Raw genomic sequence first — 57,671 nt, 5'->3', positions numbered from 1 at the left:
TTTACTACCAATTCGAACTGTGGAAAGCAGTTCTAACCAACGCATTTGAGTCATTTATCATTATTCACTATGTGCTTGTTTTGCATCATGCCAAAAAAATGACAAAAGCTCTAGGGGCGTGCGACATGGCTTGTCTTTTTAAATCTAAATTTATACAAAATGGGGGATAAGTTTGTGGCGAAGCGTACTTTAAATTTTTTTTTGGGGCTATATAAATTGAGGATTGGATGATGCGTATAGGTTGCCAAAATAGCAACAATGCTCAAATTTTTATGCTAATTTCTAATTAATTGTGAAATGGATAGCGAAGCTTAAATATGCTCAAACTGATTTATTATGTGCCTGAATCTCATCTTGAAGAAACCAAACTGGCTATTTTTGCAGCGGGTGCAGGTGGAATTGGCAATTATGAACATTGTGCATGGCAGGTTTTAGGCACAGGGCAATTTAAACCTGTCAAAGGAGCAAATCCGTTTATTGGCGAGTTAGATGCTTTGGAACACGTTGCCGAGTGGCGCGTGGAAACTATTGTACCTGAGCAAAATGCTCAGGCAGTCGCAAAAGCGCTCAAGGCAAGTCATCCTTACGAAGAGCCTGCCTTTGAGTTTATGCAACTTTTAGATATTAATTTTTAAAGACTTAAATACCAATTTTTAAAGAAAAATAGAATTGTACGATCACTCATATATGGATTGGGGCAAATATAAGTTGCGTAGATAGAGTTTACTTTTCACGGGCGAAAAGTAACAAAAGCCCTCTGTTAGACTGATGGTACGTCCTGTACCACAGTCTAACGGGCGACATCCTTGTCGCCTTGTCGCGAGTCGAAATGTGGCTAGGTTTTAAAAGTACAGTTGAAATATTAGGGTCTGTTGACACTTCATCTATGTTTGCGACGTGAGAGATATATCTCGCAAGGTTTTTTTAGCTGCTATAAGGCATGGGGCAGGAAATTTAGTTATTCTAAATGACTGACTCATAACGCAATAGCAGCAAAAAATATGCTCGTCCCCTTGCGCAGCAAACAAAGCAGCGCTTTGTTCTTGCTCATGTGGCTAAAACTTTCTCAGATTACGTTATGAAACTTGGCAATAGTCTCGCTATTCCTTGCGTTTCATGCCTAATCTGCTCAGTTTTAGCCTACAGCGCAAGCCATTTATGAAATGTTAACAGCCCCTAGACTTTCTGAATAAACAGGTCACGGTCAAAACGGTATTGCGGGAAAAAGACACCATCTTCGGCACGTTCACCTGCAGCAATCACCATCACTGGAAATTGTTGATCATTCAGTTTTAAGAGTTTGCGTACCATCGGCTCATCAAAACCTTCCATCATGCAGCTATCAAAACCGTGTGCGCGAAGGGCCAAGACCATATTTTCACAGGCGAGTGCTGTAGTTTTACTTGCCCAAAGTTTGGCATCTGCAGGGTTAAATGCAGTCACAGGTAATTGTTTATCTAAACTACGTGCAATTTTGAAAGCGACTTTCTTAAAGTTACCTACTGCGTTTAAGTAGCCAGTCATGTAGTTATAAGGAATAAACTTGTAATATTTTTTGACTGAAGCAGGTGCTTCAGGAAAAGGGAACTCGCTGATATTCTTTTTTGCCATTTCATCAACACGGTCTGTACGTGCAATACACACGATTAGCTCTGCTGCAGTACGAGCAGCGAGTTGTCCTAAGCAGGCTTTAACCAGTTGTTTTTTCTTGGCAGGATTTTGCACCACGACAAAAGTCCACGGTTGTAAATTAGATGAGTTTGGTGCCAATAAAGCCATATCTAAACAATCATCCAATACTTCCGCAGGAATGGCTTTGTCGGTAAATTTACGCACCGAACGACGGCTTTGAATGACTTTTTTAAAGTTTTCTACATCAATATCTTGTGGTGCAGGTTCAAAATAACGTTCTTTTTTTTCAGCTTTAACATCGGCTGGATTTGGATTAGACATTACAATTTTCCTCAATTTTTTAATGATTGATAGCACATTGCAGAATATGGGGGCGAATAAAGAAAAAACCACATTCAGCCAAAATGAATGTGGTTTTAAAACGTCTAGTTTACTTGAAATGGGTGTAAGTACATTTCAGCTAAACAGCGCTTAATTAAATTGGCTGAAATCAGGTTTACGTTTTTGCATAAAGGCCTGCACTGCTTCCATCATTTCTGCTGAGCCGACACGTTGCATAAAAATCTCAGCTTCATGGTCAATCCAAGCCACAATTTCATCGACATTATGTTTCATGAGGGCTTTAGATTGTTTAAGTGAAGCTAATGGTAAAGCTGCCAATTGTGCTGCTTTTTGTTGCGCCGTTGCATAGACATCAGTTTCAATGCTATTAACTAAATTTGCCGATAATGCCGTTTCGCTATTGAATTTTTGTGCAGTTAGCAACAGTTCAGCCGCCTTGTGATAGCCTGCTTGTTCTACCAGAAGTTTGCTTGATGCACCTTCAGGCGATAAGCCCAAGCTCACAAATGGAATTTGGAATAGGGCAGTATTGTCGCTATACACCAAATCTGCATGCAATAAAATTGTGACACCAATGCCAATCGCCACCCCACGTACAGCTGCAATCAGCGGTTTAGAAAACTTGGCTGCAGATTTTAATAAGATGAATGGAGGACCTTCGGCAGCAGGTAGTTGTCCTTTAAGTGCGGCAGACTTCATAAAGTCTTGCATGTCATTGCCTGCGCTAAAGTCTGCATCTGCACCACGTAAAATCACACAACGTACTGCGTTGGACTGATCTGCTTCATCTAAGGCTTGTGCAATCCACAAATATAATTCACCATACAGCGCGTTTTTTGCTTCTGGTCGGTTGATGGCTAAAGTCAGTACGCCATTGTCTAAATTCGCATTCAAATGTGGGTGAGGTTGTTGAATACAGCTCAGTGTCATCGTACTATCCTTGCTTTGATTGGTTTGAATTTATGGCTCATTATGTCGCAAATTCGCAGCGCTGGCACAACTCATGAGTTCATAAAAAGTTAGTGAATGATGAGATTTGCGTTCCTAATTCAATGTGAAATTTATTTAGAATTTGGGGTTGTTCATTTAAAAAATGAATAAGCAAGGCGGAATCTTAACGTCTATTAATTCTATTTTAGGATTAACCTTCGGTTCGACCTACTTTTGTTTTGGCAAAAGTAGGCAAAACCATTTGTCATCCACGAAACCTGCCCAATTATTGTTTTTGATTTATTATCTTGCAAAAACAATAATGAGTTGATACCACGCAGGTTGTGGATGACATTTCCGCGTATCAGATAGCATCATGTTGTTATCAAAATTAGGATTGGCGTATTTATTATGCAATATACGTTTGATTATTTGGTTTTCATTGGCCGCTTTCAGCCATTTCATTTGGCGCATTTGCAAACCATTCAAATTGCGTTAGCACGTAGTCATTATGTGATTTTGGCATTAGGTTCTGCACAAAATGAGCGCAATTTAAAAAATCCGTTTTTAGCCAAAGAACGTGAGCAGATGATTTTGTCTAACTTTTCACCTGAGATGCAAGAACGGATTAAGTTTGTGCATGTCGTAGATGTCTACAATGATGAAAAATGGCAAAAACTAGTCAAATCTTTAGTCGGTGAATTGATTCAACCGCAAGATCGTGTTGGTTTAATTGGGCATTTTAAAGATGACTCGTCTTATTATTTAAAGTTTTTCCCTGAATGGGAGATGGTAGAATTAGACAGCTTGCAAGATGCCATGTCTGCTACGCCTGCACGTGAGGCTTATTATCGTGGGGAAATACAGCCTAATTTTTTCCCGCAAGGCACAATTGATTTCTTAACCGCATTTCAAAACACGGAAATTTATCGTCAATTACAAGACAAATACCAGCAGCAGGACAGCAGTAATTTGACGGAGTAATCCAGTTTTTAAATGAAAAAGGATGATTGAAAAAGCTTTCAATCATCCAGAACATTGTGTTTTTTTAGAGGCTGAAAATTAAGCCTGTAAAGCGGTTAAATCCGCAAGCACTTGCTCGGCATGTCCTGCAGCTTTGACTTTACGATATTCTTTCAGTAATTGACCTTGATGGAAAATAAAAGTAGAGCGTTCAATGCCCATAACTTTTTTGCCATACATATTTTTTTCTTTAATCACATCAAACAACTGACACAATACTTCTTCTTTATCGCTAATCAAGTTGATGCCTAAAGATTGTTTTTCGGTAAAGTTTTGATGGGCTTTGACTGAGTCGCGCGAAATGCCAATGATGGTGGTATTAAGCGCATCAAATTGTGGCTTTAGCGCAGTAAAATCGACAGCTTGTGTGGTGCAGCCTGGGGTAGAATCTTTCGGGTAAAAATACACCACTAACCAATCTGTACCAAGTTCGGTTAAATTGACTTCGCCTGTGGTTGCAGGAAAAGCTTGATTTGGTAATTGAATTGTCGTGCTCATATTTTTCTCCAAAATCATGCACATAAAAAACTAGCCACATAAAGTGGCTAGTTGAAATTGTTAAGAAAAATTATTTTTTCTCAGCCGCTTTCATTGCTTCTTCAGTTAAGGTTTTTAATTTACCTGTAAGCTGAGGACCAAAACAAGTTTGCAAATCTTTATTTTGCTTTTGTACAAAAGCTAAAGTCGCAGGGCTCTTTTTCTGGTTAATTGCGCTTTGAATTTCCCATTTTTGAGCGTTGGTTAATTTACCATCTGCTTCTACTGCACAAGTACAATATTTGCTTACTTCAGCTGTAGTCAGTTTTTTGCCTTTTGCAGTTTCTTCTTTACAAACATTAATTAAAGCTGCTTTTACATTGGTGCTTTTATATGCTTGTTGCAACTTGTCATTATTTGCGTGTGTCGTTGTTGCGAATAATGCAGCAACAGACATAATCGCAGAAACTATAATGTTTGATTTTAAATTTTTCATACACTTTACCTTGTTATGACGGTATATAACGCGTTGGGTCTGCAACACCGGCATCGGCAAAACCTTGTTTGCGTAAGCGACAGCTGTCACATTTACCACAAGCACGTCCTTGGTCATCTGCTTGGTAGCAAGAAACCGTTTGACTATAGTCTACGCCATGTTCAATACCTAAGCGAATAATATTTGCTTTGGATAAATGTAACAAAGGTGTCTCAAATTTTAACGGTTTGCCTTCTACGCCAACTTTGGTTGCCAAGCGTGCCATATTGGCAAAAGCATCAATAAATTCAGGACGACAGTCAGGATAGCCCGAATAATCTACCGCATTAATACCAATCACAATTGCTTCTGCATCAAAAACTTCGGCAGCTGCCAAAGCATAAGACAGGAAGATGGTATTACGCGCAGGCACATAAGTCACAGGAATACCTTCTTGCTCATGATCAGGTACTTCAATGCTGTGATCGGTCAGGGCAGAACCGCCCAAGTTGCCTAAATCAATATTAATCACACGATGCTCAATGCCTGCATTTTTAGTCAAGGCACGTGCAGCATCTAGCTCTGTAGTCGAGCGTTGACCATACATAAAACTAAGTGCAATACATTCATAACGCGCTTGTGCCCATGCCAAACACGTGGTTGAGTCTAATCCACCAGATAACAATACAATGGCACGAGGGCGCATAATTGAACTCCAAATTTTAAAATATAGCGATAGAACTTGAGCAAAAGTGTGAAGATTGACGTCAATACGAATGGGGATTCGTGAGGAGATTAACGACCTGTTTCATCATTCCAAAGCAATTTATGTAATTGCAATTGGAAACGAACAGGGAGATGGTCGGCTAAAATCCACTGTGCCAAATCACGTGCAAGTTGTGGCAAGGCGACTGCACCTTTTTCGACAGCAAATGCAGGGGAGAACCACACTGTATCGACTTTTTTATGCAACTGATATTGCTCAACTTGCTGCTTCGCCCAAAGATAATCGTCATGATTGCAAATCACAAATTTGATTTGATCATGTGGGTTTAAAAAATCTAAATTTGATAATAAGTTGCGTGACATTTCACCCGATGCAGGGGTTTTTAAATCCAGCACCTTCGACACACGGTTATCCACTTTAGAAATATCTAAAGCTCCACTGGTTTCCAAAGACACTTCACAACCTAAATCTGCCAAGCGTTGCATGAGTGGCAGTGCATTCGGTTGAGCCAGAGGTTCACCGCCCGTCACACATACATACGGTGTTTTAAATTCTAGCGTGGTTTGGATGATGTCATCTAAAGATTGACGTTCGCCACCTTCAAAAGAATAAGTGGTATCACAGTAATGGCAACGCAATGGACAACCCGTTAAACGAATAAACACGGTTGGCAAGCCCGATGTATTGGCTTCGCCCTGCAATGAATAGAAAATCTCCGTGATGCGTAAACCCGCAGACGGATCAGAAACAGGAATAGCGGAAGATCGGAGGGTATTCATAAAATTCATCACAGTATGTAAAAAAACAAAAATCCCTACGGTCATTGCTGGCCGTAGAGATGGAGAAAACTAAAAAAAGTTTAGTCTTCGCGTAATAAGTCGTTCAAACTGGTTTTTGCACGGGTTTTCGCATCTACTTTCTTCACAATGATAGCAGCATACAAGCTATAAGTGCCACATTTAGAAGGCAGGTTGCCAGAAACTACCACCGAACCTGCAGGTACACGACCATAATGGATTTCGCCAGTTTCACGGTCATAAATTTTGGTCGATTGACCAATATAAACGCCCATAGAAATGACAGAACCTTCTTCCACAATCACGCCTTCAACAATTTCAGAACGTGCGCCAATGAAGCAGTTGTCTTCAATAATAGTTGGGTTTGCTTGAAGTGGCTCAAGTACACCACCAATACCTACACCACCCGATAAATGCACGTTTTTACCAATTTGTGCACATGAACCTACAGTTGCCCATGTATCAACCATGGTGCCTTCATCTACATAAGCGCCAATATTGACATAAGATGGCATTAACACCACATTTTTGGCTTGGAATGAACCTTTACGTGCAACTGCTGGCGGTACAACACGCACACCTGCTTGTTTGAATTGCTCGTCAGTCCAACCTGTAAATTTCGTGTCTACTTTGTCGTAGAAACGCAAATCGCAAGATTCAATTGGCTTGTTATCATTGAGTTTAAAAGATAACAAAACTGCCTTTTTTAACCATTGGTGAACGATCCACTCACCATTAATTTTTTCAGCAACGCGTAATGTGCCGTTATCTAAACCTGCAATTGCTTGTTCAACTGCCTGACGAATTTCAGCGGGACAATCTGCAGCGCTGAAATTAGCGCGGTCTTCAAATGCTTGTTCAATGATTGTTGAAAGCTGAGACATCGATGTTCTTACCAGAAAAAAATTTTCCAAAGATTTTACACTATATTGAGTGAGGAATAGATAAAAATTGGAACAGATTGGAATTTATCCTTAGTAAGATAAACAAGTTAAGTTGCGCGCTAAATTGTTGAAGTTTTGAAAATAAATGCTTTTGCAATAAACAATAAGAATAAATTTGTATCAAAAAATAACAAAAACGGGGTGAATTTTGCATAAAAGCTGAACGCAACATGCTCTATAGTTTTCTCATGACAAAACGAATGAAAATTCAAAAAGTTTTAGTTTGAGGAGAAACACAATGAAAACTTTACATACATTTTTAGCCGCTTCGGTATTGGCAGCAGTTGCAGGTTCTGCAATGGCAGATACAGCTGTGGTAAAAGATGGCTATGCGTTTGATCGTAACCAACTCATTCCAACAGGTGTACGTGCTGAAGTAGGTACAACAGGTTATGGCGGTGCCTTACTTTGGACTGCAAACCCGTATGTGGGCTTAGCGCTGGGTTATAACGGTGGTGATATTTCTTGGTCAGATGATCTGTCTATCAATGGATCAAAGTATGATATGGACATGGACAATAACAATGTCTATTTGAATGCTGAACTCCGTCCATGGGGAGCAAGTGAAAATCGTTGGGCGCAAGGTGTATATGTAGCTGCAGGTGTAGCTTATTTAGATAATGATTACAAACTTGACCGCCGTGTAGGTGGTGCAACTAACTTCTCAGTAGGGAAAACTGACTTCCAGTCTGGTGCTGAGGGTGTACACATCAATGGTGAGTTACAATACGAAAATGATATTGCTCCATATTTAGGCTTAGGTTTTGCACCAAAAATCAACAATAACTGGGGCGTGTTTGGTGAAGTTGGTGCTTATTACACAGGTAATCCAACTGTATCTTTAAATCGTGTTTCTGGTTCAGCAATCAATAATAATGGTGTTGCTTTAGATACTGCATTGGAGAGAGAAGAAGCAGACATCCGTAATGATAATGAACACGAATGGATGCCAGTAGCGAAACTAGGTGTAAGCTACCATTGGTAATTCAAGTCAGTGTTTGAGTAAACATAAAACGAGCTTCGGCTCGTTTTTTATTTGTGTAGGTTTACGTGTATATTAAAAACGATGGGCAAGACGTAAACCATAAACAAGGGCATTGTTATTATTGGACGTTGCCAGCGAGGCAAAAGACACAGCACTGTCAGTATTGGTATTGATTTTGGCTTTTCTAAACTTTAAATAATGTGCGCCAAATGTAATCTCATTTTTTTGATTTACACGATATACCACGCCTGTTCCAAAACTTGAAAAGCCATCTGAAGGGTTGAGTGTAGACACAGTATTGCCAGTCCCAGAGTCCCATGAGCTTTCAATAAAACTGACCCATGTGGGTGTCCAACGGTGCGCCCAGCCTATTTTTGCCGACCATTGGTCTTTAGGGTAGGAAATCAGTTGATAACCTGAAATTTCGGGTACATACGTTGCATAGGCAGCAATGACCGCATTAAATTGTGGCGGTTGAATGCTAAAGTCAGACCAGTTTACCCAGCGTAAATCTGCATAGACGAGGTTATGTGTCGAAATCGCTGTTTGTAAGTGTGCATTGACAGATTGTGGAGTTTCTACCACGCTCTGATTTTCGGGCACAAGATTTAAAAGCGTGTGTTGCGTATGTTCGTAAGTATTTAGACGATGTTTAATTTTAGCGCGATAAGTCACTGCGGTTTTAAATGCATACTCTGGAATTTGATAACTAAATCCTGTTAACCAACCTAGGGCAGAATCACGTTCAAATGCTACGCTATAACCATTAAACACAGCATAATCTTGTCCAAAAACCTCTAAATAGCCTTTAAAGTCTTGCCAGCTAATACCTGTAAAAAAATTCCAGCGAGGGGTAGGTTGATAGCCAATTAGTGCAGTCATATTGCGACTGTCAAACTGAATATGACTGGACTCAATTTCTATTTTTTCAGCATATATTTCAGGGGTATATTGATAATTAACCCGCCCACCAAACGGTTGGTCGAATAATAAACCAAAGGAAAGTTGTGGGCTAAGCTGTAATTTTAAGCCCGCATTGATGAAATGTTTGCTTTCGACCAAATCTCCAGTCGAAAAATCAGTAACTCCCAGTTCACGGAGTTGTTGTTGATATTGTACTTGCCCAGAAACATTCGGCTCTAAATAAAGCAAGGTTATTTCTGCATAATTATTTTCTTGTAAAAAGGCGCTTACAGATTGATGGCTTTGTTCTAGAGCTGCAGCATGACTATACACTATGGGCAGGACGTACAAGCATGCAGTGCAAAGATGATATTTCATGTGACGTCCCGCATTTGAGTGATAGAATCGTGTTTAAAATCAAATAATCATTTTTATTGTTGATTATATTTTATGCATAATTTGAATCAATTTAAAACATTATTTTCCTGTTTTAAGATAAACGAAGATCGTGGCGAAATAATGAAACATAAGAGAGCGAATGCGCTCTCTTATGTGAATGGGGTTATTCGTCAGGATAAGCAATGCGCTTTAACGCTTTAATATCGGCATTTGGTGCACATAAAGAAATAAACTCATAGCCATAGCCACGTAGTAAATGTCCTTTGCGAACCGCAATCCATGTGGTGTTTACCCCAAAAATATCGGTCTGGATTTGTTTTAGACGGTAATCGCGTTCTGCATCGTATGCCACATTGTTTACCACGCCTACGCCCATGCCCAATTCAACATAGGTCTTAATAACATCGGCATCAAGTGCAGACATAACGATATTGACATCAATTCCTGCATCGGTAAATGCTTTGTCAATTTTAGAACGTCCCGTAAAGCCGCCGTGATAAGTGATGATTGGATATTCTGCCAAATCGGTCAGGCTAATCTCAGTTTTACTGGCTAAAGGATGATCTTGCGGGGTAATAATGCTGTGGCGCCAGTCATAATAAGGCACACTTGCCAAGTTCTCTTCAGTGGTTAGAGATTCGGTTGCAATACCAATATCGGCTTCACCTTGTAGCAGCATTTCGGCAATTTCAACAGGGCTGGCTTGTTGCAAAATCAAATGTACTTTAGGGAATTCTTTTTTAAACAAATTCACAATAGGCGGCAGCACATAACGCGCTTGGGTATGTGTAGTCGCAATGGTGAGCGTGCCTTCATCTACTTTATTAAAGTCATCAGCAAGGCGTTTAATGTTATCTGCATCAACCAACATGCGTTCGACAATACTCAGCAAAGCTTGTCCTGGCTCGGTTAAACCTAGTAGACGTTTGCCTTTGCGCACAAAAAGCTGCACACCAAGCTCATCTTCAAGGTCTTTAATGTGCTTACTCACGCCCGATTGAGAGGTGTATAGTGCTGCAGACGCTTCGGTTAAATTAAAGTTTTGCCGAACGGTTTCTCTAATAATTCTAAGTTGTTGGAAATTCATAGTGGTGCAACCCTAAAAAGGATGGAGCGGGTTAGGCTCCATCTTGATGTCCTTATGCGACTTGATTTTCAAATAAATGTAAAGTGGTTACACTTAACCAAACCGTTTGATTTGGGCGGAATTGGTGCAGTTTCGCTTCATCTGCAGTGAGTGCAATTTCAATTAAATTCCCTTGGCGATCTTGCAATTCTGCAACTACTTTACCAGCAATCCAAACCTCACGTAAGAAGGTCGCTTGAATGGTATTTTCCTGTGGTTGGGCATGAATATGCAACTCATCTGGACGCGCAAATGCAATCACTTTGCCTTGTGGTGCATTTGGTTGATTGAGAAGTTGTACGCGATCTTCACCAATTTGCACAACCCCTTGATGATGTTGTCCTTCAAAACGGTTGGCTTGACCTAAGAAGTCAAATACAAACGGAGTTGCAGGCTGTTCATACACTTCACGCGGTGAACCAATTTGTTCGACATTACCTTTGTTCATGACAATAATTTGATCGGCAACTTCGAGTGCTTCTTCCTGATCGTGGGTCACGAAAATTGAAGTGATGTGTAATTCATCATGCAAAGTTCTTAACCAACGACGTAATTCTTTACGCACTTTGGCATCAAGCGCACCAAAAGGTTCATCCAATAACAATACGCGTGGTTCTACCGCTAAGGCACGTGCCAAAGCAATACGTTGACGTTGTCCACCCGATAATTGTGCAGGATAACGGTCTGCTAAAAAGCTTAACTGTACCAAGTCGAGTAAACGCATAACACGCTTTTTAATCTCGGCTTCTGAAGGTCGGGTTGCACGTGGACGTACCCGTAAACCAAATGCGATATTGTCAAATACGGTCATGTGGCGGAATAGGGCATAGTGTTGGAAAACGAATCCAACTTGACGTTCGCGCACATGCACATCGGTTGCATCCTGACCCTCTAATATCACTTGCCCACGATCTGCCGACTCTAATCCTGCAATAATACGCAACAAGGTGGTTTTACCACAGCCTGAAGGCCCAAGCAGCGCCACCAGTTGGCCATCTGGAAAATCGAGGGAGATGTCTTTAAGTGCATGGAATGCACCAAAATTTTTTTCAATATTTTTAACTTGAATACTCATGCGGTCATTCCTTAAGAAACAGTTGAATCTTCATTGCGTTGGTTTTGCTTTTCTTGGCGAATTTCAACCCAAGTTTTTAAAATCAGGGTCACAATTGCAAGAAGTGCCAAGAGAGAGGACACCGCAAACGCAGCACTAAAGGTATATTCGTTATAGAGAATTTCGACGTGCAGCGGTAGGGTGTTGGTTTCTCCGCGAATATGCCCCGATACCACAGATACTGCGCCAAACTCACCCATCGCGCGGGCATTACACAGAATTACGCCGTAAATTAAACCCCATTTAATATTTGGTAAAGTGACTTTCCAGAAGGTTTGCCAACCAGATGCACCTAATACAATCGCAGCTTCTTCTTCCTCTGTGCCTTGCGCTTCCATTAAAGGAATCAATTCACGTGCCACAAAAGGTACGGTAATGAAGATGGTGGCAATCACAATTGCAGGAACGGCATATAAAATTTTGATGTCATGTTCCATCAACCAGCCGCCCATCCAGCCTTGTGTACCAAAAATCAACACCAGCATTAAACCTGCAATGACTGGAGAAACTGAAAATGGCATATCAATTAGCGTGGTGAGGATAGATTTGCCTCGGAAGTTGAATTTGGCGACTGCCCATGCGGCTGCCACACCAAAAACCACGTTTAAAGGGACTGCAATGGCTGCGGTCAGTAAGGTTAATTTCACTGCCGATAGCGTGTCTGGATGTACCAGTGCTTGTGCATAAACCCCCACACCTTGTTTAAAGGCTTCTACAAAGACCAGAATCAGCGGCAAAATTAAGCAGCTTAAAAAGAAGATTAAGGCAATCGCAATTAGGGTATAACGCACCCAGGTCGGTTCACGGGTGGCATCACGTGACTGTAATTTTTCAGCCAAAGCATTACTGTTGGTATTTAAACTCATCGTGCAGTTCTCCCTGTGCGACGGCTTGCCCATGCTTGTAATAAATTAATAAGGAATAGCATCACAAAAGAAATCAGTAACATCACCACAGCAATGGTGGTTGCACCTGCGTAGTCATATTCTTCCAAGCGAGAAATAATCATTAACGGTGCAATTTCAGTTTCAAAAGGCTGGTTACCTGCAATGAAAATAACAGAGCCGTATTCGCCTACACCACGAGCAAACGCCAAAGCAAAGCCTGTGATTAAGGCAGGCAGTAAAATAGGAAAAATCACTTTACTGACAATTTGAAAACGGTTTGCCCCTAGTGCCGATGCAGCTTCTTCCAGTTCGGTTTCTAAATCACTTAATACAGGTTGCACGGTACGCACCACAAAAGGAATACCAATAAAAATCAAGGCTAAGGTAATCCCGATTGGGGTATAAGCGACTTTAATGCCAATCGGCTCTAAATATTGACCAATCCAACCCGTGGGTGCATATAAAGAAGTCAGCGCAATACCTGCTACTGCGGTCGGTAGAGCAAATGGTAAATCAACCAACGCATCTATAATACGTTTGCCTGGGAAACTGTAGCGAACCAGACACCATGCCAATAACAGGCCAAAGACTACGTTAATAAAGGCAGCGATGAGCGCAGCACTAAAACTGAGTTGCAAAGATTTTAGAATACGTTCTGAACTTAAAATTTCCCATAAACCATCCCAACCGATACCTAACGATTTAATAAATACAGCCGATAAGGGAATAAGAACAATTAAGGATAAATACGCTAGGGTAAAGCCTAGAGAAAGACCAAATCCTGGCAGCACTTTGGATCGCTGCGACATGATGACTCCTCAAAAGAGAGAATGAGTGTTTGAAAACAAACAGATAAAAGTAAAAGATAAATTCGGCACAAGCATAATTTGCGAAGATTAAATTGCAAATTTGAATAAATACTTGTTGTTATCAGAAATACTGATATGTGATTGCATATTTTCTGCAATCAAATAATCATAAATTTCAGGAAATGCCCCAAAGCCTGATGCAACATTAATATGACCCACTTGTCCTAAATTAATCGGTGTTAATTGCCATGCTTGGGCAAGTGCCTGTGCATCTGCAAAACTTAGCCACGGGTCATTTTCACTGATCAGTAAGCGTGTTGGTACAGCCAATTTAAGTTGCTGAAAATAAGCCGAATAATTGCTTTGGCTGTGTTGTGCAAAACCAGATTCACCAAAACGGGCAGGGTTAGCAGGTGCAACCAAAACCACATTTTTAATTTTCGCCTGCAATTTAGGTTGCTGTGCTAAGGCTGCCACTGTGGTCAGACAACCAAAGCTGTGCGCCACAATTTGAATATCGTTCTGAATCGGGGCAACTGTTTTGACAAATTCAGCAACCCAGTTCTGTAAAATTGGGCTATTCCAGTCTGACTGTTGTACACGCGAGCAAGACATGAGTTGTCGTTGTAACCAAGATTGCCAGTGCGCATATTCACTGCCACCTACACCTGGAACAATTACGGTATGAATCATGTCGATGCTCCTTCGCATATTTCAGCCTGAAATAATGATCTGAATAACGCTTGAATATGAATTGAACCCATCATTTTCAGCTTTGGCTGTGATCACTTGGATTCAAAACTCAGTAAGATAATGCTGTAAAATTCATGTTTTAAATAATCTGCAACAAGGATAGCTAGAGTTTCTATGCAAAAAAAATAATTAAAAATGAATTTTATATGAATAAAAAAGATATATGTGAATCATGTAAAAATACGTTTGTGAAAACACCCGTATTTTTCAATTTGGGTGTTTTCAGCTATCGCTTTAGTATGATTTGCCTTTCAGTATTATTTGGTTTGATTGGCTTTGACAAGCTGGTCGAAAATGCCACCATTTTCAAAGTGTTGCTTCTGAACTTTGCTCCATCCACCAAACTCTTGATCAATCGTCACCAACTTCAATGGTTTAAATTGCGACTTATATTGTGCCAACACCGTAGCATTACGTGGTCGGTAATAATTCTTCGCAGCAATGTTTTGACCCGCAGGCGAATAGAGATAGTTTAAATAGGCTTTGGCTAAGTGTTGATTGCCATCTTTTTGCACATTTTTCTCTACAATCGCCACAGGCGGTTCAGCCAAAATAGATAGAGAAGGCGTGATGATCTCAAATTTACCCGGTTGTTCACGCACGGCTAAATAGGCTTCATTTTCCCAAGCTAACAAAACATCACCAATGCCACGTTCTGCAAAAGTGGTGGTTGAGCCACGTGCGCCTGAATCCAATACTTTGGTTTGTTTATAAATTTGGCGAACAAACTCTTGCGCTTTAGCATCATTGCCCGCAGGTTGATGTTTTGCCCATGCCCACGCTGCCAAATAGTTCCAGCGTGCACCGCCAGATGTTTTTGGATTTGGAGTAATGATTTCCACACCAGGTTTGACCAAATCGCCCCAATCTCGAATACCTTTCGGGTTGCCTTTATGCACTAAAAATACAATTGTGGATGTATAAGGGGTCGAGTTGTGCGGAAATTTCTTTTGCCAGTCTTTAGGTAATAGACCGCGTTTAGCAATTTCATCAATATCGGCAGCCAGTGCCAAAGTCACGACATCGGCACCTAGACCATCAATCACCGCACGTGCCTGTTTGCCCGAACCGCCATGTGATTGTTTAAAGTTAATGTTTTGCCCGGTGGCTTTTTTTCAGTACGCACCGAAATCTTTGTTAAAGTTATCGTATAATTCACGGGTTGGATCGTAGGAAACATTCAGAAAGTCTTTTGCAGAAACGCTCAAGGTTGTTGCCGAAAGTACTGCCGCCAGTAGTCCAATTTTCAGTTTTGTAAAGTTCATGTTTGACCTCAGGTATTAAATCTGTTGTTGAATGAGGCAAGCATATCGGTAGTCTATTTGCTGAAAAAATAATTTAAAATGCGGTGAATATCAGTAAATGATAAATATAAATTTCTTCATTGTTTTCTATATTTAGAGATAAATAACGAGTACTTCTTCCATGCAGTGTTATAAAAATGCCAAGCCTACCGAGCAGATTCATGTGTTAGATCGCGCGTTTCATTATGGTGATGGATGCTTTAGCACTGCACGTTTTCGCCAAAATCAAATTGAATTATTTGACCGCCATTTGGCGCGTTTGCAATATGCCAATCGCCAACTTTCTTTAAATGCCAATCTTGAGTTAATCACTGAAACGCTGACACTTTTAAAGCAGGCGCATGGCGAGTTAAATGGTACTTTGAAGATTGTTTTAAGTCGTGGTGTGGGGCAGCGTGGCTACAGCTTGCCTGATCATCCTGCCGATGTTTGGGTGTTTTTCTATCCACAAGTACAAGCGGCTTTAGATACGGCATATCATTATGACATCATTCAAAGTGGCATCTTGGCACAAGCGATTGGACTAAGCATGCCGAATTTAGTTGGGCTGAAAAGTCTAAACCGACTTGAACAGGTATTGCTCAAACAAGAAGCTGATCAAAAAGGCTGGACAGAAGCTTTGGTTACTGATGTACAGGGCAGTGTGGTTGAAGGTGTGAGTAGTAATTGTTTCATTCGTATAAACAATACATGGATTACCCCGCAACTTGGTTATAATGGCGTGTACGGTGTCATGCGGGCAGAAATTTTATCGCGCATGCAACAACAGAATTTGCATTGTGAACAGCGTGATGTTCATGTTTCGGAAATTGCGCAGATTCAAAGTCTGTTTTTCTGTAATGCCTTAACGCCCATGAAAATTGTCAGCCATTTAGGGCAGCAGGTTTTAGATGTGCAGCCGTGTGTGGAACTATTTAAGCAACTTCAACTGAATCAGATTCATTCTTATGTCTAAGCGTCCATCAAAATCTAAAAAGAAAACCAAACCTATATGGTCTAAGCGTGCTATTCAGGGTGCGCTTATTTTTGTACTCGGACTGTTTTTGGTCATTGGCATGATCTTATGGTCAAGCTTATTTAAAGATTATCCTGTTGAAGGCAAAAAACAATTATTGGCGATTAATGATGGTGATACCTATTCACGCTTTATTGATCGTTTGGCAGAACAAGATCATGTGAATTTTCCAATTGTTTTAAAGCTCTATCAACGAGTGATGATTCACGACAGCATGAAAAAAGGCGTGTATGAAGTCCGTCAGGGCATGAGTGTGCGTCAGGTTATGGAAATGATCGCCAATGCTGAAAATGCACAAATGAACCGTATTTTGGTGATCGAAGGCACGACTTTTAAACAATTGATTGATGCGTTAAAGAAAGATGAGTTGGTCACCAAAGAAGTGTCGCATTTGCCGTATGATCAAATGCTAAAAGCTTTAAATATTCCTTTTACACATCCCGAAGGTTTATTTGCGCCGAATACTTATTTCTTTGCCAAAGGTGAAACTGACCGTAAAATTTTAACCGATTTATATCAGCGTCAAATGAAATCATTGGATGATGCTTGGAATAATCGTGCAGCAGATTTGCCCTATAAAAATAAATATGAAGCTTTAATCATGGCATCTATTATTGAAAAAGAAACCAATGTTGATGCTGAATTAGAGCAGGTTTCGGGTGTGTTTGTACGTCGTTTAAAACTGGGGATGCGTTTACAGACTGACCCAACCGTGATTTATGGTATGGGAGAGCGTTATCAGGGCAATATTACCCGTCAGGATTTACGCACTCCAACGCCATACAACACCTATACCATGAGTGGTTTAACGCCAACGCCAATTGCATTGCCAAGTCAAAAAGCCATTGAAGCGGCTATGCATCCAGACCAATCTGACAATATTTATTTTGTCGCGACAGGTAACGGTGGGCATAAATTTAGCACCAATTTGCAAGATCATAACCGTGCCGTACAGGAATATTTAAACGTACTACGCACGAAAAAATCAGGGGAATAAGCATGTTTATCAGTTTTGAAGGTACTGAAGGGGTAGGCAAAACTACACTTATTCGCCGTATTCATGATTATTTTACTGCACAAGGTCAGTCGGTGGTTTTAACCCGTGAACCGGGTGGAACCCCTATGGCAGAGCAAATTCGTGCTTTGTTGCTCGAGGTCAACCATGAAGAAAAAATGTGTTCAGACACTGAGTTATTGTTGATGTATGCAGCGCGTGCACAGCATTTAGATCGGGTGATTTTACCTGCGTTGGCTGCAGGAAAAACTGTACTGTGTGACCGTTTTAGTGATGCGAGTTTTGCTTATCAGTGTGCAGGACGTGGTTTGAGTGAAAGCAAGTTGCAGACTTTAAATAATAACTTTGTGGCACGTATGCCTGACTTAACTTTCTGGCTGGATGCACCGATTGAACTGGGTATGACCCGTGCACGGGCACGTGGTGAACTTGATCGTTTTGAACAAGAGAAAGCAACTTTCTTTGAGAAGGTAAGAGGTGGCTATCAAACTTTGTGGGAGCGACACCCTGAGCGAGTGAAGCGCTTAGATGCAACACAAAGCCCCGATCAAGTATTTGCACAGGCGATGCACTATTTGCAAGCTAAGGCATAACAAACAAAGGTATAACAAGCCAATGGGTCATGGTTATGCATTTGATTGAATGGAAAAATCTTCTATAGTGGAAATGCTTTAGAAGATTTTTTTATTTAAATAATAGCGAATAGTAAATATGACCAAAGACGAAATTATTGAATTTTTAAAAGTTGAGTTTCCGCAAAGTTTGGAAAAATGTGAAATTGTGTCCATCACCCCACGTGGGGCATTGGTGAATTATCACATCGATGAACGTGATTTACGCCCAGGTGGTACGGTATCAGGGCCGACTATGATGACTGTTGCAGACTATGCACTTTATATCGCCATTTTAGGGGAGTTGGGTTTGGTGGCTTTGGCGGTGACCAGTAATTTAAACATCAACTTTTTACGCAAGCCCGCAGCAGGGCGTAATTTACGTGGTGAATGTCGCTTAATGAAAGTAGGGAAAAACCTCGTGGTCGGTGAGGTTTGGGTATATTCCGAAGGTGTAGATGATGCCGTGGCGCATGTCACAGGGACGTATTCGATTCCACAAGTGTAAGTGTTTAAAGCTACAATATGAAAAATAATAGATCAACATTTCGCTTAAAGTTTACAGTTCAATCGCCTAAGTAAATTTGGTTGATCTTTTATTCTTATTTTGTCATTGATCGTTTTCATCCATGCCATTGAATTGAAAAATAGCCTAAGCAAAACTAATATTTGGCAGCTTAAAAATGATCAACGAGATATTATTTTTATAAAAGTGCAGGGGATGTTCAGGAAACTTTTGTAGAAATGATGGTCAAAAAAGAGAAGTAAAACGAAATAGATAACTGCAAAATAAAAATAACGATGATTGAAAATATCAAACTTTCAATCACCGCTATTCAACCGACTTTATTCATTCACCAATGGGGTTTCCACTTGGAAGTTTGGTGGAATAAGCACAGTTTTACGCAATTCAGGCGCAAGTTCAGGATAATCTAGCGTGAAGTGTAAACCGCGTGATTCCTTACGTTGCATGGCACAGCGCACAATCATTTCCGAAACTAAAACCAAATTACGCAGTTCAATTAAGTTTTTACTGACTTGATAGTCCTGATAATACTCGGTGATTTCACGTTTCAGCATTTCAATGCGGTGCAAGGCACGCTCTAAACGCTTGGTGGTGCGTACAATGCCGACATAGTTCCACATGGTTGCACGTAGCTCATCCCAGTTTTGTAAAATCACCACATCTTCGTCAGGATTCGTCACTTGCGAATCATCCCAAGCAGGAACTTCAGGCGAGCTATAATCTGCAGTGTAATGGGCTTCAATATGTTTGGCGGCAGCCATTCCATAGACAAAACATTCTAAAAGAGAGTTACTTGCCATACGGTTAGCACCATGTAAACCTGTATAAGAAGTTTCACCAATCGCATATAAACCAGCAATATCGGTTTGGCTATGTTCATCCACCATTACTCCGCCACAAGTGTAGTGGGCAGCAGGTACAACAGGAATCATATCGGTAGTGATATCAATGCCCAATTCCAGTAAACGTGCATACAGCGTTGGGAAGTGTTCTTTCACAAATTCTGCAGGTTTATGGGTGATGTCTAACCACACATGACGAATACCTAAGCGTTTGATTTCATAGTCAATCGCACGTGCTACAATGTCGCGTGGCGCCAATTCTGCACGCTCATCAAAACGCAGCATAAAACGCTCACCATCGGGTAAACGCAAATATGCACCTTCACCACGCATGGCTTCAGTAATTAAAAACGAACGTGCTTGAGGATGATACAAACAGGTCGGATGGAATTGGTTAAATTCCATATTTGCCACACGGCAACCCGCACGGTATGCCATCGCCATACCATCACCTGTGGCAATGTCTGGGTTAGATGTATATAGATAGGCTTTCATTGCACCACCGCAGGCAAGTGCGGTAAATGGTGCAAGGAAGCTATGCACTTTTTGTGTTTTTTCATCTAGTGCATATAAGCCTAAAGTGCGATTGCTTTCATTTAAACCTAATTTTTGCGAGGTAATTAGGTCAATCGCAATATAATTTTCAAAAATGGTGATGTTTTGCTGTTCTTGGGCACGTTGTACCAAAGTGGTCGAAATTGCGCGTCCCGTTGCATCGGCAGCGTGAATGATACGTCGCTGTGAGTGACCGCCTTCACGGGTTAAGTGCAACTGTTCTTGTTCATCTAAAGTAAATTGCACACCTTGTTTCAGCAGAAAATCTACCGAAGGTTTGCCGCCTTCTACGGTTTGCTTGACGGCATCCATTTCACATAAATGCGCACCTGCAATCATAGTGTCATCTATGTGTTGTTCAATTGAATCTGTTTCATCAAGAACTGCCGCGACACCGCCTTGCGCATAGAAAGTGCTGGCTTCAGTAAGGGTAGATTTCGCCAAAACGGCAATATTGAAATGCTGGGGTAATGAGAGCGCTAAACTCAAACCTGCACCACCACTTCCCACAATAATCACATCAAATTGATGTGTTGTGTTTAAATTAGGCATGTCCATCAGCTAATTTGAAAAAAGTTGGATAATGACACCCCTTTTTACAGAAAAAGGCAAGTGCGAAGTGGATTTGAATAATGAAAAAAAAGAATAAACTGGCAACTTTTATGGAATATCCCACTTTTATTGTGATTCTATTCCACGCTTTTCATTTATAGCACTTTGGCGCATCATTTTTGATGGGTCAAATATAAGATGCTATCTCAGCTATCCTCCACAGTGCCTGCCAAACCGTAATTGAAAAAGATTCAACATTTTATTACGCAAAAGCCTATTATTTTGTGCTAAATAAGGTGAGTTCAAAGTCATAATTATTATTGAGTGAATGCTATTTATGAAAAATCGCAACTTAAAAAAAGGTTTATATGCGGCTGTTTTTACTATGGCAACTGTGCAGGCTCAAGCAGCACCACCAGTAGACTTTTCTAATTTGGTTGAGCAGGTTAGTCCTGCGGTGGTGAGTGTCAATGTTGTCAAAAAAATGAGTCAGGAAGAACTCTTACAACAACAAGTTCCAGAAATTTTACGCCGTTTTTTTGGCAATCAAGTGATTATTCCTCAACAGCAAATTCCACAAGAAAAAACAGGTTACGGCAGTGCCTTTTTTATCAGTAAAGATGGATACCTTTTAACCAATCACCACGTTGTTGAAGATGCTTCTAAAGTTACCATTGTACTGAATGACCGCCGTGAACTTGATGCAACTGTCGTGGGTAGTGATGAACGTACCGATGTCGCGTTATTAAAAGTGCAGGGCAGCAGTTATCCAGAACTGCGTACAGGCAATGTCGATCAATTACGTGTAGGTGAGCCTGTACTTGCGATTGGTTCACCATTTGGCTTTGACTATTCTGCATCGGCAGGAATCGTGAGTGCCAAAATGCGTAATATGATGGGTGAAACTTCAGTGCCATTTATTCAGACCGATGTGGCGCTTAACCCAGGTAACTCAGGCGGGCCACTATTTAACCAGCGCGGTGAAGTGGTCGGCGTGAACTCCCGTATTTTTAGTGGTACGGGTGGTTATATGGGCTTGTCATTCTCCATTCCTATTGATGTTGCCATGGATGTTGCCGATCAGTTAAAGCGTAACGGTAAAGTGACTCGTTCTTATTTAGGGGTGAGTTTGCAAGATATTGACCGCAATTTGGCAGAATCTTATAAACTCAGTAAGCCTGAAGGTTCATTAATTACTCAAGTTGCACCAAACTCACCTGCGGCACGTGCAGGTTTGCGCGCGGGCGATGTGATTCTTAAATACAACGGCACACCTATTTCCAGAACGTCTGAATTGTTGAACTATTTAAACCGTTCAGTGCCAAATCAAAGTATTCAGCTTGAAGTATTACGCGATGATAAACGCCGTAATATTACCGCTACGGTGAGCACAGCACCTGACGACACGCCTGCCAAAAACAACCCTGATACCGCAGCCAAAGGCCCTGTTTTAGGGGTGTCGATTCGTGATTTAAGCGTTGCAGAACAACGCCAATTAGATATTAAAGGCGGTGTGCTGATTCAGGAAGTGCGTCGTGGTGGTTCGGCAGCTCAGGCACGTATTATGCCAGGTGATGTGATTGTGCAACTGAATAACACCACTATCCAAAATGCCAACCAATTTGTTGAAACAGTATCTACCTTGAAACAAGGTACAATTGCGCGTGTGGTGATTATCCGTCAAGGGCAACGTGCGATTATTGGCATGCGTATTCAATAAGTTGATGTGGCATAAAATCGTAAATCTATCTAAAATTTAGAATCTTGCTAAACTTTAAATAGCCACTTATTTTAAGGAAGTCGCTCTTGAATTAGGGCGACTTTTTTATGTAACTCGGTATTTTTGTTAGACTAGACCGACATCGCCGTTTTAGTTAAAAGGATGACATGAGCAGCATATTTGATTTAAAAATCACCGTACAGCCAGAACATATTGATATTTTAGGGCATGTCAATAATGTGGTGTATGTGCAGTGGATGCAGGATGTAGCATCGGCACATATCAAAACATTAGGCTTAGGTGTGCAGGAATACTTAAAACTAAAACATGCGATGGTGGCGGTGGAACATCATGTGCAATATCGTAAAGCGGCACTCGAAGGTGAGGAGCTGATTTTGCGTACATGGTTAAGTGATTTGAATGCGTTGTATTCATTCCGCCAATATGCGTTTTATCGCCCTCAGGATAAAAGTCTGCTGTTTATGGGCAATACACAATGGGCTTGTGTGGAAATTGCTACAGGTCGTCCAAAACGCATGTCACCGACATTTACGCAAGCCTATCAACCCCTTGCTGCTGATGTGAATCCGTTGGATTTTAGTGAGTATGATTCATTAAGATGAGTTGAAGCACCAAGTGTAGCGTCATTGAAAGTTGCTGCATGTTATTGCTGTCGATGTTGTTAAAGAGGGTATTCACCTGTTTCAAATAGCATGAAGTATTCTTCAATTCTCACTTTAATTACGACACACATCTCTGCATAAAAAGCCTAAAACTCTCGAATAAAAAGAAAAACGCGTGAGGCTGCAAAAGGAAGTCATTATTATGGATACATTGAAAAATCCATCTGCTATAATCCTTCGCAATTTCTATTCGGCTTTTGCTCTGCATGAATTTTAATGTGCAGAGCGTGTTATTTTTCAAGGTAACCCATGGCGCAAGCTAAAAAAACTGTTGATATTAAAAACATCCGTAACTTTTCGATCATTGCCCATATTGACCATGGTAAATCGACTCTAGCAGATCGTTTCATTCAAACCTGTGGTGGTTTACAAGATCGTGAGATGCAAGCTCAGGTGTTGGATTCTATGGAGCTTGAGCGTGAGCGTGGGATTACCATTAAAGCCACCTCAGTGACTTTATACTACAACCATCCAAATGGTCAGGAATACCAGTTAAACTTCATTGACACCCCAGGACACGTTGACTTTTCCTATGAAGTATCACGTTCTTTGGCAGCTTGTGAAGGTGCGCTATTGGTAGTCGATGCGGCACAAGGGGTAGAAGCGCAATCAGTTGCAAACTGCTATACCGCAATTGAGCAAGGCTTAGAAGTTTTACCTGTACTGAATAAAATTGATTTACCGCAGGCAGAACCTGAGCGCGTGATTCATGAAATTGAAGAAATTATTGGTATCGAAGCGCAAGATGCACCCACCTGTTCGGCTAAAACAGGTTTAGGCATCGACAATGTATTAGAAACCTTGGTGAATGTCATTCCTGCACCACAAGGTGATCGTGATGCGCCATTGCAAGCCTTAATTATTGACTCATGGTTTGATAACTATTTGGGCGTTGTGTCGCTGGTACGTATCAAGCAAGGTCGCGTGCGTAAAGGCGATAAAATGTTGATGAAATCGACAGGTCAAACGCACATTATTACCTCAGTTGGTATTTTTAATCCAAAACATACCGAAACAGGTATTTTGGAAGCAGGTGAAGTTGGCTTTGTTATTGCGGGTATTAAAGATATTTTTGGTGCGCCAGTGGGTGATACCATCACACTCGCAACTACACCAGAAGTAGAAACCTTACCAGGCTTTAAAAAAGTTAAGCCGCAGGTTTATGCAGGTTTATTCCCAATTGATGCCAGCGACTTTGAACCGTTCCGTGAAGCCTTGCACAAACTACAAATTAACGACTCAGCTTTGTTCTTTGAACCTGAAAGTTCAGATGCTTTAGGCTTTGGTTTCCGTTGTGGTTTCTTGGGCATGTTGCACATGGAAATCGTACAAGAGCGTTTAGAGCGTGAGTACGATTTAGACCTAATTTCATCAGCTCCAACGGTTATTTATGAAGCTGTGATGAAAAATGGCGAAACGGTTTATATCGACAGTCCATCTAAAATGCCTGATGGTTCAACTGTAGAAGATTTGCGTGAACCGATTGCGGAATGTCATATTTTAGTGCCGCAAGAATACTTGGGTAACGTCATGACCCTATGTATTGAGCGTCGTGGTGTGCAAAAAGACATGAAATTCTTGGGTAACCAAGTGTCTATTACTTTTGAAATTCCAATGGCAGAAGTCGTGATGGATTTCTTTGATAAATTGAAGTCATGTTCACGTGGTTTTGCATCGTTAGATTATAACTTTGTGCGTTTTGAAAGTTCATCTTTGGTTAAAGTAGATGTACTGATTAACGGTGAAAAAGTTGATGCCTTAGCGATGATTTGTCACCGTCAGGATGCACGTCACCGTGGTATTGCCTTGGTTGAAAAAATGAAAGACTTGATTCCGCGTCAAATGTTTGATGTGGCTATTCAGGCTGCCATTGGTGCACAAATTATTGCGCGCTCAACCGTGAAAGCGATGCGTAAAAACGTACTTGCGAAGTGTTATGGCGGTGACGTTTCTCGTAAGAAGAAACTACTTGCCAAGCAAAAAGAAGGTAAGAAACGTATGAAGCAAGTGGGAAGTGTTGAAATCCCGCAAGAAGCTTTCTTAGCTGTACTTAAAGTCGAACGCTAAAATTATAAGGATAATAAACCCATGGATTTTGATTTTAATTTGATTCTCGTTCCTGCCACATTATTTTTTATTGCGGTGTGGCTGCTCGATAAATTTGTATTTAAGCAAAGAGCAACGAAAGGGCGAGGCAATGAAAACTTCATTATCACATGGGCTTATGATTTTTGGCCTGTTTTGGCAGTGGTGATGGTACTGCGTTCATTCCTGTATGAACCATTTAATATTCCGTCAGATTCTATGGTGCCAACCTTAGAAACGGGCGATTTTATTTTGGTGAACAAGTTTGAATATGGCGTGCGTTTGCCAATTATTAACAGCAAAATTATAGATGTGGGTTCGCCTGAGCGTGGCGAAGTTGCGGTGTTCCGTTATCCACCACAACCAAGCATTAGTTATATTAAGCGTATTGTCGGTTTACCAGGCGATCATATTGTTTATGATCATGGTCAGCTGAGCATTAATGGCGAGAAAGTAACGAAAACCCCAATCCAGTTTAGCCGTGAAAAAGACAGTCTAGATACACCTACTTCAATTTACCATCAGGAAACTTTAGGGGCGCATACATTTACCATGCGCGAGCTTGAAGGTGTAAACGTGGCGCGTCAGGCACCATTCCTGAACTATGTAGACAATGGTAAATATTCAGCAGAAAATGGTTTATATTGGGAAGTCAAAGTACCTGAAGGTCATTACTTCGCGATGGGGGATAACCGCGATCAAAGTGCTGACAGTCGTTTTTGGGGTTTTGTACCAGAGGAAAACCTAACAGGTCGTGCATTCTATGTGTGGATGCATAAAGAGCCTGGGTTTAATTTGCCGTCATTTAGTCGTAACGGCAAAATTGATTAATACAGCAGATTAGGAAAATAAAAAATGCGTCATCAACAAGGGGCATCCTATATTGCAATTTTAATTGCAATTATTGGTTTTGCATTTATGGCAAAAGTGGCAATTGCGGTTTGGGGACCATATTTCGATGATCGAATGTTGGACAATCAAATTGAAGAGCAATTGTTGAATGGGCCAAAAAACCTATCACCACAAAAGTTTATTGGTGAAATGGACAAGCGTTTAAGCATGAACAACATTCGCGATATTAAATTTGCAGATGTAGCTCAAGTGACCAACGTAGATGGTTTAGAAGTGAAAAAAGAATATGAAATAAGAAAACCTTTCTTATTGAATATTGATATTGTAATGAAGTTCGAGAAAAGTTTTGATCAAAGCTCAGTCCAAGCTAAATGAGACCCGTCTAGCCAGCCGAATCGGTTATCAGTTTAAGCAACCTGAATTGCTTAAACTGGCTTTGACTCACCGCTCGGTGAGTCATAAACACAATTACGAACGTCTGGAATTTCTAGGCGATTCGTTATTGGGAATGATTGTTGCCAATTATTTATATGTGGCTTATCCACATGAAAATGAAGGGCGTTTAACGCGCATGCGGGCAACACTGGTACGTCAGGAAGCCTTAGGCAAAATTGCCAATGATTTAAAGCTCAGCCAAAATTTAATTCTCAGTACGGGAGAATTGAAATCTGGCGGTCATCATCGTGAGTCTATACTGGCAGATACCGTAGAAGCGATTATTGGCGCTATTTATGTCGATAGCGGTGATTTGAATTTGCTGCAAACGATTGTGCTAAAATGGTACAGCCCTTATTTAGATCATATTGAGCCAACTGATCAACTCAAAGACCCTAAATCACGCTTACAAGAGTATTTACAAGCACGTAAAAAACCTCTCCCGATTTACGAGGTTGTAGATATTCAGGGCGATGCACCGAATCAGCATTTCATTGTGGAATGCCGAGTCGATAGCTTACCTGTAATGAAGGGTGAAGGTTCAAGCCGTCGCTTTGCCGAGCAGGCAGTTGCGGCAGATATTTTAAAATTCTTGGAGCAAAAGTCTGAATGACCATCCATTCCGATCACGTAGATGCTGATCACGAGTCGAATAACGACGCCAATGACCTAATTAACCAATTCTTTAGCGGTCAGGGAACTGAAATTCCATCTGATTTCCGCAGTGGTTTTGTTGCGATTGTTGGTCGCCCGAATGTGGGTAAATCGACCCTCATGAACCACTTATTGGGTCAAAAACTATCCATTACTTCACGTAAACCGCAAACCACACGTCACAAAATTGTGGGAATTGATTCACGTGAAAAATCTCAGGCTGTGTTTGTAGACACACCAGGGATGCATAAAAAAGAAGTCCGTGCCATCAACAAAATGATGAACCGTGCTGCATCATCTGCTTTGCGTGATGTGAACTTGGTTTTGTTTGTGGTGGATGCACAAAAATGGACGCAAAATGATGAGTTAGTCCTAGAAAAGCTGAAAAATGCAGAAATGCCAGTGATTCTGGTGATTAACAAACTCGACACTTTTGAGAATAAAAATCAGGCTTTGCCGATTATTCAAGAACGTGCCAAGTTAATGAACTTTGCCGAAATTGTACCTGTATCGGCATTGCGCGGCGCGAACCTAGATCATTTGCGTGACACGATTGAACGCTATTTGCCATTCCAGCCACCGTTGTATTCGCTAGATCAAATCACAGACCGTTCAGAACGTTTCTTGGCATCTGAAATTATCCGTGAAAAGATCATGCGCCAATTGGGCGAAGAACTGCCTTACGATTTAACCGTGCAAATCGAATCATTTAAAACTGAAGATGCGGTTTTAAATGAAAAAACGGGTCGTATGAAAGCACCATGTACCTATATTGATGCCACTATTTTTGTAGATCGCTCTGGTCAAAAAGCCATTGTGATTGGTGAAAAAGGCGCGAAGCTGAAAAAAATTGGTATGGATGCACGGGTCGACATGGAAAAAATGTTCGAGCAAAAAATCATGCTGACGCTTTGGGTGAAAGTCAAAGGTGGTTGGTCTGATGATGAACGTGCATTAAAAAGCTTAGGATATAGCGATATCTAAGTTTGACGAAAAGGGAACTGTGATGATGAAAGTGTTGGCCATTGTGGCATGTATGTTTGTCTTGCAAGGTTGTATTCACAAAGTTGTGACAGTTCCCGTAAAAGTTGCCTACAAAACTACAAAGGGTGTGGTGAAAGGCACTGCTGCTGTAGTTGGTGCTGTCATTCCAGATGGTGATGACGAAGAAAAATCCAAACAAGAATCCTCTAAAGAACAGGATTAATTGACGCTATCATGCGTAATGAAATCTTGCATGGTTATTTAATCCATCATCGAAAATACCGCGAACGTAGCCATATTGTGCACTTGTTTACCCGCGAACATGGGCGGGTTGATGGTATTTTAAGACAAATGCCACCGCCACAATATCAACCGATTCGCATACAAGCTTCGGGAAAATCAGACCTTAAAAATTTCACCAAGCTGGAAATTGTTAATCAACCGGTTTTCTTCTTTGGTGATGCATTTTTTTCAGGCTTTTATTTAAATGAAATCGTGCTGCGCTTATGTTCTGCCGAAGTGGAAATGCCAGAAACTTTTGTGCAATATCACCAGACTTTGGCGCATTTACAACACTTATCTAGTCAAGAAAATCCCAATCTATTCTTAAGACAAATTTTGCGTCAGTTTGAACATACTTTATTGGAAGAATTAGGCTATGGGATTGATTTTTCAGTCGATGCGAACCAAGAGCCGATTCAGCCCAATCTACATTATCATTTTCAACTGAATGATGGTTTTATCCCCACCGCGCAAGTATCACGAGCAAATTTGCTTGGCGCACAGATCCTGAGTATGTGCGACTATGAAAAAGGTAGGGATTTTAACCCAGAGCAGTTACAATTACTGTCTCGGCTGTATCGACAAATGATTAGTTCACTGTTGGGTGATCGACCTTTAAAAAGTCGCCAATTGTGGATTCAGAATTCTCAAACCCAAGCGTAATGTAGGAACCTATTATGGCTTTACTCGGTGTCAATATTGACCATGTGGCAACTTTAAGACAAGCGCGTGGCACGAACTATCCAGACCCTGTGAAGGCCGCATTAGTTTGTGAACAGGCGGGTGCAGAGGGGATTACTTTGCATTTGCGTGAAGACCGTCGTCATATTCAGGATGATGATGTGCGTCGTATGCGTCCGTTGCTAAAAACTCGTATGAATTTGGAAATGGCAGTTACTGAAGAAATGATCGAGTTTGCCAAAGAAATTCGTCCACAGCATGTATGTTTGGTACCTGAGCGCCGTGAAGAAGTAACCACTGAAGGTGGTTTGGATGTAGTAGGCAATTTTGCAGCAGTTAAGGCCGCTACTCAGGAATTAACAGCAATTGGCTGTGATGTGTCACTGTTTATTGATGCAGATCTTGCACAAATTGATGCGGCCGTTGCATGTGGTGCACCGACCATTGAAATTCATACAGGCGCGTATGCCAATGCAGGAAATGAAGCTGCACAGCAAGCCGAATTGACCCGTATTGTTCAGGGCGTAGAATATGCAGCTAGCCGTGGCTTAGTGATTAATGCAGGGCATGGCTTGAACTTGGACAATGTAGGTGCAATTGCCGCTATTCAACACATCCATGAGTTAAATATTGGTCATGCTTTAATTGGTGATGCTGTATTTGTCGGCTTGGAACAGGCTGTTAAACGCATGAAAGCTGCGATTGATGCAGCGCGTTAATCTGCATATTTAAAATTGAAAGATAAAATTTGAAACGTTATGTCCAGCATAAATTATGATGAATTGATGCAGCCTGTGATAGCATTTTTAGGCTGCGAAACACCCAAAGAATGGTTGAACGAAGCATTAAATAATTTAGATATTTTGATGCAAGATCATGCTAACTGTGAGAAAAAAGCAGCAGGCACAGCCATGAATCTGATGTTTCGTTACAGCTTTTTTACCGATTTGCAGGTCAAACTGGCACAGTTGGTACGCGAAGAAATGCTGCATTATGAGCAGGTGCTAGAGTTCATGGCAAAGCGTGGGCAAATGTGGCAGGGTTTAAGTGCAGGGCGTTATGCAGGCGGTTTACGTAAAGAAATCCGTACCTATGAACCTGAAGCACTAATTGATGTTTTGGTGATAGGTGCCTTTGTAGAAGCACGTTCATGCGAGCGGTTTTATGCGCTTGCGCCATTGGTAGATGAAGAATTAGGTAAGTATTACCGTTATTTACTGAAATCAGAATCACGGCATTATGAAGATTATTTGGCACTGGCTTTGGATGTAGCAAAAACAGCAAAACTGAAAAACCCTGAAGAAGATATTCAGGGGCGAATTCAGCATATACGTGAAGTGGAAAAGAATCTTATTTTAAGTCCAGATGATCTGTTCCGTTTTCATAGTGGTGTGCCTGTGCAAGCCGCTTAAAACTTGTAGATGATCTAAGATAGAAAACGGAACTTCGGTTCCGTTTTTTTATCAATCAAGTTATTGCTTAGGTATTTTGATTGTGGATTGTTGCCTAAGTCACTTAGAAATGATCAAGGCTAAGATTAGGAATTACATTAAGCTGAATTGCCCAAAACAGTTACATTCATCTTTTTGAACGATTAAGGCATGAATCTCTGCTTGGTTATTTACAGACCACATCATCCATAAATTTTAGGCAATAAAAAACCCAAGTCGTTATGCTTGGGCTTTTTAGAATTTGGCTCTCCCACCTGGGCTCGAACCAGGGACCTGCGGATTAACAGTCCGTCGCTCTACCGACTGAGCTATGGGAGAATCTGAATGCGATTATAAGCAGATTTAAGCAAGGGTCAAGCATAAATTGTCATGTTTCTTTCATTTTGACTTTATATGCTTTTTATTTGAACAAAAAACAAAATTTTATTAAAAAATCACCCACAAGACTTGCGTTACACAAAATCGGTTGTTAGTCTGAGTGACAGAACAAAGCGTTTAAGTAGCATCTTAAACAGTGTGGATTTAACCCAACTTGCCAGCACTAAAATGGCTAAATCGGAGTAAGCGAATGAATACGCTCAGCATTTCTGACATTTTTTCTCAATTTTCTTATTATCAAGAACATTATCTTTCTATCTTGTCTACGCCTGAACAATACTACACTGCTGTAGAAGGCGCGTTTATTCATGTCTGGCCTTTGGCACCTCAAGATTTGTATTTGGGCGATTTATTGCAGTTGTGGTTTAGTGAAAAATGGCTCATTCAATCGACCTGCCAATTGCTTTCAGACCATCCAGACAACGGCACAAAAAAACCATTGCAGCGTGATCATGATTTATATTTGTACCAACTGGCGGGCAGCGCGCTTTCGGGGAGTAACCGTTCACGCGTGTGGTCTGTGTCTGAACAAAAACAATTGCGTGTAGAATTAGACTCTGCTTTTCGCTATTTATGTGAATATAAAGCGACAACTCAACCTGTAGTGTCTAAATCAGAGTTGATCGCAGCATTGAAAAACAGTATCTAATCTAAATAGTATTTAATCTAAGATGATTTATCATTTCAGCCAAATAGATTTGTATTGAATTGAGCGAAATGACTTGCACTAAAATAGTGTTCTAAACTGCGATAAAGATTTGCGAACAGCTTGAAAAGGATATTCAGCCGTGTGGATTAAAATATGCATTGCCATGCTCGCATTTGCTGCAAATTCCTTGCTGTGTCGTTTGGCATTGGCTGAACAGCAAATTGACCCTATTAGTTTTAGTTTGCTCAGGGTTGGCAGTGGAGCAGTGTGCTTAGGACTGTTCTATGCTGTTTTGCAGGTTCAACAACCAATTCAATTCCAATGGAAATCTGCACTCAGCCTTGCTGTATATCTGCTCGGTTTTTCGTTAGCATATTTGCATATAGACGCAGGCATAGGCGCATTGATTCTATTTGGCGCAGTGCAAATCACCATGATCAGTTATGCGATTTTGCATGGTGAGCGCATGACTTTGCCGCGCTGGGTCGGGTTAGGTTGTGCTATATTGGGGATGGGTTTGTTGCTATTGCCTGAAGCCAGTACGCCAACGTTCAAATATGCATTGATGATGTTACTGGCAGGTATTGCATGGGGTTTTTACAGTATTGCTGCAAAGACGATGCAGCATGCTTTAACCAATACTCTATCTAATTTCATTCTGGCGACTCCGCTTGTTGCTGTATTTTTTCTTTGGTATTTACCCGAAAGTTTTATCACTTGGCAGGGGGTGGTTTTGGCGGTCTTGTCGGGTGCATTGGCTTCGGCTGGAGCGTATGTGTTGTGGTACAGCATTGTGAAAAAAATTGATCACATTACCGCAAGTACTGTGCAACTTTCTGTGCCGTGTTTGGCGATTTTAGGCGGTGTAATTTTTCTAGGCGAACAACTCACCCTGTTGAAGGTCGTGGCAACCTTGATTGTGTTATGTGGTATTTTGATGGTGATTTTAACTAAACCACGTGTATAAAACCGTTTAGATTGCAGCGGGTTTGGTCTTTTATTGAATTTCTTATATCTATCAAGAAATGATCTTGAGGCTTTTTAAAAGCGTTATTTGTGATCTCTCTCCTCAGAAATGAGGAAAAATGATGAGTGAAAAAACGTAATTAAAACAAAAACCCACGATTCAATCGTGGGTTTTGTTCATCTAAACAAGTTTAGATTATTTTGCAGCTTTTTCAGCTTCAATTGAAGCAATCGCTTCATCTACACCTTCAATTGATTCTGCAGCTTTTTTGATACGTGCCAACGCATCTACAAGTACTTCGTCTGCGGTTGCATAAGAAATGCGCATGAAACCGCCTAAACCGAACGCATCACCAGGAACAACGGCAACACCAGTTTCTTCCAATAACCAAGCAGAGAATTCTGTGCAAGATTTTAAGCCTTTCGCACGAATCAATGGTTTGATGTTTGCATACGCATAGAATGCGCCATCTGCAGGTAAGCAAGAAATACCTTTGATGTCATTCAAACCATTTACAACTAAGTCGTGACGGCGTTTGAATGCTTCAACCATTGGCTCAAGTACGTCTTGTGGGCCGTTCAACGCAGCTTCTGCAGCAACTTGCGAAATAGAAGTTGGGTTAGAAGTCGATTGAGATTGAATTTTCTTCATCGCACCAATTAGTTTAGCAGGGCCCGCTGCATAGCCAATACGCCAGCCAGTCATTGCATAAGCTTTAGACACACCGTTTAACACGATTGTGCGGTCATAAAGGTCTGGTGCAACTGTCGCGATGTTATAGAACTCATCATCCCAACGGATTGGTTCGTACATATCGTCAGATGCAATGAATACTTCAGGGTATTTGCGTAGTACAGCAGCCAAAGCTTCTAATTCAGCTTTAGTGTAGATCATACCTGTAGGGTTAGATGGGCTGTTTAACACCACTAAACGTGTTTTGTCAGTGATCGCAGCTTCTAATTGTTCAGGCGTGATTTTGAAACGTTGTTCTTCACCACATTCCACAATGACTGGCACGCCTTCAGCAATAATCACCATATCTGGATAGCTTACCCAGAACGGTGCAGGGATAATCACTTCATCACCCTTGTTTAACAAAGCCAACGCCAAGTTAAAGAATGATTGCTTACCACCACAAGACACCAAAATTTGGTTCGCTTGGTAGTCAAGATTATTGTCACGTTTTAATTTTGCGATAATGGCTTTTTTAAGACCAGGCGTACCGTCAACAGCAGTATATTTTGTAAAACCGTTATTAATTGCTGCAATAGCTGCATCTTTGATGTGTTGTGGTGTATCGAAATCCGGTTCACCTGCACCCAAACCAATAACGTTATGACCCGCAGCTTTAAGTTCAGCGGCTTTATTGGTTACTGCAAGTGTTGGGGACGGTTTGATGGCATTGACACGATCAGAGAGACGTACGTCCACGGCATATTCCTTCTTATAGGGATAAAAAAATAAAAAGCATATTATCTTAGCCTAAATTCGATGTCTGCGTCGTTTAAAATTGCATCAAATTAATAAAAAATCACCAAATTAGACCAATTTCCTATGAAATCGTGATTAAAACTGCTGTGAGGTGGAAGTTTCTCGCATCGGGCGGCAAAAAACTTTAAAATAGTCCAAATTTTATAAGAGTGATGGTCATGAGTAAGCAGCAGCCTACTTCAAAAAAACCATTGGTGAATCTCCCATTCCCAATGCCAAATACAGCGCAGGATAATGATCAGGCGGTACATAATTCAGTGCGTCCTAAACCTGAGCAATATGCCGATAAGACTTGGCCACCGCCACGTGGTACTCGTCGTTCGATGGGTAAGCGCTAAAAAAATGCCACAATTACGTGGCATTTTTTATTGATGGGGATTTAAAAGTATTGAAATTAACGAACATGCTTACGCGCTTTGTTGGCAGGTTTTGGCGGCGAGATTTCACGTACGCCATGCCATACATCGCTAAAATCTTGCTCGTTGATATTATACAATTCCAATAAAGCCAAAATCGCTGCACCAAATAGCATTGGGCCTTCTGAATTATTTTGGAACTCGAATACCTTACCATTTAAGTTGTGCAAAATATCCTGAATTTCAAAGACCCGATCACGCCCATTGCTGTCAGTTGGGTACATTTGTGTATTCAATATGATTTTAGCCAAGGCTTTTTCATTATCGCTCAATGCCAAGACTTCAATTAATTCATCGGAGGCAGGGGTAAAAATCACAGAATCACGGTAAATGGTGTGTAGTAATTTTTGCGTTAGTTTAGGCAATGCTTTTTCGACAAAAGGACGAAACGACGCAGGAAAAATCACATTATGGGCAATGCCTTTAAACATAGGGGCAATTTCTTCAACCGTATAACCTGCAATACCACAACCAATTGAAGTTAAAAAATACTTCATTTTAGGATGGTTTTTGGCATAGATTTTAAAGTCATCCACATAGTGCTGAATTTGCGATAGTGGCATTTGTTGTAAATGTTCATTCATGGTTGGAATGGCAAAACTTTGTCCTGCCCAACCGCGCCCGACGCCTTCAACGGCACCAAAAAATTCTTTGGCTGTTCGTGCTGCACCACCTGCATGTTGTCCTGCCATGTTACTGCCAAATACGAAAACAGTATCTTCAGGGAGGCTTTTGATAATTGATTCGTCGTGATATTGGTAAGTCATGAATGTGTGCTTTTATGGTTGTCGTCCTGAAATTTCATGTTGCCTTTGAATAGCCAGTGGGTCAAGTCTTAAAGCAGTTTCCCCGTGCTCAATTTAGTCGTAGCACATCTTCGTTCTAACAGCGTCCAATACAGAATTAAAACCGAGCAATGGCTTTGTAGCTACGCAACATCGCCACAACATATTCGGATGTCCTGAGTGTAGGCAAATCTGCTAAAATATTAGGTCGCATCAAACCTGAGAGCTGCATTTGTGAGTGATAAGCAACCTTTCGATTTAGTCACCAACTATCAACCTGCGGGTGACCAACCACAAGCCATTGAAAAATTGGTTCAAGGGATAGAACAGGGCTATCATGATCAGCTATTACTTGGGGTTACAGGCTCAGGTAAGACTTATACCATGGCCAATGTGATTGCCAGAACACAGCGTCCGACCATTGTCATGGCACATAACAAAACGCTGGCAGCGCAGTTGTATGGTGAGTTTAAAGCGTTCTTTCCGAACAACGCAGTCGAATATTTTGTCAGTTATTATGACTATTATCAGCCTGAAGCCTATGTACCATCTTCCGATACTTTTATTGAAAAAGATGCGGCTATTAATGATCATATTGACCAAATGCGACTCTCGGCCACACGTGCTTTGCTAGAGCGTCGTGATGCCATTATTGTCGCATCGGTATCTGCAATTTACGGTTTGGGTGACCCCAATGCTTATATGAGCATGTTGCTGCATGTGGTGCAAGGTGATCGGGTGAATCGTGATGATTTGATCCGTCGTTTGGTGGAAATGCAATATAGCCGTAATGAGCTAGAGTTTTTGCGCGGTACTTACCGTATTCGTGGTGAAATTTTAGATATTTTCCCTGCTGAATCTGATCAGCATGCTATTCGCATAGAATTATTTGATGATGAAGTCGATTCGATTCGTTGGTTTGATCCATTAACAGGCAAATTGGTGCGTAAAGTGCCGCGCGTGACTATTTATCCTAAAAGTCACTATGTTACGCCTAAGGATAATTTGGAACGTGCGATTGGTACCATTAAAGAAGAACTAAAAGAGCGTTTGGTGTTTTTTCGCGAACATGACAAATTGCTAGAAGCGCAGCGCATAGAACAACGTACCCGCTATGATTTAGAAATGATGCAGCAATTGGGCTATACCAACGGCATCGAAAACTATTCACGACATTTGTCTGGACGACCTGCAGGCGAAGCACCGCCCACTTTGTTTGATTATGTACCTGATGATGCCTTGCTGATTATTGATGAATCGCACGTGACCGTTCCGCAAATTGGCGCGATGTATAAAGGTGACCGATCACGTAAAGAAAACTTGGTGAATTATGGTTTCCGTTTACCTAGTGCGTTAGACAACCGTCCAATGAAATTTGAAGAATGGGAGCGCATCGTCCCATCCACAATTTATGTGAGCGCTACACCTGCACAATATGAGTTGGAAAAATCGCAACAAATTGTAGAGCAAGTGGTGCGTCCAACAGGATTGATTGACCCAGAAATTGAAATTCGTCCTGTGTTAACGCAGGTGGATGATGTGCTGTCTGAAATCAATTTGCGTAAAGAATTGAATGAGCGGGTGTTGGTCACCACTTTAACCAAACGCATGGCTGAAGATTTGACCTCGTATTTAAAAGAATACGGCATTCAAGTGGCTTATTTACACTCTGATATTGATACCGTAGAACGCGTCAAAATTATTCACGAATTACGTACAGGCGTGCATGATGTCTTGGTTGGCATTAACCTGTTACGAGAAGGTTTAGACATGCCTGAAGTGTCTTTAGTGGCAATTTTAGATGCCGACAAAGAAGGCTTTTTACGTTCAGAACGTTCGTTGATTCAAACCATTGGACGTGCAGCACGTAACTTGAAAGGTAAAGCAATTTTATATGCAGATCGCATTACCGATTCAATGCAAAAGGCGATAGATGAAACAGAGCGTCGTCGTGCCAAACAAATTGAATTTAATGAATTGCACGGCATTACTCCACGTAGTGCAGTGCGTCAGGTGATTAAAGAAATCGACACAGGTGAAGTGCTGAACGATGAGCAAATTGATGAAAAAATCAATGCACAAAGCCGTGCTTTAAGTGACGATGAACAGCACATTTTGGCTGATCCTAAACTGTATGCCAAACATATTGCCAAACTTGAAAAAGAGATGTTGAAAGCATCTAAAGAACTGCAATTTGAACAAGCGGCTCGTTTACGTGATGAAATTTTGCGTTTAAAAGCGCAAATGTTGCAATCTGGCTAAATTGGGGCGAATTGCACTGTCAGTGTAAGTGCGAGTTTGCATACTAAACTTGCTATGTAAAATTTGAGTTGCAAAAATTACATATCCATACAGTAAATTGAAATGCTTGCGGTTATTTTTGAAGAAGATAAACAAAATTGACTGAACATTAGAGTTTAGAGGTTGGGACAATGGCTAAAAAACTTCCGTTTGCAGGTGCGCGACTTGCCAAAATTGCCCTTGGTGGTGTGGTGCTGATTGGTTTGGGTGCTGCGACTATGGCATATTCCAAAACCAATGAACCGATGAAAACGGTAGAAAAAGTCGAATTAGATAAATATTTAGGCGTTTGGTATGAGGTTGCAAGAAAGCCTTTATATTTCCAAAACAAATGCGGTTCAAATGTAACAGCAGCATATACATTGAATGAAAATGGCAATGTGCAGGTGGATAACCGTTGTATTGCAAAAGATGGCAAACAAATGCGTGCTTTGGGCGAAGCTTTTGTACAAAATGCGCCTTTTAACAGCAAACTCAAAGTTAGCTTTTTACCTGAAGTCATTCGTTGGTTGCCTGTAGGGCGTGGTGATTATTGGGTGTTAAAGCTAGATGATGACTATCAAACTGCCTTGGTGGGTGAACCACGCCGTAAATATTTATGGGTACTTTCACGTACGCCGCATCCTGATCAGGCTGTCGTGACTGAATATCTGAACTATGCCAAATCACTCGGTTATGACTTAAGTGATGTGATTTATACCAGACATACGCAAACTAAAAAGTCAGACTAAGTTGCAGCAGCTCCAGAGCTACTTATAGATATAAGCAGACAAACGTATGCAGACCAATTGACCACGCAAAAGCTGCGTGGTTTTTTATATCCTGTCATTTTAAATTTTGAACATTCGATCAATCTCTAAAACAACGTATATATGAGTATAATGCCGACTGATATAGGGGAGAGTCGGATGTATAAAGGCATTGCACTATCGGTTTTAGCATCGGTCACTTTTGGGGTGCTGTATTTTTATACCCAATTACTCAAACCTTTAGACAGCGAAGAAACTTTTGCGTGGCGTATGTTGGCAACTTTGCCATTCCTAACTTTGTTTATGTGGTGGTCGGGAGATTTAAAACATATTTCCGCGATTTTTCAGCGGCTCAAACAACAACCACAATTCATACTTTGGCTGATTTTTAGTTCTTTTTTATGCACTACGCAATTGTGGTTATTTTTGTGGGGGCCGATTAACGGGCGTGGTTTGCAGGTTTCTTTGGGTTATTTCTTATTGCCTTTGATCATGGTTTTGCTTGGCTGTGTGCTATATAAAGAAAAGTTATCGACTTGGCAGATGGCAGCAGTTGCCTTAGCCGTGCTAGGTGTCAGTCATGAAATCTGGCGCATTGGCACGGTGGCGTGGGAAACCTTATATGTGGCATTTGCCTATCCTTTATATTTCTTTTTACGTCGGGTCTTTCAAACCGATCACTTGGGCGGGTTTTGGTGGGATTTACTGCTAGTTATTCCTGTCGCGGTATATTTAGGCTTTTATTATAGTGACAGTGTAAATGTCATCGCAGCTTTTCCATATTTAATTTGGTCGGTACTTGGATTGGGCTTTTTAAGTGCATTGGGACTTGGCAGTTATATTTTGGCCAGCCGCCATTTGCCTTTTGTGATTTTTGGTTTACTGAGTTATTTAGAACCTGTGCTGTTGGCTTTTGTGTCTATGTTGTTAGGTGAACGAGTTGAAGCAGGGGAATGGTTGACTTATATCCCAATTTGGTTGGCAGTTGCATTATTGGTGGTTGAAGGGTGTTTGCATTTAAGAAAACAAAAAATGAATCAGCAAGATTTACAGCAGAAGATTCAACAGTCATCTGGACAATAAAAGCCGTCGCTGTGGTGAGATATTCAAATTTCCAAGAGGATAATCGAGTTTGGCATCATCCTCTTTTTCTTCTAAAAAATTGAACTTTTGTTGAAAAAACTAAAATCACAAAAATAATTACAACTATTTTATGAATTTATAGTGAATATATAGGAAAATAGTCGGGTCAGTACCAGCTTTTGATTCAATCTTGACGACAATTCCATTACAATTATCGGGTTTTGAAATTCATGCCTAGATATACAATTAATTAGAGGACGTATCTGTGAGCAAAGAGACTATCATCGCCCTACACGCAGAGCACCAAGGTCGCTGGAAAAACCGTGAAGAAATCGCGGAACGTATGATTGCTTTACTCGGTCAGTTGTACCGTGAAAAAAATATCATGGTTTCAGTTTTTGGTCGTTCTTTAGTTAACCGTTCTGTGATTCAAATTTTGAAAGCACACCGTCGTACTCGTATGATGGACGTAGAACTTTCAGTTGTTCACACTTTCCCATTGCTTGAAGCTTTGGCAAAAGTAGACAACATCGGTTCAGCAGAAATCGACTTAGGTAAACTTGCTGTTGAATATAAAGAAAAAGGCGGCGATGTAAATGCATTTGTTGCAGACGCTGTGAAATCTTTAGCGGGCAATCCAACAACTGTAGAAAGCAAAGATGTTGTACTTTACGGTTTTGGTCGTATTGGTCGTATCCTTGCGCGTTTAATCATTGGTCAATCTGGTCTTGGCCGTGGCTTAAACCTTAAAGCAATTGTGGTACGTAAATCATCTGATGGTGATTTAGAAAAACGTGCGTCTTTATTGCGTCGCGACTCTATTCATGGTCCATTTGCAGGCACTATTTCTGTAGATGAAGAAAATGAAGCAATTATCGCAAATGGTAACTTCATTAAAGTGATCTATGCATCTAACCCATCTGAAGTAGACTATACGGCTTATGGCATCAACAATGCATTAGTGATTGACAACACGGGTAAATGGCGTGATGCAGAAGGTCTTGCACAACACCTTCAATGCCCAGGCGCTGCACGCGTAATTTTAACTGCACCTGGTAAAGGTGACATGAAAAACGTGGTTTACGGTGTTAACCAAGCTGACATTCTTGATGAAGATACCATCATTTCTGCGGCAAGCTGTACAACAAACGCGATTACACCAACTTTAAAAGTGTTGCATGACAAGTACACCGTTGTGAATGGTCACGTTGAAACTGTTCACTCATTCACTAACGACCAAAACTTGATTGATAACTATCACAAGGCAGATCGTCGTGGTCGTGCAGCAACATTAAACATGGTTATTACCGAAACAGGTGCAGCAAAAGCAGTGGCGAAAGCATTGCCTGCATTACAAGGTAAATTAACAGGTAACTCTGTACGTGTTCCAACGCCAAACGTATCACTTGCAATCTTGAACTTAACGCTTGAGAAAGAAGTAGATCGCGAAGAAGTGAACGAATACATTCGTCAAATTTCAATTCACTCTAATCTTCAAGGTCAAATTGGTTATACCAACTCGACTGAAGTGGTTTCAAGTGACTTCATTGGTTCGCGTACTGCAGGTGTATTTGATGCGCAAGCAACCATTACTTCAGGCAACCGTTTAACTGCTTACGTTTGGTATGACAACGAAGTGGGTTATAGCTGCCAAGTATTGCGTATTGCTGAACAAATGGGCGGCGTAAGCTATCCTAAAGTTCCTGCTGAAACAAATGCATAATTTGTAGATACAGAATTTAAAATCAAAAAGAGCTTCAAATGAAGCTCTTTTTTTTGCATTTATTTCATTCTTAAATATAAGGATGAGTGTTGAAATTTCCACCTAATACGCTATCCTAAACTTACCAAAATAAAGTCTATGCTAAAAAGTAAGTAGATTTGATTTTGCTTTCAAGCTTTCAAAGCCTGAACAATAGAAATAATAGAAGGATACCGTTATGCAATATGCAACCAGTCACTTACTCGGGCAAGTCCTTGCTAAAGATTGTCCATCACGGATTCGTTTAGAACATTTAGCCAATAAATGGTCAATGTTGGTGTTGCATTGTTTAAGCGAAGGTTTGCACCGCTTTAGTGAGCTAAGACAGCGCATTGAAGGGGTGAGTGAAAAAATGCTGGCGCAAACCCTGAAAACTCTTGAGCAAGATGGGTTAATTTTACGTACAGTTTACCCAACGGTGCCGCCTAAAGTGGAATATCAACTCACTTTTGAAGGCTCAAAAATTGCAGCAAGAGTGAATCAACTGATTGAGTATTTAGAACAGCATTTGCCTGAAACTTCACAGCAATCTTCTCACTAATGGATTACTCATCTTTTAGGGAAGTCGCTGTAGATGTTCCTACTCCAAAGCACATTCTGGATGATTAAATAGTGCGTCGATGTGAAAAATCATAACGATCAATCAGCAAAATCCCGATGGCAAATACCAAAATACTGACAACACAACCCATCCAGCCCCGGTGTTGCCATGCGTAGACCGCCGTCAGTGAACCAAGTGCTGCACCTGAAAAATAAATAGTCATATATACCGCATTAATGCGGGAACGTGCGGTGGCATCAATTCGGTACACCAAGTTTTGATTCAATACGTGAAAAGCAGTTAGACCAAAATAACTCATCAATACGCCAACGGCATAAGCCACAATATTCTGCTGTGCAAAAAAGAGTGGAATGCAAGAAAACAACATCAAGCCAATACATAATATTGCGACAAAATTCTCACGACCTTTGCCGACCGTTTTACCCGACCAACTTGACGAGAAAATTCCAATCACACCCAATAAACCAAAAAGCCCAATTTGAAAATCACTAAAATAATAAGGCGGATTGGCTAAAACAAAAGTCATGGAAGTAAAAACCAAGGACAAAATGGCAAAGCCCAAAGCGCCCGCGCACGCTCTACGAATTAAATGTGGTTGGGTTATAGCCAACTGAATTAAAGAACGATAAATGCCTGCCACAGTCAAATTTTTATTGGCAGCTGTAGAGGGAAGTTTTGTCCACATTAAGCCTGCAAAAAGTAGGGTGATGATGCCGCTGCTGAAATAGACAGCTTCCCAAGACCAATAGGTCGATACAAAACCCGCGAAAGTGCGCGATAAAATAATCCCCATTACCAAGCCACTCATCAATTTGCCGACAATGGCAGCACTCGATTCAGGTGGACTGATGCTAGATGCAAATGGAATAAGCACTTGTGCAGAAATCGCACCAAAAGTGGCACATACGGTAAAGAAATACAGCATGGCTAAATTGCTGCTAAAAGACAGCAAAATTTGCGAAAACGCAGCAAAAACCATCAGACTGACAATCAATTTACGCTTATTTAGCAAGTCACCTAAAGGCACGAGTAACATTAAACCTAGTCCATAGCCTATTTGTGCCAAAACCACAGCAAAGCCTGCCTGACTGGTGCTAATTCCTAAACTTTTTTCAATTGAATAAATTAAAGGCTGATTAAAATATGCCGATCCCGCACACAAGCCACAGGCGGTTGCTATGAGTAAAATAAATTTAGGCGATAAAGCAGGCGTGGTTGTGGTGGCAACAGCATTAGACATGGCGGCAGAAAGCAAACAAGGGTTAAAGCACTATAAGAACTTAGATGAGGAAGGAGAAATAAGAAAAAACGATCATATCATTGCTAAAAGAAATGAGTGTTTTGAACAATCAAGGATAAAAAGCATCTACGCATACGATTGCATAAATATAATTCGAGAAATTCTCTAAAATATGGCAGAATATACGGCTTTTAAAGTTTTAGAGGATTGGCAAGATGCGCTTTGTTGATGAAGCAGTCATTACCGTAGAGGCTGGCGACGGTGGCAATGGCGTAGCCAGTTTTCGCCGAGAGAAATTTGTACCATTTGGTGGGCCAGATGGCGGTGATGGTGGTCGTGGCGGCAGTATTTTTATTCAAGCCGACGACAACGCAAGCACCCTTGTAGATTATCGTTATACCCGTAAATTTCGCGCTGAACGTGGTAAAAACGGGTCGGGCGCAAACTGTGCAGGTCGTGGCGGTGAATCTGTCGTTTTGACCGTTCCAGTGGGCACAACCATTGTAGATACAGACTCTGGTGATATTATTGCAGATTTAGTCGAAAGCGGTCAGAAAGTATTGGTCGCTCAAGGCGGTGATGGTGGTTTAGGGAATACTCACTTTAAATCATCTACCAACCGAACACCGCGTAAATTCACGCATGGTACCAAAGGTGAATTCCGTGAAATCCGTTTGGAGTTGAAAGTCCTTGCCGATGTAGGCTTGCTAGGCATGCCAAACGCGGGTAAATCGACCTTTATTCGTGCCGTGTCTGCGGCAAAACCAAAAGTTGCTGACTATCCATTTACCACCATGGTGCCAAATTTAGGCGTGGTGGATGCAGATCGTCATCGTTCTTTTGTCATGGCAGATATTCCAGGACTAATTGAAGGTGCAGCAGAAGGCGCAGGTTTGGGGATTCGCTTCCTGAAACACTTGGCGCGTACTCGTATTTTACTGCACATTGTGGATGTTCAACCTATTGATGGTTCTGATCCTGCGTACAATGCCAAAGCAATTCTGCAAGAGTTGGAAAAATTCTCTCCAACTTTGGCAAAGTTACCAATCGTGTTGGTGTTGAATAAACTTGATCAACTTCCTGAAGATTCACGTGAAGAATGGTGTAAACACATTCTTGAAGAATTGCAGTGGGATGGTCCTGTGTTCAAAACTTCAGGCTTAATGTCTGAAGGTACACAGCAAGTGGTGTATTACTTGATGGATCAAATTGAGCAACAACGTGAACGCGAAGTTGAAGATCCTGAGTACGCAGCAGAAATGAAAGCATTCCGTGATCAGCTGGAAGCTGAAACACGTGAACAAACCATTGCCGCGAAAGAAGCGTATCGTGAGATGCGCCGTCAGCAACGTCTTGCAGGTATGCTGGGCGATGATGACGAAGACGATGATGGTGAAGATGGCGAAGTAGAAGTGTACTACGTACGCTAAGCGCTACAAAAAGTGACTGAGGACAAGATGATAGAAGTGGTAGATGGGCAACGTCAGCTCAAGGGTTGTAAACGAATCGTTGTTAAAATCGGATCATCTTTACTCACAGCCAATGGGCAAGGTTTAGATTTGGATGCAATCTCGCATTGGGCGGGACAAATTGCAGATCTACACAATGCTGGACACGAAATTATTTTAGTGTCATCGGGAGCTGTGGCTGAAGGTATGGTGCGAATGAAACTTGAGCATCGACCCACCGATCTACCCAGTCTTCAGGCATGCGCTGCCATTGGTCAAATGGGCTTGATTCAAACTTGGTCAAGTGTGCTGGAAAAACACCAGATTCAAACTGCACAAGTCCTATTAACCCATGATGATTTGGCAGATCGTCGTCGTTATTTAAACTCGTGCGATGCATTGCAAAACCTGATTGAATGGCGCGTGATACCAGTCATTAATGAAAATGACACAGTGTCTACTGACGAAATTCGCTTTGGTGATAACGACACTTTGGCTGCGATGGTGGCAGGGCAGGTACATGCAGATTTGTTGATTATTTTGACCGATCAGCAAGGCATGTTTGACTCCGACCCACGTTCTAATCCAAACGCAAAACTGTTCCATACTGTACGCGCTTTAGATGAAAGTCTGTTTGATATGGCGGGTGGTGGCGGCAAGTTCGGGCGCGGCGGCATGCTGACCAAAGTCCGTGCAGCGCGTTTAGCGGCTAAATCGGGTTGTCCAACTTTAATTGCCAGTGGTGAAAGTGACAACGTGCTTGCGCGTTTAATGGCGGGCGAAATGTTGGGTACGCTGTTCATTACCGACAATGACCGTATTACGGCGCATCAACAGTGGTTGGCGGCACACTTACAAACAGCAGGACGTTTGGTGATTGATGATGGCGCAGTCAAAGCCATTAAAGAAAACCACCGCAGTTTATTGCCTGTGGGTGTAAAAGCGGTAGAAGGGCATTTTGAACGTGGCGATGTGGTGGAGTGTGTAGATACACAGGGTCATCGTGTCGCTGTGGGACGTGTTAATTTTAGTTCGCGTTCAGCTGACTTGGTCAAAGGCTTGGCTTCTGACAAAGTGCATCAGGTGTTAGGCGAGGCACGTTCGTTGGAGATGATTCACCGCAATCACATGGCGATTTATTGATGATGCTGTAAGTTATCATTCAATTGAAGTTATCAAAAAAAACCGCTTGGAATATCCAAGCGGTTTTTTATTACTTAAGCAATTCATGTCATGCTTCAAGTTTATTTAAACTGAATCGTTCCATTTGCATTGACTGTAATTTTAGATTCACCTGCTGCCATATCTTGATCAGCTACAGCCGTTTCTGCGACTGCAAATTTTGCCATGCTTGCGCGCATAACAGGCTGCGGGAAATAAGAATTGGTGTTTAGGTTCAAGTTTACCAAGTTATAGCCCGATTTATTCCAAGCCTGACTTAACATTTGCGCACGTTGTTGAAAGTTTTTAGATGCTTCGACCATCAACTCATTTTCAACTTTTTTACGTTGTGCATCAGACACGCTAAAATTAATAGATTGGGTCTGAAAGTTTTGTTGTAGCTCGCTCACCAATTGGCTTGCGGCTTTAAAATCGGTACTTTGTACCCGTACCTCTGCACGACCGCGCCATTCTTTTAACTTACGACTGTCATTGTCGTAAATTGGATAGGTGGTTTGTGAGCCCGTTTCAACTTTCACTTGTGGATACTTACGTGCAGTTGCAATGGCTTGGTTCATTAACTGGTTAATTTGTGATGCAAGTTCAGCAGGCTGTTTGTGACTTTTTTCAATATATAACACAGCGTGCATTTGATCATTTGAAACTTCGCGTGTAGCTTCGGCTTGAACATTGACGATATTGTAATTTAAAGATTCATTTTGTTGGGCAAAAGCAGTGCTTGCAGCACCAACAGCCAACAGGGTAGCAGCGAGAGAAAGTAAGCGCATATTTTGACCTATTATTCAGGGGATCAGGATTTATGAAAAGCGTTTGAATTGATTTAAATAGTAACTTTGCTTTGTGAGGATTTTTAGTTGAATTTGTGGTGGCTTTGTAAAATATGCGTTAAAAATTGCAGCAAAAAAGCATTTATAAAATTCAATAAAAATAATGATCTATACTATTTTGAAAATAAATGCTGCATGACTTGAGAGATTGTGCAAAAAAACGTATAAAGGAAGTGGAAAGAGTTAAATTTTCTTTCCTTTGTCACAATGTAAGATGATAATTCAATCGAATCATCTGCAAGATATGTTTTTTCGATGAAATTAGGCAATATTTGGGTTAAACCTGTTTATTTTCTAGAAAAATTAGGTATTATCCCGCTTCCTAGTCTTGAAGAACAAAACTCTATCTCGCTAGATCAAAAAAGCACCGAGTCAAAGGACCGCAAGTCACCAGACTTATTTCTTTCAACCCATATCAGAGATGGTAATTCGATATGAGCGTTACTTCTGTAAACCCTGCCAACCATTCCACAAACGAATACTACTTGACTCGCCAAAGTCAGATGGAATCGAATGTGCGTAGTTATCCTCGTAAATTACCGTTAGCGATAGCGAAAGCACTGGGTTGTTGGGTTACCGATGTTGAAGGTACTGAGTACCTAGATTGTTTGGCTGGGGCAGGAACCTTGGCATTGGGCCATAACCATCCTGCGGTGGTTCAAAGCATCCAAGACACTTTAGCGAGTGGTTTGCCATTACATACCCTAGATTTAACGACACCTTTGAAAGATGCTTTTACTGAAGCGTTACTTTCACACATGCCTGGTGGTCAAGAAGAATACTGCTTGCAGTTCTGTGGTCCTACAGGTGCAGATGGCACAGAAGCGGCAATCAAACTTGCAAAAACCTATACAGGTCGTAGCTCAGTCATCAGCTTCTCAGGTGGCTATCATGGTATGACTCATGGTTCATTGGCGATGACAGGTAACTTGTCTGCAAAAAACGCAGTCAATGGTTTAATGCCTGGTGTTCAATTTATGCCATATCCGCATGAATACCGCTGCCCACTTGGTATTGGCGGTGAAGCGGGTGTAGATGCTTTAACGTATTATTTTGAAAACTTCATTGAAGATGTAGAAAGCGGTGTAACTAAGCCTGCAGCTGTGATTCTTGAAGCAATTCAAGGTGAAGGCGGTGTAGTAACTGCACCAATTAAATGGTTGAAAAAAATCCGCGAAGTGACTGAAAAGCACAACATCGTTTTAATTTTAGACGAAGTTCAAGCGGGCTTTGCACGTTCAGGCAAAATGTTTGCATTTGAACATGCAGGTATTGAGCCAGACGTGATTGTAATGTCTAAAGCTGTTGGTGGTGGTTTGCCATTGGCTGTACTTGCAATTAAACGTAAGTTTGACGCATGGCAGCCTGCAGGTCACACGGGTACTTTCCGTGGTAACCAATTGGCAATGGGTACTGGTCTTGTGGTGCTTAAAACCATTAAAGAACAAAACCTTGCACAAAATGCGCAAGAGCGTGGTGAGTTCTTACAAGCTGAATTGAAAAAATTAGCTGTTGAATTCCCATGTATTGGTAACGTGCGTGGTCGCGGTTTAATGATTGGTATCGAAATTGTAGATGAACGCCAAGAAAAAGACCGTTTAGGTGCTTATCCAGCAGACTCTCAATTGGCTGCTGCTGTTCAAGCTGCATGTTTTGACAACAAATTGTTGCTTGAGAAAGGTGGTCGTGGTGGTACGGTAATCCGTTTACTTTGTCCACTCATCATTACTCAAGAAGAGTGTGTAGAAGTCATCGCTCGCTTCAAGAAAGCAGTTGCTGAAGCGTTAGTCGCAGTTCGAGGCGCATAAGTTTATGGTAGATTTTGCAGAACATCGTAAAGCGTTACTCTGCAATGATGCTCAATCCATTGCTGACTACAGTGCAGCAATGGAACAAGCGACTCAAGCAGTCGCGGCATGGTTGCAAAATGACAAAATGTACACAGGCGGCAGCATTAAAGAATTGCGTGAAGCGATTTCTTTCCAGCCTGCAAAACAAGGTTTGGGTGTACAAAAGTCATTGGAACGCATGGTTGAGCTTTTCTTAAACAAAAGTTTAAAAGTTCATCATCCACATTCTTTGGCACATTTGCATTGTCCAACTATGGTGGCAAGCCAAATTGCAGAAGTTCTCATTAACGCAACCAACCAATCTATGGACTCTTGGGATCAAAGCCCTGCAGGTTCATTGATGGAAGTACAACTAATTGACTGGTTACGTCAAAAAGTTGGCTATGGTGCAGGTCAAGCGGGCGTGTTCACTTCAGGTGGTACGCAGTCTAACTTGATGGGTGTGTTATTGGCGCGTGATGCGTGTATTGCAAAGAACTGGAAAGATGAAAACGGTAATCCGTGGTCTGTTCAGCGCGATGGTATTCCAAGCGATGCAATGCGTAATGTGAAAGTCATTTGTTCTGAAAATGCACACTTCTCTGTGCAAAAGAACATGGCGATGATGGGTATGGGCTTCCAATCGGTTGTTACTGTACCTGTTAATGAAAATGCACAAATGGACGTGGTTGCACTTGAGCAAACCATGGCGCATTTAAAATCTGAAGGTAAGATCGTTGCGTGTGTGGTTGCGACTGCAGGTACAACCGATGCAGGCGCGATTGATCCGCTTAAAAAGATTCGTGACATCACTAATCAATATGGCGCGTGGATGCACATTGACGCAGCTTGGGGTGGTGCATTAATTCTTTCTAACAGTCATCGTGACATGCTTGATGGTATTGAGTTATCAGACTCTGTAACACTGGATTTCCATAAGCATTATTTCCAAACAATCTCGTGTGGTGCGTTTTTGCTAAAAGATGAAGCGAACTATCGTTTCATGCACTATGAAGCAGAATATTTGAACTCTGCTTATGATGAAGAACATGGCGTACCAAACTTGGTGTCTAAGTCATTGCAAACAACGCGTCGTTTTGATGCGTTGAAACTTTGGATGACGATTGAAGCATTAGGTGAAGAGCTTTACGGTTCTATGATTGATCATGGTGTGAAGCTAACCCGTGACGTTGCTGATTATATTAAAGCGACTCCAGGTTTAGAATTGTTGGTTGAACCACAATTTGCTTCAGTGTTGTTCCGTGTTGTGCCTGAAGGTTATCCTGCAGAGTTCTTGGATAGCTTGAACCAAAACGTGGCAGATGAATTATTTGCACGTGGTGAGGCCAATATTGGTGTAACTAAAGTCGGTAATGTTCAATCATTGAAGATGACGACTTTAAGTCCAGTGGCAACACTTGAAAACGTGAAAAACTTGTTAGGCCTAGTATTGGCAGAAGCAGATCGCATTAAAGATGCGATTGTCGCGGGTACTTATACGCCACCAATCGACTAATGCTTTCATTATTCAGATTGTTATGAAATACAACAAAAGAAGTCACTACGGTGGCTTTTTTTGTGTCTGATTAAAAATATTGCAGTGAAGTGTTGTACCGTTCTTGCTTGAATTTTGTGATGGATTGGGTGTTTTGGGCTCAAATAATGCACTGCGGATGTCATAAAAATTACGCAATTGGCGAATAAACCATCAATTTTGGTAGAAAAAACCATAAATAATTGATGACATTGGCATGAATTATTACAATTTGAAATTTAAATACTGAAAAAAAATAAGCACTCTAGTGTTTTATTAGTTATTGATTTTAAATCATTTAAAAATTATTTCAGATACGAAAAGCAAATATAACCAAAGCGTAACAAAGCTGTAACATGGTTGTCATATTATAAAACCACAATGCAGTTATCGAAATAAGTACAAAACTTAATAACAAGTGACGTACTCCGAACTTGCATACTATGAGAGAGAACAGAATGCGCTTTACTAACATCGCCATTGCTTTAGCCGTATCTGCAGCAGCTGTAACAACTGCTAACGCAGCTCGTGACACCATCCAAATCGCGGGTTCTTCAACCGTTCTACCATACGCAAGTATTGTAGCAGAAGAATTTGGTAATACTTTCCCACAATTCAAAACTCCAGTTGTTGGTTCAGGCGGTTCTTCAGGTGGTTTGAAGCAGTTCTGTACAGGTGTGGGTGATAACACAATCGACATCGCGAACTCATCTCGTAAAATTAAAGATTCAGAATTAGCTGCTTGTAAAAAAGCAGGCGTAAACCAAGTTTTAGAAATTAAAATTGGTTACGACGGTATCGTATTTGCTTCTAACGCAAACAAAGCGGCTTACAAATTAAAGCCTTACCATGTATATGCAGCAATTGCAGCTCAATTACCATCTAAAGGTAAAATGGTTGCTAACCCATATACACGTTGGAACCAAATTGACAAAACACTTCCAAACGAGCCTATTACACTTGTAATTCCAGCGTCTAACCACGGTACACGTGAAGTGTTCCAAGAGAAAATGGTTGATGCAGGCTGTGAAGCTTATGCTGCAATCAAAGCATTAGACAAAGATGCGCAAAAGAAAGCGTGTACTACTTTCCGTAAGGATGGTCGTGTAATCGAAATCGCGGGTGACTACACAGAAACACTGGCACGTTTGAAAACTTCTCCAAGCGCAGTAGGTGTATTCGGCTTAGGTTTCTATGACCAAAACCGTGACCGTTTACGTGTTGCAACTGTAAACAACGTAGCGCCATCTGAAAACACAATTTTAAATGGTTCTTACCCTGTATCACGTCCATTGTTCTTCTACGTGAAAGGTGAGCACCTTAAATCAATCAAAGGTTTACCGCAATTTACTGAATACTTCTTGAGCAAGAAAGTATCTGGTAAAGGTTCTAAATTAGACAAAGCAGGTTTGATCTCTATGTCTGACAAAGAGCGTGCACAAGTTCTTGCTAACTTCAAAGCTGGTAAAGCGGTTAAGTAATTTGAGTTAAAGCAGCTGATGGCAGGGAACAACCTGCCATCGGCTTTTTGCTAAGAAATGTTTTTTCAAAAACACAAATTGAAAAAACAGTGGAGAATACATGAATCTGCTACTCATAGGTGTGTTATTGGCGATTATCGCCGTAGCCTATCAAATCGGGTTAAGCAAGAGCCGTAACCTAGCAGGTAAGGGAAATAACTCTGCAATGTTACATTCACGCCCAGGATATTATGGCGCGTTGGTAGCATTATGGTGTGGTATTCCTGCTTTTTTAATTTTGATTGTTTGGAACTTGGTTGAACCAAGTATTCTAGAGCAAGTGGTAATTAATAATGTGCCAGCGCACATTGCTGCAAGCCTAGACCCTGCAAGTACAAGTGTTTTGGTTGATCGCGTACAAGCCATTGCATCTGGTTTTGGTGTAAGTGATACACCTGCTGCATACGAAGTTGCAGCGGCAGAGCAATTAGCGAAAATTGAAACCATTGGTTCTTATGCCAAACTTGCGGTGGTGATCTGTGCGGCCTTATTTGGTTTGCTGTGGGCAAAGAAACGTGTTTCACAACAATTCCGCGCACGTAACCAAGTTGAAAAAATCATCAACATTTCTTTGGCATTATGTTCTGGTGTTGCGATTCTAACTACGGTTGGTATTGTGATGTCCATGTTCAGTGAAGCGATGCGATTCTTTAGTTTCGTTAGCCCACTGGATTTCTTCTTTGGTACAGTCTGGAACCCTGGTTTTAGCACCTCGGGTAGTGCAGATGGCAGTTATGGTTTACTTCCATTACTGTGGGGCACATTGATGGTGAGTGGTATTGCTTTATTAGTTGCAGTACCTATTGGTTTAATGATCGCCATTTACCTTGCAGAATATGCATCGCCTAAATTCCGTGCATGGGCAAAGCCGACCATTGAAGTTTTAGCAGGTATTCCGACCATTGTGTACGGTGTATTTGCCATGATGATCATCGGCCCGTTCCTTAAAACTGCGGGTGCAATCATTGGACTAGATATTAATGCCACGAGTGCATTAACCGCTGGTTTAGTGATGGGCATCATGATTATTCCTTTTTTATCTTCATTGTCTGATGACATTATTACGCAAGTGCCGCGTGCGCTGCGTGATGGTTCTTTAGGCTTAGGTGCAACCAAATCTGAAACCATTCGTCGCGTGGTGATGCCAGCTGCATTACCAGGGGTGATTGGTGCATTCTTACTTGCTGCGTCACGTGCAATTGGCGAAACCATGATTGTGGTGTTGGCTGCAGGTAATAGTCCTTTACTACACGCAAACCCATTAGAAGCGGTATCTACGGTTACGATTACGATTGTGAACCAATTAACAGGTGATACAGATTTCGCAAGTCCGCAGGCATTGGTTGCTTTCGCACTTGGTTTGACCCTGTTCGTGATTACCTTAGGTTTGAACATTGTTGCACTATACATCGTGCGTAAATATCGTGAGCAATACGACTAATGAGTACTTCAAATACATCGTCTTTGGATCAGTTAGATCCACAAGCTGCTGCCGAATTACGTGAACAACGTAAAAAAACCATCGCCAGTTCATTGGGTAAGCGTCATCGTAAGGAAAAAACCTTCCGCTTGATGGGTTTCTCGGCAGTTATTGCAGGTTTATTCTTTGTCGTATTGTTATTCGGCAGTATCTTATCTAAAGGTTTGCCTGCGTTCTGGCAAAGCAGCATGAGCCTTCCAATTTACTTCGATCCAGCGATTGTCAATGCAGGTCCAAAACCTAAGGCGATTGCAGGCGAGTCACCAGCACAATACGAAGACCGTATGATTGCGTGGCAAACCGAAATGGGTATGGTCGATTGGGATGCTTTAATTGTGAATGGTATTGTAGCGAAAGACAAAGCGCTAGAAGCTAAGCGTGATGATCTTGGTTACTTATATACCAGTTCTGAAGCATACCGTCTTCGTGACATGGTCTTGGCAGATCCTTCTTTAATTGGCCAAACCAAAGAAGTGAAAGTGCTTGCAGATGCCAACGTCGATGTATGGCTAGAAGGCAAGATTGACCGCAGCTTACCAGATGAGCAGCAACAATTAAGCCCTGAAGTACGTCAATTGGCAGATCAGCTCGAATCACAAGGTATTATTGAAAGTACTTTCAATACCAATATTTTTGTTAGCCCAGACTCACGTAGTTCTCCAGCGACTTCTGGTTTGGCAGGTGCATTCATGGGTTCATTATTCATGATGCTGATTGTGATCTTTATTTCGATTCCAATTGGTGTTGCATCAGCAATTTACTTAGAAGAATTTGCGCCAAAAAATGCGATTACTGATATTATTGAAGTGAACATCAATAACTTGGCCGCTGTACCTTCTATTGTATTTGGTTTGTTGGGTGCTGCGATCTTTATTGGTTGGATGCATTTACCATTGTCTGCACCATTGGTCGGTGGTTTGGTACTGAGTTTAATGACTTTACCAACCGTGATTATTACCACGCGAGCATCATTAAAAGCAGTGCCACCGTCTATTCGTCAAGCTGCTTTAGGTTTGGGTGCTTCTCGTTTACAAACTGTGTTCCACCACGTACTCCCACTTGCATTGCCGGGTATTTTAACGGGTGCAATTATTGGTGTCGCACAAGCTTTAGGTGAAACCGCACCATTGTTATTAATTGGTATGAGTGCTTTCGTTGCCAGTGTACCAGCAACTCCACTTGATCAATCTACTGCGTTACCTGTGCAAATTTTCTTATGGCAGGGTAATGAATTGCGTAACTTCTTCGAGGGACGTACCGCTGCAGCCATTATCGTACTACTTGCGCTAATGATTGGCTTAAACAGCCTTGCAATTTGGTTACGTAAGAAGTTTGAAGTACGCTGGTAATTGAGGGCAGAGAATATGAATGCTGTAGCAAGCACAGAAAAACAGAATTCCTTAGAACAGGATAAGCAAGTGAATCCACAACAAAGCCAATTTACATCTACCGATGTAGAACAGAAGCAATCATCGACTTCGTTTGTTTCACAATTTGATACGCAAACTTCAAGCAAAAAAGAAGCGAAATCTTCAAATGTAAAGTTAAGCACCAATGACGTGCATGTGTATTATGGTGAGTCTGAAGCCATCAAAGGTATTGATTTAAATATCTATGAAAATGAAGTGATTGCATTTATTGGTCCATCGGGTTGTGGTAAATCGACTTTCTTGCGTACTTTAAACCGTATGAACGACACGATTGATAGCTGTCGTGTGACGGGTAAAGTAATGTTGGATAACCAAGATATTTACGATCCGAACTTAGACGTGGTGTTATTGCGTGCACAAGTGGGCATGGTGTTCCAGAAACCAAACCCATTCCCAAAATCAATTTTTGAAAACGTAGCCTATGGCCCTAAACTGCATGGTTTAGCACGTGATAAGTACGATTTAGAAGAAATTGTAGAAAACAGCTTGCGTAAAGCAGGTTTGTGGGATGAAGTGAAAGATCGTTTGAATCAACCAGGCACAGGTCTTTCTGGTGGTCAGCAACAACGTCTTTGTATTGCGCGTACCATTGCGGTAAGTCCAGAAGTAATTTTGATGGATGAACCATGTTCGGCACTTGACCCAATTGCAACGGCAAAAGTAGAAGAGCTAATTTCTGAACTTTCTACTCAATATACGATTGCGATTGTAACGCACTCAATGCAACAGGCAGCGCGTGTATCTGACCGTACCGCATACTTCCATTTAGGTGATTTGATTGAAGTGAATGCAACTGAAAAAGTATTTACTCAGCCAGACCATCAATTAACAGAAGCATATATTACAGGTCGTTTTGGTTAATCTGCTTAAGTCCTGAAAGCTATTAAAACAGAATCTTAGGATTCTGTTTTTTTGTTATAGTATTGATTGTTTTGTACGCGCAGCGAAAATAAAAAATGCAGTTTCCTTCACAAGAAGAACGACAACAGGCAAAACCAGCACGCCAAGCCACGAAAAAAATAATCGATGCCTTGTTTGGATTTCAACATAGTGCAGAGACGATAGCAGCACTTTTGGTTTTGCTGAGTATTTTATTGGCAACGTTTTTTAACCATGATGGGTGGTTTCCAACTTCTCAAAGCCTCAATATGAGCAATTATCATCGTTGGTTGTATGATCAATTTGTGATAGTTTCAGGTGTGATAGTGCTTGTTGTTTATTTTAGGGTACAGCAGCAAGCAAGTGATCCCCATTTTCGGCAGGCTTGGCGAGACTATATCGATGCCAATGCTAAATTTAAGTTTTATCGCTATGTAAAAGCACAACAAAAAAATAAGTTACCGTTCTTGCACAGTGCAGTAGGTGAATTTCTTTGCGTAATGTGTTTCTGCGTAGGTTTAGTGTGTTTCTATTCAATGCTTACACCTTCAGATCATGAGCGTAGAGGTAGTTTTCTACTGTTTGGTTGGTGGCCGATCAACGCACTTATTATTGGGATTTGCTATCAGGGGCAAATTTGGTTTGCTGTACGTTTAATGGCTGTTCGGCAGATTTCTAAACGATATTTACGATTGATTCAAAAAGAAGCTGCTTTAAGATAGAAAAAGTATTGAAAAAGTCGAAATTGACCTAATGTAGTCCTAATAAACCGAATTAAATTGAGAACTCATTTTTATGTTATTTCATTTACCTAAACTACCTGCCGAAATTCGGATTAGTCATTTGAATGCGCGAATTAATGAACAACGAAAAAAAATTGCGCAAACCACGGCATCTAAACTCGAGCTATTACAACTTTCACAACAAATGGCACGTGAAGCGCGCGCCCGTAAAAAGAACAATCAAAAAATTTATGTGTTGGATTTTAAAGGTGATACTGCTGCGTCTGCTGTAGAGCAATTGCGTGAAGAAATCACCCTAATTTTGGCAACGGCCAAAGCTGGACGTGACCGTGTTGTGGTACGTTTGGAAAGTCCAGGCGGTATGGTGCATGGTTATGGGCTTGCAGCTGCACAATTGGTACGTTTGCGTGATGCAGGTTTCCATCTCACGATTTGCGTCGATAAAGTCGCAGCAAGTGGTGGCTATATGATGGCATGTATTGGTTCAGAAATTGTGTCAGCGCCATTTGCGATTTTGGGTTCTATTGGCGTAGTGGCACAAGTGCCTAACTTTAATCGCTTGCTCAAAGAAAAAAATATAGATTTTGAGATGTACACAGCAGGTCAATACAAACGCACTGTGACCATGTTTGGTGAAAATACCGAAGAAGGCAAGGCTAAGTTTGAAGAAGAATTGCAACAAACTCATGTACTATTTAAACACTTTGTCGAAAAATACCGTCCACAACTGAATGTTGAAAAAGTGGCAACAGGTGAGCATTGGTATGGTCAGGATGCACTGGATTTAAACTTGGTAGATAAGTTACAAACCTCAGATGAATACTTACTAAGTTTGTTGCCACAGCATGATATTTATGTGATTCAAACCCGTAAAAAGCCAACTTTGGGTGAAAAACTGGGTTTGCAAGCTGCACAAATGGCAGACAGTTTGATTCCTGCAGTGATGAATAAACTGGTTGATAGCCTAAGCAAAGCCAACAGCAGTTTGTTGCAAATCCGTGATCCTAAACTGTAATAGTGATGATCTAACTTCTAAAATTTATCTAAAAATTGCGCTCAATTGAGCGCAATTTTTTTATTCACTTTTATTCAAAAATATAGGGTCTTTGATTTAAGCATCTTAATTTTCAATTCAGCTTGATGTTATATCTTTGTGATAAGAACAAAACCACCTTGATAGATTGAATATGCAAACAAATAGTGTGCCCGCGAAGCAATCAACATCTACAGATTTAATGATTCGCTTTTTGCATGTGGTGATGCTGCTAAGTTTTACAGGGGCTTACTTAACAGGTGATGCGGAAGAATGGCATCAGTTACATATGGCTTTTGGCTATACGTTGGGGATTAGTTTAGCTTTACGAATCGTATGGCAGGTGTTGAGTATGTTGAACAGCACACAGCCGACAGGAATTTCTAAACGTTTAGGCATGATTCAACAATTTGTAAAACGCGATTGGAAACAGCCACAGCAGTTTTTTTCATTACCGTTTTTAAAGTCAGGCAGTTCCAGTGCGTTTCAATTCAGTATTTTGTTGATTTGGTTGGCATTGCCTTTAACTGTGTTGGTTGGATTTTTCACCGATTATACCCAAAGTCATACTTTAAAAGAGCTACATGAATTTGCAGCAAATTTATTCTTAGCTGCGGTATTGGTGCATTTAGCGAGCTTAACTGTAAGCGTCCGCTGAACCCCATGCCTATTTTTTAATTCGGTTCAGGTTTCCAGCGGTGTGGTAGCAATTCTTCAATCTGAGTCACTTTATGTGTCGGCAACCTTTTCAGCACATCACTTAAATAGGCATAGGGATCCAGCCCATTCAGCTTTGCTGACTGGATTAATGTC

General features: G+C 41.2%; 57 protein-coding genes, 1 tRNA gene and 1 pseudogene (1 of these 59 running past the window's edge). 37 read left to right on the top strand and 22 right to left on the bottom strand.

All coding sequences use genetic code 11. The features are described 5' to 3' along the window. A protein-coding gene (locus FTU98_RS03315; protein ID WP_180050421.1) for a deoxyguanosinetriphosphate triphosphohydrolase crosses the window boundary here: on the bottom strand, positions 1-54 show its 5' end (the start). Its footprint begins 1,287 nt before the window's first position; the window shows 54 of its 1,341 coding nt (coding positions 1-54); the start codon lies at positions 52-54; the stop codon falls past the left edge of the window. Between the two features lie 263 nt (positions 55-317). Here FTU98_RS03315 and FTU98_RS03310 point away from each other — a divergent pair, with 263 nt between their 5' ends. Next, positions 318-635, top strand: a complete 318-nt coding sequence (locus FTU98_RS03310; protein WP_179991217.1) for an NGG1p interacting factor NIF3 — start codon at positions 318-320, stop codon at positions 633-635. Positions 636-1,176: 541 nt separating this feature from the next. On the opposite strand, the gene FTU98_RS03305 is transcribed toward FTU98_RS03310, so the two are convergent. Together FTU98_RS03305 and FTU98_RS03300 are read right to left on the bottom strand one after the other, a co-directional pair. Then, a complete protein-coding gene (locus FTU98_RS03305; RefSeq protein WP_180008337.1) occupies positions 1,177-1,953 on the bottom strand; it encodes a nitroreductase family protein in 777 nt (258 codons plus the stop codon). Between the two features lie 150 nt (positions 1,954-2,103). After that, positions 2,104-2,904 (bottom strand): enoyl-CoA hydratase-related protein, encoded by an 801-nt coding sequence (locus FTU98_RS03300; RefSeq protein ID WP_180050418.1) that lies wholly within the window; start codon positions 2,902-2,904, stop codon positions 2,104-2,106. A 411-nt stretch (positions 2,905-3,315) separates the two neighbouring features. Here FTU98_RS03300 and FTU98_RS03295 point away from each other — a divergent pair, with 411 nt between their 5' ends. After that, positions 3,316-3,888 (top strand): nicotinate-nicotinamide nucleotide adenylyltransferase, encoded by a 573-nt coding sequence (locus tag FTU98_RS03295; protein WP_096901115.1) that lies wholly within the window; start codon positions 3,316-3,318, stop codon positions 3,886-3,888. A gap of 78 nt (positions 3,889-3,966) precedes the next feature. Here the strand turns inward: FTU98_RS03295 and FTU98_RS03290 are convergent, their stop codons facing one another. The 5 genes from FTU98_RS03290 to dapD form a co-directional block, all read right to left on the bottom strand. Next, positions 3,967-4,425, bottom strand: coding sequence for a peroxiredoxin (locus FTU98_RS03290; RefSeq protein WP_096901114.1), 459 nt, complete (start codon positions 4,423-4,425; stop codon positions 3,967-3,969). Between the two features lie 70 nt (positions 4,426-4,495). Then, a complete protein-coding gene (locus FTU98_RS03285) occupies positions 4,496-4,900 on the bottom strand; it encodes a hypothetical protein (RefSeq protein WP_004971768.1) in 405 nt (134 codons plus the stop codon). Positions 4,901-4,913: 13 nt separating this feature from the next. Further along, on the bottom strand, positions 4,914-5,585 hold the full coding sequence (gene queC / locus FTU98_RS03280) for a 7-cyano-7-deazaguanine synthase QueC (protein ID WP_136144778.1): 672 nt from the start codon (positions 5,583-5,585) through the stop codon (positions 4,914-4,916). 89 nt (positions 5,586-5,674) lie between these two features. Beyond that, a complete protein-coding gene (gene queE / locus FTU98_RS03275; RefSeq protein WP_136144777.1) occupies positions 5,675-6,385 on the bottom strand; it encodes a 7-carboxy-7-deazaguanine synthase QueE in 711 nt (236 codons plus the stop codon). Positions 6,386-6,465: 80 nt separating this feature from the next. Next, positions 6,466-7,287, bottom strand: coding sequence for a 2,3,4,5-tetrahydropyridine-2,6-dicarboxylate N-succinyltransferase (dapD, locus tag FTU98_RS03270; RefSeq protein ID WP_004971762.1), 822 nt, complete (start codon positions 7,285-7,287; stop codon positions 6,466-6,468). Between the two features lie 298 nt (positions 7,288-7,585). Between dapD and carO the strand changes: the two genes are divergently transcribed. After that, positions 7,586-8,332, top strand: a complete 747-nt coding sequence (gene carO, locus FTU98_RS03265; RefSeq protein WP_180050415.1) for an ornithine uptake porin CarO — start codon at positions 7,586-7,588, stop codon at positions 8,330-8,332. A 72-nt stretch (positions 8,333-8,404) separates the two neighbouring features. Here carO and FTU98_RS03260 read toward each other — a convergent pair whose 3' ends face one another. The 7 genes and pseudogenes from FTU98_RS03260 to FTU98_RS03230 all read right to left on the bottom strand — a co-directional run bounded on the left by FTU98_RS03260 (position 8,405) and on the right by FTU98_RS03230 (position 15,588). Next, complete coding sequence (locus FTU98_RS03260; protein WP_180050412.1) at positions 8,405-9,613, bottom strand: OmpP1/FadL family transporter; 1,209 nt, start codon at positions 9,611-9,613, stop codon at positions 8,405-8,407. 184 nt (positions 9,614-9,797) lie between these two features. Then, on the bottom strand, positions 9,798-10,721 hold the full coding sequence (locus FTU98_RS03255) for a CysB family HTH-type transcriptional regulator (RefSeq protein ID WP_131261163.1): 924 nt from the start codon (positions 10,719-10,721) through the stop codon (positions 9,798-9,800). Positions 10,722-10,773: 52 nt separating this feature from the next. Further along, positions 10,774-11,835: a sulfate/molybdate ABC transporter ATP-binding protein gene (locus FTU98_RS03250; RefSeq protein ID WP_179990088.1), complete on the bottom strand. Its 1,062-nt coding sequence runs from the start codon at positions 11,833-11,835 to the stop codon at positions 10,774-10,776. An 11-nt stretch (positions 11,836-11,846) separates the two neighbouring features. Further along, positions 11,847-12,740, bottom strand: coding sequence for a sulfate ABC transporter permease subunit CysW (gene cysW / locus FTU98_RS03245; RefSeq protein WP_168460110.1), 894 nt, complete (start codon positions 12,738-12,740; stop codon positions 11,847-11,849). Continuing rightward, positions 12,737-13,570 (bottom strand): sulfate ABC transporter permease subunit CysT, encoded by an 834-nt coding sequence (gene cysT, locus FTU98_RS03240; protein WP_180050409.1) that lies wholly within the window; start codon positions 13,568-13,570, stop codon positions 12,737-12,739. Before cysT ends, cysW begins: the two co-directional genes overlap by 4 nt. Positions 13,571-13,657: 87 nt before the next feature. Next, entirely contained in the window at positions 13,658-14,263 is a 606-nt protein-coding gene (locus FTU98_RS03235; RefSeq protein WP_096901106.1) for an alpha/beta hydrolase, read from the bottom strand. Positions 14,264-14,580: 317 nt separating this feature from the next. After that, positions 14,581-15,588, bottom strand: a pseudogene (locus tag FTU98_RS03230) (sulfate ABC transporter substrate-binding protein). Positions 15,589-15,748: 160 nt separating this feature from the next. On the opposite strand from FTU98_RS03230, the gene pabC reads away from it, so the two are divergent. The 4 genes from pabC (at position 15,749) to FTU98_RS03210 (ending at position 18,776) form a co-directional block, all read left to right on the top strand. After that, positions 15,749-16,582, top strand: coding sequence for an aminodeoxychorismate lyase (gene pabC / locus FTU98_RS03225; RefSeq protein ID WP_180050407.1), 834 nt, complete (start codon positions 15,749-15,751; stop codon positions 16,580-16,582). Then, entirely contained in the window at positions 16,575-17,639 is a 1,065-nt protein-coding gene (gene mltG / locus FTU98_RS03220; RefSeq protein ID WP_096901105.1) for an endolytic transglycosylase MltG, read from the top strand. The genes pabC and mltG overlap by 8 nt, the downstream gene beginning before the upstream one ends. 2 nt (positions 17,640-17,641) lie before the next feature. Further along, on the top strand, positions 17,642-18,250 hold the full coding sequence (tmk, locus tag FTU98_RS03215; protein WP_131261157.1) for a dTMP kinase: 609 nt from the start codon (positions 17,642-17,644) through the stop codon (positions 18,248-18,250). 118 nt (positions 18,251-18,368) lie between these two features. Next, complete coding sequence (locus FTU98_RS03210; protein ID WP_167845906.1) at positions 18,369-18,776, top strand: PaaI family thioesterase; 408 nt, start codon at positions 18,369-18,371, stop codon at positions 18,774-18,776. Positions 18,777-19,114: 338 nt separating this feature from the next. On the opposite strand, the gene nadB is transcribed toward FTU98_RS03210, so the two are convergent. Next, positions 19,115-20,749: an L-aspartate oxidase gene (gene nadB / locus FTU98_RS03205; protein WP_167845907.1), complete on the bottom strand. Its 1,635-nt coding sequence runs from the start codon at positions 20,747-20,749 to the stop codon at positions 19,115-19,117. 331 nt (positions 20,750-21,080) lie between these two features. Here nadB and FTU98_RS03200 point away from each other — a divergent pair, with 331 nt between their 5' ends. The 11 genes from FTU98_RS03200 (at position 21,081) to FTU98_RS03150 (ending at position 30,531) form a co-directional block, all read left to right on the top strand. Beyond that, positions 21,081-22,463: a Do family serine endopeptidase gene (locus tag FTU98_RS03200; protein WP_180050404.1), complete on the top strand. Its 1,383-nt coding sequence runs from the start codon at positions 21,081-21,083 to the stop codon at positions 22,461-22,463. Positions 22,464-22,630: 167 nt separating this feature from the next. Further along, positions 22,631-23,086 carry a thioesterase family protein gene (locus FTU98_RS03195; protein WP_180050401.1) on the top strand — a complete coding sequence of 152 codons (456 nt, stop codon included), beginning with the start codon at positions 22,631-22,633 and terminating at the stop codon, positions 23,084-23,086. Between the two features lie 309 nt (positions 23,087-23,395). Then, complete coding sequence (lepA, locus tag FTU98_RS03190) at positions 23,396-25,213, top strand: translation elongation factor 4 (RefSeq protein WP_004971725.1); 1,818 nt, start codon at positions 23,396-23,398, stop codon at positions 25,211-25,213. Positions 25,214-25,234: 21 nt separating this feature from the next. Beyond that, positions 25,235-26,062 (top strand): signal peptidase I, encoded by an 828-nt coding sequence (gene lepB, locus FTU98_RS03185; RefSeq protein ID WP_004971724.1) that lies wholly within the window; start codon positions 25,235-25,237, stop codon positions 26,060-26,062. Between the two features lie 24 nt (positions 26,063-26,086). Continuing rightward, positions 26,087-26,458: a DUF4845 domain-containing protein gene (locus FTU98_RS03180; RefSeq protein ID WP_004971723.1), complete on the top strand. Its 372-nt coding sequence runs from the start codon at positions 26,087-26,089 to the stop codon at positions 26,456-26,458. Then, positions 26,430-27,131, top strand: coding sequence for a ribonuclease III (rnc, locus tag FTU98_RS03175; RefSeq protein ID WP_179991210.1), 702 nt, complete (start codon positions 26,430-26,432; stop codon positions 27,129-27,131). The genes FTU98_RS03180 and rnc overlap by 29 nt, the downstream gene beginning before the upstream one ends. Next, a complete protein-coding gene (gene era / locus FTU98_RS03170; RefSeq protein ID WP_004971721.1) occupies positions 27,128-28,156 on the top strand; it encodes a GTPase Era in 1,029 nt (342 codons plus the stop codon). Before rnc ends, era begins: the two co-directional genes overlap by 4 nt. A gap of 22 nt (positions 28,157-28,178) precedes the next feature. Continuing rightward, positions 28,179-28,379, top strand: coding sequence for an NF038104 family lipoprotein (locus FTU98_RS03165; RefSeq protein WP_019837686.1), 201 nt, complete (start codon positions 28,179-28,181; stop codon positions 28,377-28,379). A gap of 8 nt (positions 28,380-28,387) precedes the next feature. Then, positions 28,388-29,101, top strand: a complete 714-nt coding sequence (gene recO / locus FTU98_RS03160) for a DNA repair protein RecO (RefSeq protein WP_026438306.1) — start codon at positions 28,388-28,390, stop codon at positions 29,099-29,101. Positions 29,102-29,112: 11 nt separating this feature from the next. Beyond that, complete coding sequence (gene pdxJ, locus FTU98_RS03155; RefSeq protein WP_179991220.1) at positions 29,113-29,838, top strand: pyridoxine 5'-phosphate synthase; 726 nt, start codon at positions 29,113-29,115, stop codon at positions 29,836-29,838. A 39-nt stretch (positions 29,839-29,877) separates the two neighbouring features. Continuing rightward, positions 29,878-30,531 (top strand): tRNA-(ms[2]io[6]A)-hydroxylase, encoded by a 654-nt coding sequence (locus tag FTU98_RS03150; RefSeq protein WP_004971715.1) that lies wholly within the window; start codon positions 29,878-29,880, stop codon positions 30,529-30,531. Positions 30,532-30,812: 281 nt separating this feature from the next. Here FTU98_RS03150 and FTU98_RS03145 read toward each other — a convergent pair. Beyond that, positions 30,813-30,888: transfer RNA gene (locus tag FTU98_RS03145), tRNA-Asn, on the bottom strand. 250 nt (positions 30,889-31,138) lie between these two features. On the opposite strand from FTU98_RS03145, the gene FTU98_RS03140 reads away from it, so the two are divergent. Both FTU98_RS03140 and FTU98_RS03135 read left to right on the top strand, forming a co-directional pair. Continuing rightward, entirely contained in the window at positions 31,139-31,597 is a 459-nt protein-coding gene (locus FTU98_RS03140; protein WP_154320886.1) for a hypothetical protein, read from the top strand. A gap of 139 nt (positions 31,598-31,736) precedes the next feature. Beyond that, positions 31,737-32,564 carry a DMT family transporter gene (locus FTU98_RS03135; RefSeq protein ID WP_154320885.1) on the top strand — a complete coding sequence of 276 codons (828 nt, stop codon included), beginning with the start codon at positions 31,737-31,739 and terminating at the stop codon, positions 32,562-32,564. Positions 32,565-32,759: 195 nt separating this feature from the next. Here FTU98_RS03135 and FTU98_RS03130 read toward each other — a convergent pair whose 3' ends face one another. Next, positions 32,760-33,995, bottom strand: a complete 1,236-nt coding sequence (locus FTU98_RS03130) for a pyridoxal phosphate-dependent aminotransferase (RefSeq protein ID WP_004971708.1) — start codon at positions 33,993-33,995, stop codon at positions 32,760-32,762. Between the two features lie 218 nt (positions 33,996-34,213). Between FTU98_RS03130 and FTU98_RS03125 the strand changes: the two genes are divergently transcribed. Further along, positions 34,214-34,393, top strand: coding sequence for a hypothetical protein (locus FTU98_RS03125; protein WP_004971707.1), 180 nt, complete (start codon positions 34,214-34,216; stop codon positions 34,391-34,393). Between the two features lie 56 nt (positions 34,394-34,449). On the opposite strand, the gene FTU98_RS03120 is transcribed toward FTU98_RS03125, so the two are convergent. Then, on the bottom strand, positions 34,450-35,238 hold the full coding sequence (locus tag FTU98_RS03120) for a hypothetical protein (protein ID WP_180050398.1): 789 nt from the start codon (positions 35,236-35,238) through the stop codon (positions 34,450-34,452). 252 nt (positions 35,239-35,490) lie between these two features. Between FTU98_RS03120 and uvrB the strand changes: the two genes are divergently transcribed. From uvrB to FTU98_RS03095, 5 genes are all read left to right on the top strand, one after another. Further along, positions 35,491-37,518 carry an excinuclease ABC subunit UvrB gene (uvrB, locus tag FTU98_RS03115; protein WP_104851763.1) on the top strand — a complete coding sequence of 676 codons (2,028 nt, stop codon included), beginning with the start codon at positions 35,491-35,493 and terminating at the stop codon, positions 37,516-37,518. A 170-nt stretch (positions 37,519-37,688) separates the two neighbouring features. After that, positions 37,689-38,288 (top strand): lipocalin family protein, encoded by a 600-nt coding sequence (locus FTU98_RS03110; protein ID WP_004971700.1) that lies wholly within the window; start codon positions 37,689-37,691, stop codon positions 38,286-38,288. Positions 38,289-38,465: 177 nt separating this feature from the next. Beyond that, a complete protein-coding gene (gene rarD, locus FTU98_RS03105) occupies positions 38,466-39,389 on the top strand; it encodes an EamA family transporter RarD (protein WP_154320882.1) in 924 nt (307 codons plus the stop codon). Positions 39,390-39,654: 265 nt separating this feature from the next. Beyond that, the gene (locus FTU98_RS03100) at positions 39,655-41,112 is read left to right on the top strand and encodes a glyceraldehyde-3-phosphate dehydrogenase (RefSeq protein WP_004971695.1); all 1,458 of its coding nucleotides are present in this window, start codon (positions 39,655-39,657) and stop codon (positions 41,110-41,112) included. Positions 41,113-41,329: 217 nt separating this feature from the next. Further along, positions 41,330-41,692 carry a helix-turn-helix domain-containing protein gene (locus FTU98_RS03095; protein WP_154320881.1) on the top strand — a complete coding sequence of 121 codons (363 nt, stop codon included), beginning with the start codon at positions 41,330-41,332 and terminating at the stop codon, positions 41,690-41,692. 64 nt (positions 41,693-41,756) lie between these two features. Here FTU98_RS03095 and FTU98_RS03090 read toward each other — a convergent pair whose 3' ends face one another. Continuing rightward, a complete protein-coding gene (locus tag FTU98_RS03090; protein ID WP_167845911.1) occupies positions 41,757-42,953 on the bottom strand; it encodes an MFS transporter in 1,197 nt (398 codons plus the stop codon). Between the two features lie 215 nt (positions 42,954-43,168). Between FTU98_RS03090 and cgtA the strand changes: the two genes are divergently transcribed. Continuing rightward, the gene (gene cgtA, locus FTU98_RS03085) at positions 43,169-44,383 is read left to right on the top strand and encodes an Obg family GTPase CgtA (RefSeq protein WP_004971687.1); all 1,215 of its coding nucleotides are present in this window, start codon (positions 43,169-43,171) and stop codon (positions 44,381-44,383) included. Positions 44,384-44,410: 27 nt separating this feature from the next. Next, complete coding sequence (gene proB / locus FTU98_RS03080; protein WP_178865599.1) at positions 44,411-45,544, top strand: glutamate 5-kinase; 1,134 nt, start codon at positions 44,411-44,413, stop codon at positions 45,542-45,544. Positions 45,545-45,645: 101 nt separating this feature from the next. On the opposite strand, the gene FTU98_RS03075 is transcribed toward proB, so the two are convergent. Further along, positions 45,646-46,350 carry an SIMPL domain-containing protein gene (locus tag FTU98_RS03075; RefSeq protein WP_179989310.1) on the bottom strand — a complete coding sequence of 235 codons (705 nt, stop codon included), beginning with the start codon at positions 46,348-46,350 and terminating at the stop codon, positions 45,646-45,648. A 494-nt stretch (positions 46,351-46,844) separates the two neighbouring features. Here FTU98_RS03075 and FTU98_RS03070 point away from each other — a divergent pair, with 494 nt between their 5' ends. The 9 genes from FTU98_RS03070 to FTU98_RS03030 all read left to right on the top strand — a co-directional run bounded on the left by FTU98_RS03070 (position 46,845) and on the right by FTU98_RS03030 (position 57,516). After that, complete coding sequence (locus FTU98_RS03070) at positions 46,845-48,218, top strand: diaminobutyrate--2-oxoglutarate transaminase (RefSeq protein ID WP_004971681.1); 1,374 nt, start codon at positions 46,845-46,847, stop codon at positions 48,216-48,218. A 4-nt stretch (positions 48,219-48,222) separates the two neighbouring features. Then, entirely contained in the window at positions 48,223-49,755 is a 1,533-nt protein-coding gene (locus tag FTU98_RS03065; protein WP_167845913.1) for an aspartate aminotransferase family protein, read from the top strand. A gap of 476 nt (positions 49,756-50,231) precedes the next feature. Then, complete coding sequence (locus FTU98_RS03060) at positions 50,232-51,254, top strand: substrate-binding domain-containing protein (RefSeq protein ID WP_096901088.1); 1,023 nt, start codon at positions 50,232-50,234, stop codon at positions 51,252-51,254. 100 nt (positions 51,255-51,354) lie between these two features. Then, on the top strand, positions 51,355-52,734 hold the full coding sequence (pstC, locus tag FTU98_RS03055; protein ID WP_180050395.1) for a phosphate ABC transporter permease subunit PstC: 1,380 nt from the start codon (positions 51,355-51,357) through the stop codon (positions 52,732-52,734). Continuing rightward, the gene (gene pstA, locus FTU98_RS03050; protein WP_167845916.1) at positions 52,734-54,122 is read left to right on the top strand and encodes a phosphate ABC transporter permease PstA; all 1,389 of its coding nucleotides are present in this window, start codon (positions 52,734-52,736) and stop codon (positions 54,120-54,122) included. The genes pstC and pstA overlap by 1 nt, the downstream gene beginning before the upstream one ends. Before the next feature lie 15 nt (positions 54,123-54,137). Beyond that, the gene (gene pstB, locus FTU98_RS03045; protein WP_004971671.1) at positions 54,138-55,064 is read left to right on the top strand and encodes a phosphate ABC transporter ATP-binding protein PstB; all 927 of its coding nucleotides are present in this window, start codon (positions 54,138-54,140) and stop codon (positions 55,062-55,064) included. A 95-nt stretch (positions 55,065-55,159) separates the two neighbouring features. Continuing rightward, positions 55,160-55,804 carry a hypothetical protein gene (locus tag FTU98_RS03040; RefSeq protein ID WP_131261147.1) on the top strand — a complete coding sequence of 215 codons (645 nt, stop codon included), beginning with the start codon at positions 55,160-55,162 and terminating at the stop codon, positions 55,802-55,804. 73 nt (positions 55,805-55,877) lie between these two features. Further along, complete coding sequence (gene sohB / locus FTU98_RS03035; protein ID WP_004971667.1) at positions 55,878-56,840, top strand: protease SohB; 963 nt, start codon at positions 55,878-55,880, stop codon at positions 56,838-56,840. A gap of 172 nt (positions 56,841-57,012) precedes the next feature. Then, positions 57,013-57,516 carry a cytochrome b/b6 domain-containing protein gene (locus tag FTU98_RS03030; RefSeq protein WP_257220004.1) on the top strand — a complete coding sequence of 168 codons (504 nt, stop codon included), beginning with the start codon at positions 57,013-57,015 and terminating at the stop codon, positions 57,514-57,516. A 16-nt stretch (positions 57,517-57,532) separates the two neighbouring features. On the opposite strand, the gene FTU98_RS03025 is transcribed toward FTU98_RS03030, so the two are convergent. Continuing rightward, positions 57,533-57,671 (bottom strand): transposase domain-containing protein (locus FTU98_RS03025; protein WP_180050393.1); only part of this gene is annotated, 139 nt, incomplete at its 5' end.

The sequence above is a fragment of the Acinetobacter sp. YH12211 genome (assembly GCF_013418015.1).
Classification (GTDB): domain Bacteria; phylum Pseudomonadota; class Gammaproteobacteria; order Pseudomonadales; family Moraxellaceae; genus Acinetobacter; species Acinetobacter towneri.
This window is presented reverse-complemented; position numbering and strand designations above follow the sequence as displayed.

Coding starts and splice junctions, on each gene's coding strand:
- FTU98_RS03290 (WP_096901114.1), bottom strand. CDS start 4,425: ATGAGCACGACAATTCAATTACCAAATCAAGCTTTTCCTGCAACCACA.
- era (WP_004971721.1), top strand. CDS start 27,128: ATGACCATCCATTCCGATCACGTAGATGCTGATCACGAGTCGAATAAC.
- FTU98_RS03235 (WP_096901106.1), bottom strand. CDS start 14,263: ATGATTCATACCGTAATTGTTCCAGGTGTAGGTGGCAGTGAATATGCG.
- cysW (WP_168460110.1), bottom strand. CDS start 12,740: ATGAGTTTAAATACCAACAGTAATGCTTTGGCTGAAAAATTACAGTCA.
- FTU98_RS03110 (WP_004971700.1), top strand. CDS start 37,689: ATGGCTAAAAAACTTCCGTTTGCAGGTGCGCGACTTGCCAAAATTGCC.
- FTU98_RS03060 (WP_096901088.1), top strand. CDS start 50,232: ATGCGCTTTACTAACATCGCCATTGCTTTAGCCGTATCTGCAGCAGCT.
- FTU98_RS03140 (WP_154320886.1), top strand. CDS start 31,139: ATGAATACGCTCAGCATTTCTGACATTTTTTCTCAATTTTCTTATTAT.
- FTU98_RS03200 (WP_180050404.1), top strand. CDS start 21,081: ATGAAAAATCGCAACTTAAAAAAAGGTTTATATGCGGCTGTTTTTACT.
- queC (WP_136144778.1), bottom strand. CDS start 5,585: ATGCGCCCTCGTGCCATTGTATTGTTATCTGGTGGATTAGACTCAACC.
- FTU98_RS03125 (WP_004971707.1), top strand. CDS start 34,214: ATGAGTAAGCAGCAGCCTACTTCAAAAAAACCATTGGTGAATCTCCCA.
- nadB (WP_167845907.1), bottom strand. CDS start 20,749: ATGGACATGCCTAATTTAAACACAACACATCAATTTGATGTGATTATT.
- FTU98_RS03195 (WP_180050401.1), top strand. CDS start 22,631: ATGAGCAGCATATTTGATTTAAAAATCACCGTACAGCCAGAACATATT.
- cysT (WP_180050409.1), bottom strand. CDS start 13,570: ATGTCGCAGCGATCCAAAGTGCTGCCAGGATTTGGTCTTTCTCTAGGC.
- queE (WP_136144777.1), bottom strand. CDS start 6,385: ATGAATACCCTCCGATCTTCCGCTATTCCTGTTTCTGATCCGTCTGCG.
- FTU98_RS03065 (WP_167845913.1), top strand. CDS start 48,223: ATGGTAGATTTTGCAGAACATCGTAAAGCGTTACTCTGCAATGATGCT.
- FTU98_RS03165 (WP_019837686.1), top strand. CDS start 28,179: ATGATGAAAGTGTTGGCCATTGTGGCATGTATGTTTGTCTTGCAAGGT.
- FTU98_RS03250 (WP_179990088.1), bottom strand. CDS start 11,835: ATGAGTATTCAAGTTAAAAATATTGAAAAAAATTTTGGTGCATTCCAT.
- FTU98_RS03300 (WP_180050418.1), bottom strand. CDS start 2,904: ATGACACTGAGCTGTATTCAACAACCTCACCCACATTTGAATGCGAAT.
- pabC (WP_180050407.1), top strand. CDS start 15,749: ATGCAGTGTTATAAAAATGCCAAGCCTACCGAGCAGATTCATGTGTTA.
- lepA (WP_004971725.1), top strand. CDS start 23,396: ATGGCGCAAGCTAAAAAAACTGTTGATATTAAAAACATCCGTAACTTT.
- FTU98_RS03090 (WP_167845911.1), bottom strand. CDS start 42,953: ATGTCTAATGCTGTTGCCACCACAACCACGCCTGCTTTATCGCCTAAA.
- FTU98_RS03040 (WP_131261147.1), top strand. CDS start 55,160: ATGCAGTTTCCTTCACAAGAAGAACGACAACAGGCAAAACCAGCACGC.
- FTU98_RS03295 (WP_096901115.1), top strand. CDS start 3,316: ATGCAATATACGTTTGATTATTTGGTTTTCATTGGCCGCTTTCAGCCA.
- dapD (WP_004971762.1), bottom strand. CDS start 7,287: ATGTCTCAGCTTTCAACAATCATTGAACAAGCATTTGAAGACCGCGCT.
- FTU98_RS03030 (WP_257220004.1), top strand. CDS start 57,013: ATGCAAACAAATAGTGTGCCCGCGAAGCAATCAACATCTACAGATTTA.
- mltG (WP_096901105.1), top strand. CDS start 16,575: ATGTCTAAGCGTCCATCAAAATCTAAAAAGAAAACCAAACCTATATGG.
- carO (WP_180050415.1), top strand. CDS start 7,586: ATGAAAACTTTACATACATTTTTAGCCGCTTCGGTATTGGCAGCAGTT.
- FTU98_RS03120 (WP_180050398.1), bottom strand. CDS start 35,238: ATGACTTACCAATATCACGACGAATCAATTATCAAAAGCCTCCCTGAA.
- FTU98_RS03075 (WP_179989310.1), bottom strand. CDS start 46,350: ATGCGCTTACTTTCTCTCGCTGCTACCCTGTTGGCTGTTGGTGCTGCA.
- FTU98_RS03285 (WP_004971768.1), bottom strand. CDS start 4,900: ATGAAAAATTTAAAATCAAACATTATAGTTTCTGCGATTATGTCTGTT.
- cgtA (WP_004971687.1), top strand. CDS start 43,169: ATGCGCTTTGTTGATGAAGCAGTCATTACCGTAGAGGCTGGCGACGGT.
- FTU98_RS03310 (WP_179991217.1), top strand. CDS start 318: ATGCTCAAACTGATTTATTATGTGCCTGAATCTCATCTTGAAGAAACC.
- lepB (WP_004971724.1), top strand. CDS start 25,235: ATGGATTTTGATTTTAATTTGATTCTCGTTCCTGCCACATTATTTTTT.
- FTU98_RS03260 (WP_180050412.1), bottom strand. CDS start 9,613: ATGAAATATCATCTTTGCACTGCATGCTTGTACGTCCTGCCCATAGTG.
- FTU98_RS03150 (WP_004971715.1), top strand. CDS start 29,878: ATGTCCAGCATAAATTATGATGAATTGATGCAGCCTGTGATAGCATTT.
- tmk (WP_131261157.1), top strand. CDS start 17,642: ATGTTTATCAGTTTTGAAGGTACTGAAGGGGTAGGCAAAACTACACTT.
- pstA (WP_167845916.1), top strand. CDS start 52,734: ATGAGTACTTCAAATACATCGTCTTTGGATCAGTTAGATCCACAAGCT.
- pstC (WP_180050395.1), top strand. CDS start 51,355: ATGAATCTGCTACTCATAGGTGTGTTATTGGCGATTATCGCCGTAGCC.
- FTU98_RS03070 (WP_004971681.1), top strand. CDS start 46,845: ATGAGCGTTACTTCTGTAAACCCTGCCAACCATTCCACAAACGAATAC.
- FTU98_RS03095 (WP_154320881.1), top strand. CDS start 41,330: ATGCAATATGCAACCAGTCACTTACTCGGGCAAGTCCTTGCTAAAGAT.
- FTU98_RS03210 (WP_167845906.1), top strand. CDS start 18,369: ATGACCAAAGACGAAATTATTGAATTTTTAAAAGTTGAGTTTCCGCAA.
- FTU98_RS03180 (WP_004971723.1), top strand. CDS start 26,087: ATGCGTCATCAACAAGGGGCATCCTATATTGCAATTTTAATTGCAATT.
- pstB (WP_004971671.1), top strand. CDS start 54,138: ATGAATGCTGTAGCAAGCACAGAAAAACAGAATTCCTTAGAACAGGAT.
- sohB (WP_004971667.1), top strand. CDS start 55,878: ATGTTATTTCATTTACCTAAACTACCTGCCGAAATTCGGATTAGTCAT.
- rarD (WP_154320882.1), top strand. CDS start 38,466: ATGTATAAAGGCATTGCACTATCGGTTTTAGCATCGGTCACTTTTGGG.
- FTU98_RS03305 (WP_180008337.1), bottom strand. CDS start 1,953: ATGTCTAATCCAAATCCAGCCGATGTTAAAGCTGAAAAAAAAGAACGT.
- FTU98_RS03255 (WP_131261163.1), bottom strand. CDS start 10,721: ATGAATTTCCAACAACTTAGAATTATTAGAGAAACCGTTCGGCAAAAC.
- proB (WP_178865599.1), top strand. CDS start 44,411: ATGATAGAAGTGGTAGATGGGCAACGTCAGCTCAAGGGTTGTAAACGA.